Genomic DNA, 57,671 nt, shown 5'->3' on the forward strand with positions numbered 1-57,671 from the left:
TCTTCATAATTCATCAAATGTTCAGCCTGAATTCTTCCGTACAAACACAGAACCATTGTATTTTTCGAATCATAAGAAAAAGCATAATCCAAAGATTCAATAGTTTCTTCAAGCGAGTACGGATAATTATCTAAAGCCTGAAAAAGGTATTTATCAATTGTTTTCATTTCGTAAATCATTTTTTAATTTCTGACGAGTTCCTTTGTAACTTTTCTCCACTTTGTTCTTTTTAAAATCACTTCCAGTAAAAACTCTCACAGGATTTCCACGCTGCACATTAAGCTGATTTTCCCATTGTTTTCCCACATGATTTTTAAGCTGAAGCAATTTCTCGTCTTCTAGTTTTTTAATTAATCTTTCTGTTGCCAGTTTTTTGTTCTGATGCTGCGAACGGCTGTCCATTGCTACAACGGCAATTCCTGTTGGAATATGAGTCGCTCGAATCGCAGAACTCACTTTGTTAACGTGCTGTCCACCTGCTCCAGAACTTCGCATAGCTTGATACTGAATATCATTTTCCGAAAACAAACTGTTCTTTTGCTGTTCGATTTCAAATATGCCGATAAACCAATTTTTGCGTTTGTGCATTTTTCTAAACTGGCTTTGACCAATCCATTGAACGGTTCCTATCCAAGAATTCACAAACTGATCTGCATTTTTTCCTTTTACTGCAATCGAAGCTGTTTCCACCGTTCCATTTTCAGTTCCTGCTTCTCTTTGTAGTAAAACTGTTTCCAGTTGATGCTCCTGCGCTTCTTCGAGTACTTTTTTAAGCACTTGGGCAACCACCCAAGTGCATTCTGCAGGTCCGCGACCCGCTGTTATTTGAATTATTCTTTCCATTTCTTTAAAATTTTGAGCAGCTTTTCTCTGTTTTTTGCTGCTTTTACAAATTGCGGCAATCTTGCCACTAAACTTGATGTATAATTCACTTTTGAATTTCGTTCTCTTAAACCTGCATTAATATATCTTTCCAAATAATAAATATGATCCAGATTGTAAGCCCAAAAAATCTCGTTATCAAACTCTTTCTGAAACCAAAGTGGTAAGTTGTACCATCTTTCTCTCATCAATCCTTTCTCAAATTTTGATTCTTCTATAATTTCTTTTATTTTAGTTTTTCCTTCTTCCTGAAAATTACAATGTGGGCATCTTGTTTTATAAATCAAAGATTTCTTTTTGAAAGCTTGTGACTCAAACTCATATGATTTTCTGCAATTAATACAATATCTTTTTCCGTAAGCAACATATTTTATAATTGGCTGCCTAGGTTTGGTAAAACAATGTTTACATTCAAAAGACATTACTTTACATTTACCACATTTACAATCTTCTGCAGGCTTTTTTAAAATAGATGCCTTAGATTCACAATTTGGACATTTAACGAAAATCTCATCATTAAAACTTCCTAAGAACTTATTTTCATCCTGAAATCTTTCCATAATCTTTTCCATTTTTATCGATCCATTCTAACAATTCTAGGTGTAAAAGTTCCCAAAACTTCAACTAATTCCGTTTGGTTTGCCATTACTTTTGTGATGTCTTTGTAAGCCATTGGAGCTTCATCAATATTACCGCCGATTAAAGTCACGTCATGTTTTTTCAATTCTTTGTTAATCTGACTTTGTGTAAAACTGCTTTTACATTTTGCTCTCGAAAACAAACGTCCAGCACCATGCGAAGCCGAATTCAAACTTTCTGCATTTCCTTTTCCTTTCACAATAAATCCTGGCGCTGTCATCGAACCCGGAATAATCCCAAGCTGACCTTCGCCTGCAGGTGTTGCTCCTTTTCTGTGTACAATACATTCTTGACCGTTTACCATTTCTTTCCATGCAAAATTGTGATGGTTTTCAATCGTAACCACTACTCTTTTTCCAATCGCTTTAGCAATTCGTCTGTGAATATCATCATGACAGGCTTTTGCATATTCTCCTGCTAAATTCATTGCCAGCCAATATTCCTGACCATCGTGTGTATTCAAATCTAGCCAAGCTAAATGCTGCACATTTTTGGGTAACGGACATTGTTTAGCTGCCAGATACGTGTAATGTTTGGCTATGTTAGCACCCAATCCACGAGAACCGCTGTGTGATAAAACGGCAAAATATTCTCCTTTTTCCAGTTTCCATTCGTTCTCTGGATTGTCAATTTTAGCGATTCCGAACTCTACGAAATGATTTCCTCCACCAGAACTTCCCAATTGCTTATATGCTTTTGGTAAAAGATTCTTTAACAACGGAATGTCTTGAAATTCGCTTTTATGAAAAACCTCATGATCGACTCTAGACGATTGCACTTCGTTCATTCCGAACTTTGTATTGTCTCTTAAAATGGCTTCTAGTTGATGTTCTCTTCCTTTAAAATGAGAAGCTGGTAAATCAAAAATTGAAAGGCTCATTCGGCATCCAATATCAACACCAACTCCATATGGAATAACCGCATTATCAGTAGCTAACACACCACCAATTGGCAGACCGTAACCCGAATGCGCATCTGGCATTAAAGCACCAGCAACCGAAATTGGCAGTTTCAAAGAATCATATAATTGAAATTTTGCCTGCTGGTCGATTTCATTTTCACCGAAAATGGTAAAAGGCGATCTCGTTGTTTTAAGCTGATGCATTCTTACTTGGACAGGTTTGATTAAGCCTTCGGCAACTTTTCCCCACGTTCCGTTTCCTTCATATTTTTCAGGATTTAACAGCACGTCTTTTGCTTCTGTTAGAATAGATTCTTTTTTTTCTCTTTTTCTATATCTGTTTATCTGCCCTAAGGCGATATTTATTGAATTGTTCTTTGGAAAACCTAATTTAATCAGGTCTTTTCCAGTTAGTTTATTTCCCATGATTTTCTATCATTTCATCTGCATATTGCTGATACAAAGCATGCAGACTTTTATTTTTAATTGGATTTTTCTCTTTTGGGTTTTCTTTTCTATAAAATTTCCAAGTATTAGAATATCCATTAACTAATCTGTTTATTTTTTCTCTTAAATGATGATTCACAATATAATTTTCAATAAGTTGAATTTGACTTTCTAAATCCGAATCGACCATTTTGGTGTGTGTTATCATATATGGACTAACACGAAGTACATATCGCCAAGGCTCATTAAATACATAATGAATTCTATATTGTTTCCAGTTACTACACCAGCGCTCTCTTCTATAAAAATGCGCTTTTTCTTTTTCGGTCAATTCTAACTTTGAACTTTTCCATTCCCATTCTGAAAATTCTTTTACAGTTTGGAATTTTTCAACATAAACATATTTTCTTTTTCTCTTTTTCTTTCTTTTAAAAGCTTTTTCAGATGAAAACTGCCATGTATTTATTTTTTCCAATAATTCTATGTAAAATGGAGCTTCGCTTGATTTGGCAACATCATCTCTTAATTTAAAATTTCGCTGCCAACCTTTTTGATAGGGTACTTCGAGAGGAACTAACGGCAAATCACGTCGTTTGTTCCAAAGTTCTTTTTCAAGTTTTCTTAACTGAATTAATTGTTTATCAAAATCTTCCTTTACTAATCTTTTCTTTTTTCTTTTACTTTTAAAACGAGTGCATAAAGCATACTCATCTACCGTATAATTTTCCATAAAAAATTATCGTGCATTAAATTAATAGCCAAAAAGGCATACCATTTTATCCTGACGGATAAATACTAAAAATCGATGTTCGGGAAAATTTTGAAGAGTCTAGAATAAAAAAAAAGCCCGAAACGTATTGTCTTCGGGCTTTTTTATATATCTAAAAGTATATTTCTAAGATTGAAATAAGCCACGAAGAATTGCTTCACCAAATCCATTTGGTGTAAAGCTCTGAGATGTCAATGTAAGTACAAACACTATTTCTTCGTTTTAAAGGGTTACTAATTTTTTCGTGTGCAAATATTCAAAATACTTTTTCGATTTTCCAAATTATTTTTAAGAAAATTCATCAAAATAAAAATCCAGTATAGCTAAACCGTTTTCATAATTAACAGTAAGATTTTAAAAATCAATACATTAAAATCAAAAAAAGTTCAAAAAATATTTTCAGTTAATGGCATAAAAAAAGCCCTGATTTCTCAGGACTTATATATTTTTCGGTGAATTAATTATTCAGAAACTTTGCTTTTTACCACTAATCTGAAACCTTCTCCGTGAATGTTTAAGATTTCAACATCTTCATCAGATTTAAGGTATTTTCTTAATTTAGCGATGTACACATCCATACTTCTTGAAGTAAAGTAGTTGTCATCTCTCCAGATTTTTGTTAGAGCTAATTCTCTCGGCATTAAGTCATTTTCATGAAGAATAAGCATTTTAAGCAATTCATTTTCTTTTGGAGATAATTTAATTGGCTCTTCATCTTGGAAAGTCAAGAATCTTAGTTTTGAATTTAAGTGGAATTTACCAATATTAAATTCAAATTGTACTTGTTCAGCTTTTGTATCAGCAGATTTTCTTTGAATGATTGCTTTAATTTTCATTAAAAGAACTTCTGAATCAAAAGGTTTATTTAAATAATCGTCTGCACCAGCTTTGTATCCTTTTAGCACATCTTCTTTCATAGATTTAGCTGTTAAAAAGATAATTGGCACTTCACTGTTCTTCTCTCTAATTTCTTTGGCCAAAGTGTAACCATCTTTATAAGGCATCATTACGTCAAGAATACATAAATCATATACGTCTTTCTTGAATTTTTCGAAACCTTCCATACCGTTTTTAGCTAAAGTAACTTCAAAGTCATTTAACATTAGATAATCTTTAAGAACTGCCCCGAAATTTAGGTCATCTTCTACTAAAAGTATTCTTTTGTTAGTATTTTCCATATTTTAATTTATTAATGGTATTTTTATTATAAAGGTGCTACCTTTTCCTTTTTCGCTTTCTACATATACTTGACCGTTGTGGTCCTCCACGATTCTTTTTACATAAGCTAATCCTAAACCATGTCCTTTTACATTATGAAGGTCACCGGTATGTTCTCTGTAAAATTTCTCAAACACTCGTTTTTGAGCTATCTTACTCATTCCCAAACCATGATCTTTTACTTTTATCAGAATCATGTCTTTTACATTTTCTGTAAAAATTTCAATTTCCGGGGTATCAGGAGAATATTTTATAGCATTTTCTAAAATATTAACCAATACGTTTGTGAAATGAACTTCATTAATCAAACAGGTTGTTCTTGCTGCGTTATAATGTTTTACAACTGTACCTTGTCGGTCTTCCAGAATTAAATTTACGTGCTCGATAGCGTCGTCAATTATATCTGTAATTACTGTAGGTTCTTTAGTTATATCAAGTTCTCTTTTTTCAAGTTTTGAAATACGCAGTACATTCTCAACTTGTGCATGCATTCTTTTGTTTTCGTCTCTTATCATTTGAAGGTAACGATATACCTTTTCCTTATCTTCAATTACTTTTGGGCTTCTAATTGCATCTAACGCTAAGTTGATAGTAGCAATTGGCGTTTTAAACTCATGCGTCATATTATTAATAAAATCGGTTTTGATTTCAGAAATATGTTTCTGACGTAATAACTGATTTAATGCACTTGTGTAAGCCACAATTATAATCAAAGTAAAAACTATTGATAAAATAGTGATACTCAACAATTCAGACAATAAGAACTTCTTTTTGTTTGGAAAAGTAATATACAATTCATATTTACTGTTTCCTTCATTATCCGTGAATACGGGCACTTGATAACTTGCATCTTTATCGTAATGGAAATTATCTGATTTAATTTTCGTTGGCAAACCATTATTTAGTACACCAAACTCAAATTTGGTTTTTACACCATATTCAGCTAATTCTTTTTTTAATAAACTTTGCAATTTGTCTCTAGAAACTCTTTCTTCAATTGGAAGTACATCAGTAAAATCTTTTACTGCAATTTCTCTCTGAACTTTACTTAACATTTCTAAGCTTCCTGATTTTTCGATTTTTAAATCTGGAATAACACTTTGACTTAAAGAGTTCTGATCGATTAAATTGTTGTTACTGTAAACTTCTGTTACTCTTTTTGAATTGAAGCTTTTAAACCTGTCACTTGAAAATTTTTTGTTAAATAATGAATTATTTATACCGTAATCTTCAGATGATAAGGTGTTTGAGTATACTATCGTTTTATTTGTTTTTGTATTTCTCTGAACATAATAAACTTCAAGCAGGTCTTCTTTTTTGGGGTCTTTGCCTGTACTTTTTTTTAGATTATTATAATCAACATAGTAGTTATACAATTCTTGTTTTTCCAATTTATCGGCAACATTACCAATAACCTGTGTAACGTGGTATTTAAACTGTTCGTCGTTATTTTTGAACGAAGAATTGAACCAATATACCTGCACTAGAATTATTCCTATCAAGGATAAACTCATCAGTAAAACAAGTACTCTAAAAAATAATTTATTCATCGAAACAAAATTAATATTTTAACAATATACTAAATAATACATTAACCAAATATTAACATTTAAGACTGATTTTGTTTTATTTTCAAAATTTTAAGAATTTCAACAACTTCTTCTCTAGCAATTTTAAGATTACTGTTATTAATAACAAAATTGCTTAAAGAAATTCGTTTTTCGTCATTCCACTGCATTTTCATTCTATTTATGACGTTTTCTCTTGTGGTATTGTCTCGTTTTAAAACTCTTTCTATCCTTATTTCTTCCGGTGCTGTAACCGTTATTATATAATCGCATTCTTTATATCTTCCGCTTTCAAAAAGTATTGCGGCTTCATAGATCACATATTCATAGCTTTGATGTTCTAAAAGCCATGATTCAAAATCTTTTTTAACAGCCGGATGTACTATCGAATTTAATCTAGCGAGCTTATCGGCATCTTTAAATACTATTTCAGCCAGTTTTGATCTGTTTAAAACATTATTATCAAAGAGCGACTCTCCAAAAGTTGTTTTAACGGCTTCAATAATCTCTGCAGACTGCATTACCCTTTTTGCTCCATCATCAGCAATATAAACGGGAATTCCCATTTCGTTAAAAAAACCTGCAATAGTCGTTTTACCACTTCCTATTCCGCCGGTTAAGCCAATAACTTTTGTCATACTATATTTTAAAAAACATACGCGGAAATGCTTCTTGTGGTTTCTTCTTTAGTAAAATAATTTTTACATAAGATTCCAGAAAACCAGTTCCGTAACCATAAAATTGTTTCCAGACAGCAATGACAGACAAATAACCGATTTTGATGCTTTTATTTTGAATACTTGCTGTAAGAAAAATTATAACGAAATATACAAAATATAATTGTAATAAAATATCAATATTAAAAATTAATAGTAAAAAAGCTAATAATAACCCCAATATAAATGCAGTTGGAAAGAAAAAAGTAAGCTTATTATGTTCTGGATACCAGCTGTTTAAAATAGGCCTTGCGATGCCAAATTTCTTAACTTGGATAGAGAATTTTTCCCAGTCAATTCTACGTTTGTGATACACATAAGCCTCAGAAAAAAGACGTGTTTCAAATCCCAGATTCCATAAACGAATAGATAAGTCAGGATCTTCACCTGGATGTATGTTTCCAAAACCTTTAGAAACTTCAAAAGCTTTTTTTGAAATCCCCATATTAAAGCTTCTTGGCTGGAATTTATTGATTTTTTCAGATCCTCCACGGATTCCTCCTGTTGTTAAAAACGAGGTCATCGCGAAATTAATCGCTTTTTGAATGCTTGAAAAACTTTTAAGCGCTCTGTCTGGACCTCCGAAACAGTCAACGTATTTTTCATTTAACGCTTTTCGCACTTCACTTAAATAGTTTGGCGGAATAATACAGTCTGAATCAAAAATGATATAATAATCACCTCTTGCTTTCTGCATTCCGAAATTTCTTGAATCTCCCGGTCCTGAATTTGGTTTTACATAATAGGAGATATTCAATTTTCCCTGATAATTCATTACAACATCTTTACAAGGAATTGTCGAACCGTCTTCTACAAGAACAATTTCAAAAGGTTCATCATAATCTGATTTTGTAAGGCTCTCTAAAAGTTCATCAACTTCATCCGGACGATTATACACGGGAATAATTAAAGAAAAAATCATAACGGGAATACTGTATTTAATGGTATATTTTTAATGTGAAAAAATTTTAACAAAGATATAGTATATTCCACAAAAAAACCATCAACTTTTGGGTTGATGGTTCTTTGTCTGTAAAATTTATTTTTTATTTGATACTTTCGATATTTACTACTTCGTTTGTATCGGCTTGATAATCTACTCCAGCAAATTCAAATCCGAATAAATTAAGGAAGTCGCTTCTGTACCCTGCTAAATCTCCAATAGCTGGCAATGTTTCTGTTGTAGCTTCTAACCATAGTTTAGCCACTTTTTCCTGAACATCTTCACGCATTTCCCAATCATCAATTCTGATTCTTCCTTTTTCATCAACTGGAACTTCAGAACCATTGTATAATCTGTCTTGGAATAAACGCTGTATCTGTTCGATACAACCTTCGTGAATTCCTTCTTCTTTCATGATTTTATATAAAAGAGAAATATATAACGGAATTACAGGAATCGCAGAACTTGCTTGAGTTACTAACGCTTTGTTTACCGAAACATAAGCATTTCCACCAATAGATTTTAGAGAATCAGCAATTGTAAATGCAGTCGCTTCTAAATGATCTTTTGCGCGACCAATAGTTCCTTTACGGTAAACTGCTTCAGTTAATGCAGGTCCAATATAAGAATAAGCAACTGTAATAGCACCATCAGCCAATAAGTTTTCATTTTTTAAAGCTTCAATCCACATTGCCCAGTCTTCGCCTCCCATTACTGCAACTGTATTTTCGATATCTTCTTCGTTAGCGGGAGCGATAGAAACTTCAGAAACTTTTCCTGTGTGAAAATCAACTGTTTTATTACTAAAAGTTTGTCCAATTGGTTTTAAAACTGAACGGTGCGTTACTCCAGTATTTGGATTGGTACGTACTGGTGAAGCTAAACTATAAATTACAAGGTCAACTTGCCCTAAATCAGCTTTTATTAAATCAAGAGTTTCTCTTTTAATTTCATTAGAAAAAGCATCTCCGTTGATACTTTTTGCATATAAACCAGCTTTATGAGCTTCTTTTTCGAATGCAGCAGAATTGTACCATCCTGGAGAAGCCGTTTTTCCTTCTACAGGTGGTTTTTCAAAAAATACACCAATTGTAGCAGCATCAGATCCAAAAGCGCTTGTAATTCTTGAAGCTAATCCGAAACCTGTTGAAGCACCAATAACTAATACTTTTTTTGCTCCGGCAATTGCACCTTTTGATTTTACATATTCAATTTGATTCTTAACATTTTGTTCAGCTCCCTCAGGGTGGGCAGTCAAACAAATGAATCCTCTCATTCTAGGTTCTATAATCATCTTGTAATTTTTTGTATTATTTGAATTTTAGTTTTAATTTTTCAAAAATAGACATTTTATGATAAACTCTTTTCATGTTGGCAGCCATATTATCAATAAAATTTGGGTTTAAAGCATTTTTTTGAGCGGCTTTATACAATCTGTATGACAGGATATAATCCCCTTCATATTCCGCAATTCGGGCTAACTCACTGTTATACGAACAGTAATCAGCATTTTCCAGCGTTACAAATGTATGAGCAATATGTTCTTTGGCTTCTGAATATCTTCCAATATCAACCAGCAAATATGTGTAATTTAAATATGAGGCAGGATATTTAGGATCAAATTTCATTGCTAATTTATAATGATAAATTGCTTTGTCATAATTACTGAGTTTATTATAATGAATCCATCCTAAATGGTTGTGTGCTTTTCCAAAATCAGGATACTGCGCCAAAATTTCTTCTAAAACTTCTTTCGCTCCTGCGGTATCGCCTTCAGAAATTAATCCATCGGCTTTTATAAACTGATTTTCATAGAAACTTAAACTTTCCATAATTATTTTTAGTTTAACAACTCTTTCGCATGATTTAATGCCGAATCAGAAATATTTGCCCCCGATAACATTTGTGCAATTTCAATAATTCGGTCGTCTTGCGATAAAAGTTTTAATTCTGATTGGGTATCGTTATCAATTGTTGATTTAGATACTTTAAAATGTGAATCTCCTTTAGCAGCAATCTGCGGAAGGTGTGTAATGGCAAAAATCTGCATTGTTTTACTCATTTCTTTCATGATTTCGCCCATTCTAATTGCAATTTCACCCGAAACTCCTGTATCAATTTCATCAAAAATTAATGTTGGAAGTTTTGAATATTGAGCCAGTATTGCTTTTACTGCCAGCATAATACGAGACATCTCTCCTCCTGAAGCTACTTTTTTCAACAATCCAAAATCACTTCCTTTGTTGGCCGAGAATAGAAATTGTAATTCGTCTTTACCGTTTTGGAAATACGTATCAACAGTAGTAAGTTCAATTTTAAAACGAGCATTTGGCATTCCTAAAGTTTCTAATATCGCTATTAATTTATCTGATAAAACCGGAATTGCTTGTATTCTGCTTTCATGAATGACACCTGCCAATTCATTTAATTCATTTTCTTTTTGTTCAATTGATTTAGATAATGTTTCGATTTCTTCTTCAATATTATCCAATTCTAAAAGTGTATTTCCTAAATCGGCTTGAATTTGAAGTAATTCATCAACTGAATCTACATGATGTTTTTTCTGCAAATTAAAAATCAACTGCAGTTTCTGACTTACCAATTCAAGTTGTTCTGGATCGTTTAATAATTTTTCTGAAGAGTTTTGAAGTTCTTTAGAAATATCATCAAATTCAATAGAGAGACTTGTTATTCTTTCAAACAAACTTTGGTATTCTGTTGAAAAAGGAGCAATTTTCTGCAGTGCGGTTTTGATTTCATTTAAGTTATGAAATACACCAAACTGTTCTTCATTTGCAATCGCAAGAGATTTATCAATTGATTCTTTAATGATTTCGACATTGTTCAGCTTTTCATAATCAGCTTCAAGTTCTGCTTGCTCGCCTGATTTTAGTTTTGCCGAAACTAATTCATTCAGTAAAAAAGTGTTGTACTCTTGTTCTTTTCCAGAATCACTTTGTTTTTTAAGAAGTGCATTTAATTTCGACTTCTCTGATTTGTAAATTTTTAATGATTTCTGATAATCCGAAATGGTTTCGGCATTATTAGAAATTGCATCGATTATTTTAAACTGAACACTTTCATCTGAAAGTTCTTGTGTTTGCTGCTGTGAGTGGATATCAATTAAAAAGAAGCTTAAATCCTGTAATTCCTGAAGATTTACCGGACTATCATTTATAAAAGCACGCGATTTTCCAGAAGGAAGAATTTCGCGTCTAATAATAGTTTCATCTTCATAATCAAGATCATTGGCTTGAAAAAACTCTTTTAAATTGTATTTAGAAATATCAAATTGAGCTTCTATAACGCATTTCTCTTCTTTATTCTTTAAAGAAGTTAAATCGGCTCTTTTTCCTAAAACAAGTCCGATTGCTCCTAAAATAATAGATTTACCTGCACCCGTTTCACCTGTAATTATCGAAAAACCTTTTGAAAAATCTATAGAAAGTTTTTCAATAAGTGCATAATTTTTAATTGACAGTGAAGTGATCATAAAGGATAAATAAGATAAAAGGGTTATAAAGAAAATTAAAAATCAAGTATTTAGAACTTAATTTGTGACCATTTAGCTGAATTTAAAGGCGAAACTTTATTTAAAACATCTGTAAGGTCAGTAACAGGAATACTTGGTCCTCCTGAAAATATAGAAACGATTTCATCTGATTTTGCATCAAAGAAAACGCGGGTCAAAAATGCATTTGGTCTTACTGAATTTACTTTTGCAACTAGTATTATTGCATTTTTTACTTTTTCTTTTGATGATTTTAAGTCAGCAGTCATTCCATCTAAAGCGGTATGATAAGCAAACATAGTCTGACGAATATCACTATACATCGGGGAAAGCATATCGTTTATTAAATAATAACGGTTTTGAAGTCCATCTGTTTGTGTCCATCCTTTAAAACCGCCTTGCTGGGCTACGTTTGCAATATTCTGAGCTGTTTGAAAATATTGGTCTCCTCCTCCCATTTGAAACGTATCCGCATCCATCCCTAAAATTATATAGCTGTAAAATGATACAACTGATATTAAATTGGATTCAAAAACAGTTGGGTTGAATAATAAAGGTTCATATTCTGTATAACGGAAGTTAAAATCTTTATCATTAAAATTTAAAACCGGTGACGAATAGGTCGAATTAAAAATCAATCTTGAAGACTGCACTTGAATAGTTCCTGTAAACTGGTCTGAACTATAAGAAGACAATGTGATATACATTGAACAATTGATTCGCTCATTTTGTTTTAAGGAAGAACCTGTCCAATCTGTTTTATTAACAAATTCTGACAGCGAAGTCTGAAGTGTTTTAAAAATCTGCTGATTGGCATTTGGCAATCTTTCAGTATTAATAGTTACTGTACAATTTAACTGTTGCCCCTGGGTAAAGCCAAAAATAAAGAATACTAAAAATGTAACTATCTTATTCATATCAACTATGTTTTATGAGTGAAGCTTAATTCTACTAAGAATTTATAAATACTGCTATTTCGAAAAATGCAAAATCAGTCTGCTTAAAATATCGACTGCAACTAATTCTTTTGTTTTTAATTCCATTGGTTCGATTTTAAAATCTTTATCAATAAAGGTCACTTTATTGGTTTCTTTTTTAAATCCGGCACCTTTATCTTGTAAGGAATTTAAAACAATCAAATCTAAGTTTTTTTTCTGAATTTTCAACTTAGCATTTTCAATTTCATTTTCAGTTTCCAAAGCAAATCCTATTAAAAACTGCTTTTCTTTGATGCTTCCTAATGAAGATAAAATATCTTTTGTCTTCTCTAATTCAATTGAAAATTCACTTGAATTTTTCTTAATCTTCTGTAAAGCAACTTCTTTAGGTTTGTAGTCTGCTACTGCGGCTGCCGCAATTGCTGCATCAGCATTGTCAAAATGCAAATGACAGGCATCATACATTTCTTGCGCTGAAACTACATTTATAACTTCGATAGAAGGATTTTTAACTTTTAAATGAGTGGGTCCCGAAACTAAAATTACATCAGCTCCTAGATTTGCCGCTTCATTAGCAATATCAAATCCCATTTTTCCTGAAGAATGATTTCCTATAAAACGTACTGGATCTATAGCTTCGTATGTTGGACCAGCTGTAATTAGTATTTTTTTTCCCTTAAGTGGAAGTTTACTTTCTAAATCTGCTTCAAGAAAAGCGACAATATTCTCAGGTTCAGCCATTCGGCCTTCGCCAGATAAACCGCTTGCTAATTCTCCTTTTTCAGCTGGAATCATACTATTTCCAAATTGTTTTAAAGCTGTAAAACTAGAAATAGTAGAAGGATGCTTATACATATCCAAGTCCATTGCAGGAGCAAAATAAACTGGACATTTAGCCGATAAATAGGTTGCAATTAAAAGATTATCACAGTTGCCGGTTGCCATTTTAGATAAGGTATTGGCAGTTGCAGGAGCAATCAGCATTAAATCTGCCCAAAGAGCGAGTTCAACGTGGTTGTTCCATACGGCATCTTCATCATCCTGATTAAAGAAACTGGAATGTACGGGATTTTTTGATAAGGTAGATAACGTAAGCGGGGTTACAAAATCCTTAGAAGCAGGTGTCATTATCACTTGGACATGTGCACCTGCTTTGATAAAAAGTCGTACTAATGAGGCTGTTTTATACGCTGCAATTCCACCGGAAACCCCCAGTAAAATCTTTTTCCCGTTTAAAACTGACATTATACTATACTATTATTTGTTTGAATTTCTGTGGTAAGTTTTACCGTCTAACCATTCTTGAACTGCTAAAGCATGTGGTTTTGGTAATTTTTCGTAAAATTTAGAAACTTCAATTTGTTCTTTATTTTCAAAAACTTCTTCAAGACTGTCATTGTAAGTCGCAAACTCTTCTAATTTCTCAGTTAATTCTTTTTTAATTTCAGAATTAATCTGGTTTGCTCTTTTAGCCATAATGGTAATTGCTTCATACACATTTCCTGTTGGCTCTTCAATAACTGTTTTATTGTAAGTTATTGTATTAACAGGAGCATTCGTCTTTTTTAAATCCATGACTTTATTTTATTTAGTAAATTTTTGTAAATCTGTTTCAACTCTGGCATTCATTTCGTCTGCCTCTTTTTTATATTTTGTATCGCTTTTAAATTTCAACAGATTAGCGTAAGCTGTTTGTGCCACATGTAAACGCTCTTCCATTTTTGATGGCACACTGTTTATTGCTAACTTGTATGCTGAATCGTATTTATAAAACAATGCATCTTCTTTATAAGGTGTTCCTGGAAAATCAGCAATAAAATTATCAAAAGCTACTAAAGCAGATTTATAATCTGAGATAGTATTATATCCTTTCGCATTTTCGTATGCTTTCTTTTCTAGTTTTCCATTTAGCACCTGAACTGTTTCATTTGCTTTAGCCAGATATTCTGAATTTGGATAGTTATCTATAAAAGCCTGTAATTTCTCTAGCGCTTTTACTGTATCTGCCTGATCTAAACTGTAAACAGGAGACAATTTTGAATAGCTGTAAGCTCCCAAGAAAGCTGCTTCTTGTACTTTTTCGCTTCGTGGATATCCCGAAACAAAGCTTTCAAATTGATAACCGGCTAAATAATACTGTTCTGTCTTATAATAAGACTGTGAAAACATGTAAAAAAGTTTTTCCGCCTGAGGCTTACCTCTATAAGAAGGTGCTAATTGTTCAAAAAGACGTATTGCTTTATTGTACTTTCCAGCCTCATACATCTTTGTCGCCACTTCAAACTTTGCTGCTACGTCTTCATTTTTTAATGCCTTTTGGTAATCACTGCAAGAGCAAAAAAGGACAACAACAATTAATAGAGATACTACTTTTTTCATTTTCTTACTTTTATTATGACTTCTAAGACTTTACACCAAAGAAAATCACACCGAAGTTTCGGTGGCAAATTTAGTTATTAATTTAGCGACTGCAAAATATTTTTTTCGTGTACAAAAATACAGAGTCTTTTACTTATTTTATGCTGTTTTTGACGAACTCATTTAATCGTTCTGCCAAAGATTCGTCTACAGGAACCAAAGGCAGACGTACTGTATTATCAGCTATTCCCAGAGCTTGGAAAACTTGTTTTATTCCGGCTGGATTTCCTTGTTCAAAAATCATATCGATACAATCTGATAAAAAGTATTGTGTTTTAAACGCATCAGCGGCTTTTTTATTGAGTCCCAAACGAATCATTTCTGAAAATTCTTTTGGAAAACCTTGACCAATAACCGAGATTACTCCTGCTCCACCCGCTAAAACAATAGGAAGTGCAATCATATCATCTCCTGAAATAACTAGAAAATCTTTTGGTGCGTCTTTAATAATTTTAAATGCTTGTACAACATCACCTGCAGCTTCTTTAATCGCTACTACATTTTTAAAATCATTTGCCAGACGAATTACTGTTGAAGGAAGCATATTACTTGAAGTTCTTCCTGGAACGTTGTATAAAATTACTGGTACAGGAGAAGCTTCTGCAATTGCTTTAAAATGCTGATAAATTCCTTCTTGTGTTGGTTTATTATAATAAGGGGAAACAGAAAGTATGGCTTCAAAAGGAGAAAAGTCTCTGGTTTTTAATTCGTCAACCACCTGCATGGTATTATTGCCGCCTACTCCAAGAACTAATGGTAATCTTCCCTTATTTACTTCTATAACGGTATTTATAACTAATTCTTTTTCGTCTTGCGTCAGGGTTGCATTTTCTGCTGTTGTTCCCAAAACCACAAGATATTCAACTCCTCCGTCTATCGAAAAATTAACGATTCGCTGCAACGCTTCGATATCTACTGAAAAGTCTTTTTTAAATGGAGTTACAAGCGCAACACCTGTTCCTATTAATGATTGCATATCTTTCTTTATAATTTACTTTATACTTTTTAAATACTTGAACAATTCAGAAACAAATAGTTTGTATTCTTCCATTGCCGTGTTAAACATCCATCGGTTTAATCTAGTGTTCACAGATGAAAAACCAACTTTAAATCTGGCTTTTGATTTGCTTGTTACCATCATTAAAGCAATGTTTTCTACATCATAATAACTTATCAAAAGGTCAAATTCGGTTTCGATAAATTCTTTTAAAAAAGGTTCTGTCAGTTCTCCTTTCCAATTGATATTTTTTTTACCAAATGTAGGTTTTGAATAGGTTTTCTTTTTTTTGAATTTACGTCTGTACGCAATAATTTTTATCTTTTCGGGTGCAATTCCGTATGATACCAGTTCTTTTATTAACGCTTTTGAATCTCGAAATTTACTTTCATCGACCACTAAACCAATCGTTTGTATATTACTTGTAAAAACTTCATTCTTGACATTATTCAGATTATTTTTTAATGATTTTTTTACAAAAAATTCCTTTATATAATCTAAAAACATAGTACTTTTACGAATTACAAAATTAATTATTTAAGCCGCATTTAAAATGGTAAAACTAAAAAAGTATAACCGATTTTTAAAACTTTTTGTTATATTCTTAACAGTATTTTCAATATTTTCCTGCAGTCATAAGACTTACAATGTAACTAAGGTAGAAGGAAAACAACTTCCGGTAACACAAAACAGTGCCGAAACTCCTGAAATTGAAAAGTTTATTAAACCATATCGCGATCATATCAATAAAGATTTAGACAGTGTTCTTGCTTATTGTCCTGAAACGCTAGATAAAAGTACAGGAAAATGGCAGACTACGATTGGAAATCTAATGGCCGACGTTACTTTAAAACAAGGTAATAAGGTTTTTAAAATCAGAGAAAAAAAGGAGATTGATTTATGCTTTTTAAATCATGGCGGAATTAGAGCGATTTTACCAAAAGGAAATGTAACAACAAGATCTGCATTTGAAATTATGCCTTTTGAAAACAACATGGTTGTGCTGGCTTTAAAAGGAGAACAAATTCTAGAAATGACTGCTTATATTATTAAGGAGAAAAAACCTCATCCTTTATCTGGCATGACTTTTACAATTGCAAAAGATAATACTGCCAAAAACATTTTAATACAAGGAAAACCTTTTGATGTTAACAAGACATATTATGTTGCTACAAATGATTATTTAGCTAATGGCGGTGACAGTATGTATTTTTTCGCAAAAAACATACAGAAGTATGATATGAATTATAAACTGCGAAATGTATTAATTGATTACTTTAAAGAAGTTGATACTATTCCAGTGCCGAGAGACATCAGAATTACTGAAGAATAATTTACACTTAAAAATACAAGCGTTTTACGCCAAAAACATACCAAATGAAAAGAAGAGAATTTATCGAAAAAACTGCTGCAAGTACCGCTTTATTAAGCTTAGGTTTATCATTGAGCAGTTTTGAAAGTAACGATAACGAAATTAAACATTTAACGATTCTTCACACAAACGATGTTCACAGTCATATCGATCCGTTTCCTGCTGATGATCCTCGTAACCCAAATATGGGAGGTGTTTCTCGAAGAGCAGCTCTTATTGAAACTATCCGTCAGGAAAATCCAAACGTACTTTTATTAGATGCCGGAGATATTTTTCAAGGTACTCCTTATTTTAATTATTACGGAGGTGAACTTGAATTTAAATTGATGAGCATGATGAAATATGATGCTTCAACTATAGGAAATCATGATTTTGACAACGGACTTGACGGTTTATATGCTCAAATGCCGCATGCGACTTTTGAATTCATTTGTTCTAATTATGATTTCAAAAACACGGTTATGAATGGTCTTGTAAAACCTTATAAAATTTTCAATAAAAACGGTATTAAGGTTGGAGTTTTTGGTGTAGGAATCGAACTTCAGGGATTGGTAGACAAACAATTATACAAAGAAACGGTTTATAATAATCCTGTCGAAATCGCACAAGACATGACTCGTTTATTAAAGAAAGAGGAAAAATGTGATTTGGTAATTTGTCTTTCTCATTTAGGTTATAAATACAAAGACGATGCTTCTAAAATTTCTGATTTAAAGTTTGCCGAACTGACCCAAGATATTGATTTGATTATTGGCGGGCATACGCATACCTTTCTGGACAAACCTACAATTGTAAAAAACAAAGCCGGAGAAAATGTACTGGTAAACCAAGTTGGCTGTTATGGAATAAATTTAGGACGAATTGATTTTTATTTTGACAGCAATAAAGCTCACACTAATCAGGCTAGATCTATTATTGTATAACTATTCTTTTCTTTTTTCTCTTTGCTTTTTCAAGGAAATATTCTACCATGAAATAATAAGCTAAGATTTGTGTAATGTCTTGTATTAATACTAATACAACGGAATAGGAAAAGTATTGGTTGAAGATATAGAATATATCAGACAAGATGTAACTCATCATCATAAGAGACATTAAAAGCGTAATAAACGTTCCTTTCGTTATGTAACTTACAAACGAAAAGTAGCTTATTACGCTTAAAACTATTCCGTAAATGACATATATAAAATTATAGTTATCTAGATTGTCAAGTTTCATTGCCAAAACTGAAATCAACAGATATACAATAAATATTATGACAATTGATACGGGAAGAATATCTTTCTTTTTGAGTTTTATTTTTTGATGTTCTGTAATAAAAAGTCTGAATAATAACAAATACACGATCAGAAAACAGATGACTCCGCCAATTTCTGAAATTTCGACATCCATTAAATCAAAAACATTCCCTATAAAACAAAATAAAAAAATTAGACCTTCAATTTTTCTTATTTTAAATTGCCTGCTGATTAAAAAATAAATAAATATCGATGGCAGGACAATTGCTTTAGAATAGGTAGCAAGAAAATCTTGTTCTGTCCAATCAAAAATAATTGTCAACACCAGCGCTAAAAAAAATAAAATCAACGACGGTTTATTCGCTTTCATTTAGTTTAGTTATAAATTCTTCTTCAGACAGAATAGGAATATTTAGTTTAGTTGCTTTTTCAAGTTTTGCAGGTCCCATATTATCTCCAGCCACGACAAAATCAGTTTTGGCAGAAATTGAACTTCCTACTTTACCTCCGTTGTCTTCAATAGCTTTTTTGAGTTCGTCTCTCGAAAATTGTGCAAAAACACCAGAAACCACAAAGGTTTTACCCACAAATTTTTCGGTTGCATTTGGATTTACTTTTTCTACGATTTCAAATTGAACTCCATAGTTTTTAAGCCTTTCGATGATGATTTTATTTTCTTCATTTTCAAAAAACTCGATAACGCTTCTCGCGATTCTTTCTCCAATTTCATCAACAAGAATTAAATCCATTAAAGAGGCCTGGCTTAAGGCGTCGATATTTTTATAATGTTTAGCTAATTTTTTGGCAACAGTTTCTCCCACATAACGGATTCCTAAAGCAAATAATACGCTTTCAAACGGAATTTCTTTAGATTTCTCAACACCGTTTACCAGATTTTCAGCTGATTTTTGTGCCATTCTTTCCAAATGTAGAATATCTGAAACTTTCAATTCGTATAAATCAGCATAATTGTGGACTAAATTGTTTTTAAAAAGAAGCGCTACGGTTTCGCCTCCAAGTCCTTCAATATCCATTGCTTTTCTAGAAATATAATGCTGGATTCTTCCAATAATCTGCGGAGGACAACCGTAAAAGTTAGGACAATAGTGATTGGCTTCTCCAGCGTTTCGAACTAATTCAGTCTGACATTCTGGACAATGAGTGATGTATTGCGTTACTTCGGAATTTTCAGGACGTTTTTCTAAATCTACAGCAATGATTTTCGGAATGATTTCTCCTCCTTTCTCAACAAAAACGGTATCGTTTAATCGGATGTCTAATTTTTGAATTTGGTCTGCGTTGTGAAGCGAAGCTCTTTTTACAATAGTTCCCGCAAGCTGAACAGGTTCTAAATTAGCAACAGGTGTGATTGCTCCTGTACGTCCAACTTGATATGAAATTGATTTTAAAACAGTTGAAACTTGTTCTGATTTGAATTTATAAGCAATTGCCCATCGAGGTGATTTTGCAGTATATCCTAATTCTTGCTGTGAATGAATGTTGTTAACTTTTATCACAACACCATCGGTTTCATAAGGTAATTTATGACGATGAACATCCCAGTAATCAATAAAATCGAAAACTTCCTGCATATTATTAGCCAGTTTTGCTTCTGCAGGTACTTTAAACCCCCATCTGCGCGCTGCTTCTAAACCTTCAAATTGTGTGGCAAATGATAGATTGTTTCCTGCTACGGTGTACAATAAACATTCTAACGGACGTTTGGCAACTTCAGCACTGTCTTGTAATTTAAGACTTCCAGATGCTGTATTCCTTGGATTTGAATAGGGTGTTTCGCCAATTTCTATCAATTCCTGATTCATTTTTTCGAATCCGGCATAAGGCAGAATAATTTCTCCGCGAATATCGAATTTTTCAGGATAATCTCCTTTTAATCGCAACGGAACTGATTTAATGGTTTTGATATTATTGGTTACCTCATCTCCTTGAAATCCGTCACCACGCGTTACTGCCTGAACCAGTTTTCCATTTTCATATGAAATACTGATTGAAGCACCGTCGTATTTTAATTCGCAGGTATATTGTAGATTAACATTTCCTAAAACACGCTGAATTCTGTTTTCCCATTCGAGTAAATCTTCTTTTGAATAGGAATTATCAAGAGAGTACATTCTGTACTGATGTGCAATAGTTTTAAAATTCTTGGTAACAGCTCCGCCTACACGTTGCGTTGGTGAATCTTCATCAAAAAACTCAGGATGTTTGTTTTCTAAATCCTGAAGTTCTTTCAGTTTAATATCAAAATCGTAATCAGAAATGGTGGCATTGTCTAAAACATAGTAGTTGTAATTATGCTGGTTAAGTTCGTCTCGTAATGCCTGAATGGTTTCTTGAATATTCATAAAATATTAAAATAATAGATATTGCTGTTAAAATAATGAATCTCAAAATTAGGGTATTTTTATTGAAAAAATATTAATAACCCAAAGTTTTGTAAAAATCAAAAATCAGACAGCAAATGCATGCTGCCTGATTTTCTCCTTGTCCATTATTCTTAAAAAAGAATTTAAAAAAACCAACTTCCAAATGGTTTCTACGTTCTATATTTTCATGTTGATAATCAAATTATTAGCATGCAAATATAGTACTATTTTTGAATAATGATAAAGTCAGAGCGTCTGTTTAATAAATGTTCTTCTTCGGTACATTTCACTCCATTTTTGCATTTGTTGATCAGGCGGGTTTCGCCATAACCAATTGCACTTTCGATTCTTGAAGCATCAATACCTTGAGAAAGAATATAATCTCTGGTTGATTTAGCTCTGTTATCTGAAAGTTTTAAATTGTAAGCATCTTTTCCACGAGAATCGGTGTGCGATTCTATCTTAATTCTGATGTTTGGAAATTTCTGCATAATGAAGACCACTTTGGTCAATTCTTCTACAGCTTTTGGTGTAATATCATATTTGTCATAATCAAAATAAATAGGCTGAACATCTACCATTTCTACACCTCTTTTTTTGACTACTAAGTCATCATAGTTGCTGAGTTCGAAATTAATGTTTGGAATTTCACCTTCATTTTCTTTTGTCGTTTGCACTGATTTTTCGTCGCTGCTGTAATTGGGTTTGGCAGCGATCATGTTTACCATTTTATTACACGGAACTGTAATGGCATATTTTCCTTCATAATTGGTTTTGGTTTCGCCCAATACTTCTTTAAAAGAATTGTACGCCATAACGGTTACATCAGCCAACGGAAGTTTTGTTTTTCTGTCAACAGCTATACCAGATATATTTTGGTTACAAACGGGTTTCCCTTTTACAAAGGAATAAATATCATCGTCGCCCTTTCCTCCTGCTCTGTTAGATGAAACATAACCATAACTATCTGATTTATCTACTATGTATGCGAAATCATCTTTGTTACTATTTATTGGCGCACCTAAATTACGAGGTGTAGAAAAAGTTCCGTCAGGCAGAAATTTACTTTCATACACATCTAAATCTCCAAGTCCGTAATGTCCATCTGAAGAGAAATAGAGCATTCCGTTTTTAAAAAATGGAAAAAGATCATTCCCAATTGTATTAATAGTAGCTCCCAGATTTAAAGGCGAACTCATTGTACCATCATCAGCAATTTTAACAACATACAAGTCGGTTTCCCCATAACCGCCCGGCATATCTGATGCGAAGAAAAGCCATTGTCCATCATCGCTCAAACATGGATGTCCTACTGAATAGTCTTCACTATTAAAGAAAACACCTTGTGGATTTTCAAGTTTGTTATCAACGATTGATCCTTTTATAATCTGGAAGTTATTTATTTTGTTTCCATCTACAACCAATTTGTTTTTCTTTACAATATTAGTGGTGTAGTACATGGTTTTTCCGCTAGGGTCAAAAGTAGCCGTTGCTTCATGATATTTGCTCATTACATTTGGCAGAAACAAACTTTCATTAAATAAACTACCATCAGCCGGATTTCTTTCAGACAAATATAAATTCAAGAAAGGCTGATTGTTCCAAGTGTACAATTTCTCACTGAATTTCGTCGTATCTCTTGCAGAAGTAAATACAATCTGTTCTTTATAAAAAGTGGTTCCAAAATCAGATTTGCTGGTGTTTATGTCCAGATTTTTAATCTGATACAAAGGTCTGGCTTTCGCAAGGCTATCCAATTGTTTTTTCTGAGCTACATAACGGTTGATCTCTTTTTGATCTCCTTTTTTATTGAGATATTCCTTGGTCACTCTATCAGCTTCATCATAATCCATTACTGCTTTCATGGTTTGAATGTAACGCAGATAGTAAATGTCTGTCAAGTTATTTCCTTGTACTTCGTATAATTTTCTATACCATTTAAGTGCATTTCGTGCATCGGAAATAAAATAATACGAGTCTGCCGCATTTTTTAATGTTTGAGCCGATGGGTTTTTGATATGCTGTAAACATTCCTCGTAGGCTTTTGAAGCATCAGTGTAGGAATAGTTTCTAAACAACGCATCGGCTTGCTTTAAATTAGTCTTTTGAGCAAAACTAAACGTAATGCTCAAGACTAAACTCAGGATATATATTTTTTTCATACTTACAATTTTTAGAAGAATCGAGGAGATTTGATTTTGTTAGCGCCTTTGTTTAACGAATAACGTAAAATGAATTCGTGAGTACCATCATTGTACTTGTTTAACTGGCTAACTGTATAATCGAAAGCATAACCTAGATAAAAACTTTGCGATATTTGAAAACCTGCTAAGATACTTATCGAATCATCTGTTCTGTATGATCCTCCAATAACAAATTTTTCAGCAATCATAAAATTCGCCGATACATCAGCAGTGAGCGGCGCACCACTTACTGCTTTTACTAAAAATGCTGGTTTGAACTTCAAATTTGGGTTCAAATCAAAAACATAACCTCCCATTAAATAATAATGCAGACGATCAAAGTCTATTGATTCCTGAACATCATCATAATAATCATTTCGGATAAAACTTGGAATTGAGAAGCCTAAATACCATTTTTCGGTATAGTAATAAACACCCGCTCCAATTGCCATTTTCATCTGATTGTCGATATTCTGATTCAGTAAAACATCATTACTGTTGTAATATCTCCCTTTAGACCAGTCTATGTTTAACATACGCATTCCGGCTTTCAAACCAAATGCTAATCGTTTTTCATATCCCAGTGGTAGTGAGTACGAGAAATTTCCATCAAGATACAGTTCGTTTGACGGACCTATTTTATCATTTACAACACTTAGTCCTAAACCAATTTTTTCATTGGTAAGAGGTCCGTGAATTGAGAACGACTGTGTTTCAGGCGCTCCTGAGATTCCTACCCATTGTGAACGATGTAAAAGAGTCGCTTCCAATGTACCGGTAGACCCGGCATAAGCCGGATTTACCGCCATTGTGTTATACATATACTGTGTATATTGAGGGTCTTGTTGTGCACTGACACAAATTGTGATAAAAGAACATATTAGAATGAAATACGTTTCTAATGGTTTTATATATAGTTTCATAACGATACTTATTTAATTTAATTAATTAGATGATTAACAGAATGTTTATCTCATGATAGATAACCATCCTTTTTTAACCGTTCCATCTCCAATGGTAATCACATAAAAATAAGTACCTGTTGGCAGCATGTCTCCTCTATTAACTACTCCGGATACATTTGCAGTTCCGTCCCAATCGTTTTCATAATGTACTTTGCTGTACACCAGTGCACCATATCTATTAAAAACTTTCAATTCATTATTAGGATATGATTCGATACAATCTATTCTGAATAAATCGTTGGCGCCATCATTATTTGGCGTAAACTCATTGTAAACTGTCAAACAAATTGGTTCTACAGAAGCCATAGCAGAGTTATTTGTTGTATCTAGATCTAAAGGTGTTGAGATTTCGATAGTAGCAACATTTTGATAATTTCCGCTTGGCAGTACTTCTGCAACTATTGTAAGTGTTACACTTTGTCCTGCATTTAATGTTGGGATTGTCCAAAGCTGAGTTGATTGATCGTAAGTTCCTATTGATGTACTTGCACTTATTAGGTTATAACCGCTTGGCAGTAAATCACTCACAATTGTGTTTATGAAACCTCCTTCTCCAACATTGTTTACTGTAACCGTAAAGGTAACACGGTCGCCAAAGTTTGGAGTTGGATTATCAACTACATTTGTGATAGTCAAATCAGAACAAGTAGCCACTGTAACATTCAGGAATTTAGTGGTAGTCTCATCACAATTATTTGTGTAAGTTACCTCAACTCTACCCGGACCAACATCTGACCATGAAATTGTTGCAGATCCGTCGTTGCTTCCGCCTCCTGAAGTAATGGTTCCGTTTGTAACAGACCAAACATAATTTGATTTACCATTAGCTATAGAATAAGTTACCCCTTGGAATACACATGGTGTATCGTCTGTTGTGGTAAGCTGTACTAAAGCATCGTTTTCGAATGTAATGGTAATGGCAAGTCTTGCTGCACTTTCGCAACCATTTGTAGTATTACTAAGCGCTGCCGCATAGTAAGTAGTTGCTGTAAGTGGTGTATTGGCTGCAAGTGGAGTTCCACCGGTCGCAGCTGCATACCATACTACATTTGGTTCATTTACAAGAATATTAGCAAGAGTTGGCAATGCTGATAAACAGAATGTCTGATTTGCATTTGGTGTTGTAATTACTCCCGGAGTGTTTACACTTACTGCAACTGCTAATCGTACTGGATTCTCACAATTTGTATTGCTTGCCACAGCACCATAATAGGTTCCTGTTGTTAATGCTGTTGAAGCCGGAATTGCTGTTCCTCCTGTTGGAGTGCTGTACCAGATTACATTAGCTTCATTTACCTGAATATTTGCAATTGTTGGATTAGCTGTAGAACAAAAATCCTGAGTGGTATCTGTTGTTGTTGGTGTCGCACTTGGATCTGTTACTGTAACAACAACTTGTAAACGAGTTGTGCTTTCGCAGCCTGAAACAGGATCTATAATGCTTCCATAATAAGTTCCACTAGTTAAGGCCGTTGTTGGCGCAATTGCTGTTCCTCCTGTTGGAGTGCTAAACCAGCTTACGTTACTTTCATTTACTTGAATACTTGCTATTGTTGGATTTGTTGTTGAACAGAAAGTTTGAGATGCATTGTTAGTTGTTGGATTAATTGTATTTCCAACGGTAACTGCTATAAGTAATCTTACATTACTTTCACATCCTGTTACAGGATCTTTTATAGCTCCGTAATAATTTCCAGTTGCTAATACTGTTGTAGATGCCAATGCTGTTCCACCAGTTGGAGCAGTGTACCACACTACATTTGCTTCATTCACTTGGATGCTGGCAACTGTAGGCGCTGTTCCTGAACAAAACGTTTGTGCTGCAGCATTTGTTGTTGGCGTTACAGGATTACTAACATTCACTGTTACTGATAATCTTACAGCACTTTCACATCCTGTTGCCGGATCGCTGATCGCTGCAAAGTATGTTCCGCTTGTCAAAGCTGCTGTCGGAGCAATTGCGGTTCCGCCTGTTAAGGCTGTGTACCACACAATATTTGTTTCATTAAACTGGACACTGGCAAAAGTCGGTGCATTCACTAAACAGAAATTCTGTGTGCCTGCGGTTACTAATGTCGGTGTGCCAGGATCGCTTACGTTAATCGTTACCGATAATCTTACAGCACTTTCACATCCTGTTGCCGGATCGCTGATCGCTGCAAAGTATGTTCCGCTTGTCAAAGCTGTAGATGAAGCGATTGCTGTTCCGCCTGTTAAGGCTGTGTACCAGACAATATTTGTTTCATTAAACTGGACACTCGCAAAAGTCGGTGTATTCGCTAAACAGAAGTTTTGTGTGCCTGCGGTTACTAATGTCGGTGTGCCCGGATCGCTTACGCTGATCGTTACTGATAATCTCACGGCGCTTTCACATCCTGTTGCCGGATCGCTGATCGCTGCAAAGTATGTTCCGCTTGTCAAAGCTGTTGCTGGAGCGATTGCGGTTCCGCCTGTTAAAGCTGTGTACCAGACAATATTTGTTTCATTAAACTGGACACTCGCAAAAGTCGGCGCATTCGCTAAACAGAAGTTTTGTGTGCCTGCGGTTACTAATGTCGGTGTGCCCGGATCACTTACGTTAATCGTTACCGATAATCTCACGGCACTTTCACATCCTGTTGCCGGATCGCTGATCGCCGCAAAGTATGTTCCGCTTGTTAAAGCTGTTGCTGGAGCAATTGCGGTTCCTCCTGTTAAGGCTGTGTACCAGACAATATTTGATTCATTAAACTGCACGCTCGCAAAAGTCGGCGCATTCGCTAAACAGAAGTTTTGTGTGCCTGCGGTTACTAATGTCGGTGTGCCCGGATCGCTTACGCTGATCGTTACTGATAATCTCACGGCACTTTCGCATCCAGTTGCCGGATCGCTGATCGCTGCAAAGTATGTTCCGCTTGTAAGCGCAGTAGTTGAAGCGATTGCGGTTCCTCCTGTTAAAGCGGTATACCAGACAATATTTGTTTCGTTAAACTGGACACTGGCAAAAGTCGGTGCATTCGCTAAACAGAAATTCTGTGTGCCTGCGGTTACTAATGTCGGTGTGCCCGGATCGCTTACGTTAATCGTTACTGACAATCTCACGGCGCTTTCGCATCCTGTTGCCGGATCGCTGATCGCTGCAAAGTATGTTCCGCTTGTCAAAGCTGTTGCTGGAGCAATTGCGGTTCCTCCTGTTAAAGCGGTATACCAGACAATATTTGTTTCATTAAACTGGACGCTCGCAAAAGTCGGCGCATTTACTAAACAGAAATTCTGTGTGCCTGCGGTTACTAATGTCGGTGTTCCCGGATCGCTTACGTTAATCGTTACTGATAATCTCACGGCACTTTCGCATCCTGTTACAGGATCACTGATTGCTGCAAAGTATGTTCCGCTTGTTAAAGCTGTTGCTGGAGCAATTGCAGTTCCGCCTGTTAGGGCTGTGTACCAGACAATATTTGATTCGTTAAACTGGACACTCGCAAAAGTCGGTGCATTCGCTAAACAGAAATTCTGCGTACCTGCGGTTACTAATGTTGGTGTGCCCGGATCATTTACTGTTACGGCAACCAGTAATCTTACTGAACTTTCACAGTTTGTTGCTGGATCTAAAATAGAAGCATAGTAGTTTCCTGTTGCTAATGCAGTAGTGGAAGCTAATGCTGTTCCTCCTGCTGCTGCGCTATACCAAACAATTGAACCTGTTGCTGGTGCATTAACTTGAATACTCGCAACTGTTGGAGCATCTTCTAAACAGAATTCCTGTGAAGCATCTGCTGTTGTTGGTGTGCCTGGATCATTTACTGTTACGGCAACCAGTAATCTTACTGCACTCTCGCAGTTTGTTGCTGGATCTAAAATAGAAGCGTAATAATTTCCTGTTGCTAATGGTGTGGTTGAAGCGATCGGAGTTCCTCCTGTTGCTGCGCTATACCAAACAATTGAACCTGAAGCAGGAGTGTTTACCTGAATACTCGCAATTGTTGGAGCATCTTCTAAACAGAATTCCTGTGTTGTATCTGTAGTGGTTGGTGTGCCCGGATCGCTTACGCTGATTGTTACTGATAATCTCACGGCGCTTTCACATCCTGTTGCCGGATCGCTGATCGCTGCAAAGTATGTTCCGCTTGTAAGCGCAGTAGTTGAAGCGATTGCAGTTCCGCCTGTCAAGGCTGTGTACCAGACAATATTTGATTCGTTAAACTGGACACTGGCAAAAGTCGGCGCATTCACTAAACAGAAATTCTGTGTGCCTGCAGTTACTAATGTCGGTGTGCCCGGATCGCTTACGCTGATCGTTACTGATAATCTTACAGCACTTTCGCATCCAGTTGCAGGATCACTGATCGCTGCAAAGTATGTTCCGCTTGTAAGCGCAGTAGTTGAAGCGATTGCGGTTCCTCCTGTTAGGGCTGTGTACCAGACAATATTTGTTTCGTTAAACTGGACGCTTGCAAAAGTCGGTGCATTCGCTAAACAGAAATTCTGTGTGCCTGCGGTTACTAATGTCGGTGTGCCCGGATCGCTTACGTTAATCGTTACTGATAATCTCACGGCGCTTTCGCATCCTGTTGCCAGATCGCTGATCGCTGCGAAATACGTTCCGCTTGTAAGAGCTGTTGCTGGAGCAATTGCGGTTCCTCCTGTTAGGGCTGTGTACCAGACAATATTTGATTCGTTAAACTGGACGCTTGCAAAAGTTGGTGCATTCACTAAACAGAAGTTCTGTGTGCCTGCGGTTACTAATGTCGGTGTGCCCGGATCGCTTACGTTAATCGTTACCGATAATCTCACAGCGCTTTCACATCCTGTTGCCGGATCGCTGATCGCTGCAAAGTATGTTCCGCTTGTTAAAGCTGTTGCTGGAGCAATTGCAGTTCCACCTGTTAAGGCTGTGTACCAGACAATATTTGATTCGTTAAACTGGACACTCGCAAAAGTCGGTGCATTCGCTAAACAGAAGTTTTGTGTGCCTGCAGTTACTAATGTCGGTGTGCCTGGATCATTTACTGTTACGGCAACCAGTAATCTCACGGCGCTTTCGCAGTTTGTAGATGGATCTAAAATAGAAGCATAATAATTTCCTGTAGCTAATACAGTAGTGGAAGCTAATGCTGTTCCTCCTGTAGCTGCGCTATACCAAACAATTGAACCTGTTGCTGGTGCATTAACTTGAATACTCGCAACTGTTGGAGCATCTTCTAAACAGAATTCCTGTGAAGCATCTGCTGTTGTTGGTGTGCCTGGATCATTTACTGTTACGGCAACCTGTAATCTTACTGCACTCTCGCAGTTTGTTGCTGGATCTAAAATAGAAGCGTAGTAATTTCCTGTTGCTAATGCTGTGGTTGAAGCGATCGGAGTTCCTCCTGTTGCTGCGCTATACCAAACAATTGAACCTGTTGCTGGTGCATTAACCTGAATACTCGCAACTGTTGGCGCATCTTCTAAACAGAATTCCTGTGTTGTATCTGTAGTGGTTGGTGTGCCTGGATCATTTACTGTTACGGCAACCAGCAATCTTACTGCACTCTCGCAGTTTGTAGATGGATCTAAAATAGAAGCGTAGTAATTTCCTGTTGCTAATGCAGTAGTCGAAGCTAATGCTGTTCCTCCAGTAGCTGCACTATACCAAACAATTGAACCTGTAGCAGGAGTATTTACTTGGATATTAGCCACAGTTGGCGCATTTACCAAACAGAAATCTTGTGTTGTATCGGTAGTGGTTGGTGTCCCTGGATCACTCACAGTAACTGTAACTGCTAAACGAACACTGCTTTCACAACCAGTAACGCCATCTACAGCTGCTGCATAATAGGTACCACTTGTTAAAACATCTGTCGATGCATAAGCAGTTCCTGCTGTTGGTGCATTATACCAAACTATATTTGATTCATTTACTTGAATACTCGCCACTGTTGGAGCATTGATTAAACAAAAATCCTGTGTGGCATCTGTAGTCGTTGGTGTATTTGGATCGCTTATTATAATTACGGCATCTTGCAAAGTTCCTGCAAGATTTTCGCAGGTATTTAAACTAGAAACAGCTACATAATAGGTTATTGGACTTACTGCTTTTGTTAATCCCACTGCAGTTAAAACTCCAGCTGCATCTATTGTATAAGTTACACCACTTATTACTGAACCGTTTGTTATTGGTTGTGTTCTATTAGCATCTAAATACCATGTAAAAACAGGATTCGTCAATGTTGGCGCTGTTGGTGTTAGCGAAGCTGGAACACTGTGACAAACTGTTAAATCATCAACTAAAATATCATTTACGGTTGAAGGTGGCAAGATGGTAAATGTAATTTGTTTTCGATCTGCTTCTGCAGTGGTACAAAATTCATCTGAGGTTACTCCCACATAATAAGTATAAGTTCCCGGAAGTAATCCGTTTACGACTAATTGAGATGTTGTTTCTCCTGGAATTAATTGGCTTGTTGTTCCGTTAAAGCTATACCATTGGTAAACTGGATTGGTCAAAACTGGAGTTCCGCTTAAACCTGTAGCTAATGTTACAGTTCCAGAAGGCGAACAAATTGATGTATTTGTTCCTCCGTTTAAAGTAATATTATTTAAGGCATTTTGAGGAGCTGAAGCTTTTACTTCTATTGTTACTTCTCCTCTTGCATAAGTTTCACAACCGTAACGTACCGGCTGAATATAATATTTATAGACTCCGGTTGTTAAAGTTTCTGGAACTGTATATGTAATTCCCGTAGCAACAACATTACCGCCAGTTGGCGCATCGTACCAGAGATAGGTTGAACAAGCTTCTTCTGGTATCTGCAAGGTGACATCTGTTCCTGGACAAACCGTAATTTTATTGTTAGGATCACCGCCTATAATGGCTGTATTAGCAACTCTTTCTACAGTATGAACTCTTAAATATTCTAATACGCCTGCTACTCCTCCAAAACGAATTCTTACTCTGTCGTATGATTCTGAAGGAGAAGAAACAAGAACCATTGCCATTGTATTACCCGGCAATAATCTTAAACTTAATAAGGTACTGGTATTTTGAATAGGCGCCCCAACAGCTACATTACCTAAATAACGTTGAATGCTGAATCCTGTTAGTAAATTTACATCTAAAAGTGTTGCTGGTTTAGAAATTACAATTCTTAAAGTATCTGTTACTACAGATGGCGTTTTAAATTGAACTGTTAAATCAGAAGCTGCTAAAACTCCAGCGCCACTATACATTGTGGCAAATGTAGTAATATCATTATCTGCGATATTCCAAGCATCGCTAACTCCTACTGCAGCAGTAACTGCTCCAACAGGAAGTCCTAAATCTGTAGCTCCATAAAAAATATCCTGAATATCACCCGGAGTACAAGTTACAGTTGGAACTGATCTGTTATAATGAGCATCAAATACTTTTGTGTTTTGAGCAACACTTGCAATTGAAGCAGATTGAATTCGGATTCCATCATAATCTTGCGGTCCTGAGGCATTAGAAGGAACAAAAGTAAATTCATACGTATTGTCTCCTGAAACTAAATTCAATAATGAACCTGAAACCGACTGTAAGGTTCCAATATCAACTCCGCCTATTGTTCCAATTACTGATAAATTTTGCCCAACAGCTAATAAACTGTATTCTGAACCTAATTTAATGGTTACAGGAGTTCCTTTTGCAATAGTTGATGGCCAAGTTAAATTCTGCCAAGTAGTACCAACTCCTAAAAGTCCAACACCAGTTGTAATAGTGGAATACGTTTGTGGATCACCATCAACTGCATTTGCACCATCTGTAACAGTTCCAGTAACAATCGAACCAGATGTTTGTGCGTTTGCATATACTCTTTCTGTTAAAGATTGACAGCTGTTAGGATCAATTACATTGATTACTTTAGTGGTCGTAGTAGAACAGATTCCGTCATTTGCTACCACAGTATACGTATAAACTCCAGGTGTATTTAAAACCCCTGTTGTAAATGGAGGTCCAGCAATAGGATTACCCTGCGGATCGAACCATGAAATCGCTGCTGTTGAAACTGCAGATAAAGTAACATTAGAACCTACACTTACAGATTCTGTAGGATTCGTTACCACTAAATTTGGCAGTGCATTAATCGTAACTGTAACCGACTGCTGAACAGAAGGACAAGTTGCAGTATTGCTTTGTGCCTGAATCGAATAAACTCCACTAGTTGTGATATTAGCAGCAGCATCAGCGGTTATTACATTGTTTGAAGCATCAAAAAATGTATAAGTTGTATTGGCGTCATAATTAGTGATTGCATTTACTAGATTAGCACTTCCACAACCTGCTAAAGTTGAATTTACGGTTAAAACAGTTGTAGATGGAAAATTAACTGTTACTTGTTTTAAAGTACCGTTTACATTTTCGCAAGTTCCACCATTTAAAGCCGAAATATAATAATTATAAGGTGTGCCAGTAGAACTTAAACCATTTATAGTTAGCGCTCCAGTTGTAACATCTTTGTTAAATGTTACTCCCGGCTGACCTGCAACTACTGTTCCAGTAATAATTTCCTGTGTTTTAGCCTGATCTGTATAATATTTAAATGTAACTCCTGCAATGCTAGATGATGGTGCTAATACTGCTTGACCAGCACAAGTAGCTTCGACTGGAGTTGAAATTAAAATATCAGAGTCTGTTGGAATTGGCAATACAGTAACCGTAACCGCTTGACGTAAACTATTCTCACATCCGGCACGGGTTCCTTGTAAATAATAAGTTGTTGAAGCAGTTAATGGTGCTGTTGGATTTACAGCTACAATACTTCCTCCTACTGGTTCATCATACCAAGTAAACGTTTCTGTTCCTGAAGCAGCTGCTGTTAACGAAGCTGTTTGTCCTGCACAAATTGGTGCTGCAGCTCCTGTTATTACAGCATTTGGGAATCTATAGGCTGCCTGATAAATATATAAATTACTTAATAGAGTAGCGACACCTCCCAATCTTACTTCTACACGGTCAAATGGTGCTGTAGCAGTAAAACTGGCTTTAAATTTATTTCCTGATAATAATTGAATATTCAATAAATTATTATTTATTGCTGTTCTGTCATTATTATAAGTTACTCCGTTGTAAGTCGCAAGCGAAATATTAGATAAAGCACTAATATCAAGAAGTCCACCTGGAACCTCCAATTCAACATCAATAATATCTCCTGTCTGACCTGGGTTGGTAAAAATTAATTGCTGCTGAATATATCCTCCTACACCAATTGGCACAGTAAGTTGTGCATATGTATTGATATCACCATCAACAGAATTATTTGGATCAGTATCTGTACAAAGAGCACATAATAATCCATCTGTTGATGTTATTTGTGAACTAGCTTGTAAACAAGTGCTTGCACTCGCGATTACTGTTACCGTTACAGCTCCTCTTGTTAAATTTGTACAACCAGTCGCAGTAGTCACTGCTTCTACATAATACGTTTGATTATTGGTTAATATTGGTGTAGTGTATGTTGTTGTATTTGATGCTAAAAGTGTACCACCAGTAGCTGCACTATACCAATTGTATGTAACTCCTGCAACTGGATTTGAAACTGCCAATGTAGCACTTTGGCCAGACTGAATAATTACATTTGAAGATGCAAAAGTTGGTACCGCTGGTAATGGATTAACCGTTAAACTAACTGTAGTACGAGTTGGTGCGGCACAAGTTCCTATGACAGCTTCAACGTAATAATTTGTATTGGCAATTAAAGCTGGAGTAGTAAATGAAGTTCCCGTAAATAACAAAGTTCCCCCTGTTGCAGCATCATACCAATTATAAGTAGTTCCTGCAATCGGGGCCTGAACGGTTAAAGTTGCCGTCTGGCCGCTGCAAATTGTTGTTGGCGATGTAGTAACCGTTGGCGCTATAGGATTATCTATCAAGATTTGCACTGGATTTCTTTCACTATTAACACAGCCATTTCTTGTAACTTCAACGTAATACGTTGTCGGAACTGTTAATGCTGGCGTAGTAAATGAAGCAGTAGAAGCTAATGAACTTCCTCCCGTAGCTGCACTATACCAATTAACGGTTTCTCCAACTGCAAGAGCTGCGGTTAAAGTAGTAGATTGTCCACTGCAAATAGTAGTATCACCTGTAATTGCTGGTGCTTTAAATCTATAAGTGGCTTGATAAATGTCTACAGTTGTTAATACGGTCGCTAATCCTCCCAATCGTATTTCCACACGATCAAAATTTGCTCCTGCCACAACACTTGCTTTAAAACGGTTTCCCGACAATAACTGCAATGTTACTAACGGATTATTAATAGAAACACGATCATTGTTGTAAGTTGCTCCATTGTAAGTTGCTAAACTTACAGCTCCTAACAAAGATAAATCCGCTAATCCGCCTGGTAATTCAAGATCAACATCAACAATGTCTCCGGCTTTTCCCGGATTGATAAATTGTAATGTCTGTTGAATCCATCCGTTGATTAATCCAACTGGAACTGTTAATCTCGCTGCTGTAGCTGCATTAGCATCTACTGAATTATTAGGATTAGTAGAACTACACAATACACACAATCCGTTTTGAGCAGTCTGCTGACTGCTTGCTTCTAAACAACTTCCAGCAAATGCAGGCTGAACAGTTACCGTTACTGGAACTCTCGCTGCACTAACACAATTTCCATTAGAACTCTGCGCTTCAACATAATAGGTTTTTGAAGCCGTTAATATAGGTGTTGTATAGGTTGTCGTATTGACAGCCAATGCTGTACCTCCTGTAGCTACATCATACCAATTAAGCTGCACTCCTGCTTCAGAAGTTGCAGCACTTAAGGTTGCATTCTGACCAGATTGAATAGTAACACTTTGTGTTAAAACAGTTGGTGCAGCTGGTACAGCCGTAGAAACCACATTCACCTGTGTACGTGTAGGACTGATACAGCTTCCTATTGAAGCTTCAACATAAAAACTAGTAGTTCCTAAAGAAACCGTTGGTGAATATGTATTTCCTGAAGCCAAAGCTGTTCCTCCTGTTGGTACAGCATACCATGAATAAGTAGTTCCTGGAACAGGATTTAAAACAGACAACGTAGTCGATTGTGTCGCACCTGTAGAACATATATTGGTTCCTGTAGTATTAATGGCCGGTGCAATAGGATTTGAAACATTTAAAACAACAGGTACTCTGACATTTCCTTCACAACCTGCTTGTCTGGTAATTCCAATATAATAAGTAGTAGAAGCAGTTAACGCTGGAGTTGTAAAATTATTTCCAGTTGCTAACGCTGTAGTAGACGTTGCTGAACTATACCATGCAAGAGTAGTTCCTGCAGCTGGTGTTGCAGTCAGACTTATTGTATTTCCTGAACAGACCGTTTGAGTTAAACCATTTGTTACTGTTGGCTGTGCAAACTCTAAACGAACATCGTAAACTCTCAAGCTTACTAAAAGACTTACAAGTCCTCCTACTTGAATCTGAATTTGATTCGTGTCGCCTGTTACAGGAAATTTTGCCACCGCAATTGTATTTCCATTTAATAGGTTAAGATTCAGCAGCGGACTATTTAAAGGCACACTTGAACCTACATTTGTACCCGAAAATTTGCCCTGTAATGATACATTGGACAATAATCCAAGATCAAGCAAACCGTTTCCGGTACCAAAATAAATGGCAATTTGATCTCCTGCCCTTGCTGTTTGATTTAAGGTCATTGTTTCTTCTACGAAACAACCTACTCCAACAGCGTTTGTTAGAGTTGCAAAGGTCGTCAAGCCAGCACTATCATAAGCGTTGGCTGGACTATCAACATTTAATCCCACACACAATAATCCACCTTCACTATTAGTCTGCGACACTGGTCGGCAGAGTGTTTGTGAAAATGCATTGTTGCATAGCAGAAATAAAAATAATAGTCCTAATAATCTCTTCTGAAAGCTGAGACTACAAAAAGTAAAATTTTTTTTCATAATTTGGAAGATTAGAAAATGGACAATAAAATACCTCTTGCAATAAGCATATATGCTTACACAATTAAAAAAACATTAAAAAACAATTTAGTTACACTTTAAAAACAACTATATAAAGTTGTCCAATATGCCGCGCATATTGACGAACTGCTTTCATCCTGATTAAATGAAAAACAATTCAGTTTTAGGAATACTGATCTACATCAATTTTCCAAGAGGAATGATTTGGGTTAATTTTCATAAAAGAAAATTTAAAGTTTGGAGGGTTTATATGTCGAAAATAATATTTAAGGCCTACCCATTTTAAAAGTTGATTACTCTTCTAAAATTTCATCTGTTATAAAAACATCATGAATTAAATATTACTTGAATTTTTGTCAGGCAGAATGTAAACCTGATCATTCAGCAACATCAACAGTATCGTATATAATACTTTTGAGGCTGAAATTTAAAAATGGATAACTTTTCAAAAAAGCTAATCATTATTGAAGGAAAATCAAAAGGAAGAAGAAATCTCGCTTTCTTCAAAATAATAAAAAATAAAGCTAGAATAATATGAAGAACTATTGCAAACTTGATAAAAAAAGTAACTTTCAGTTCCATAAGCAGGCGTTTTTAAGTTATTATTTAAAATCCGATTTAATTATAATGAATGCGTATATTTTATTTTTAGTAATAGTTAAAAACAAATCTGTTTATTGGGCGGAAAACTTTGTTTAACTTTTCTATTCTAAAATTAAAAAAAACAAAAAAATAAAACAAGTGTAATTTTCCTATATTTTTTTCATTTATAAAATCTCAAACAATCCAGAACCCCAGTAAATATAAGAAAAAACAGTAATTTTAAGCAGGAAAATAAAACGTAAAAAAATTACTAAAATTTTAGTTTTTTTATGTTAAAATTAATTTTTGAAAGTAAAATACTACAATAAAAAGAACTATAACGATTGATTTTTAACAGTTTTGTAAGAATAAAATGAAAATAGAATTCATTTTAAACCAAAATCTTAAAATTTTGAATAAAAATAAAAAAACGAGTAGAAATACGGGCTTTAAAAAAGAAATAACTATAAACAAAAGTTAAAAACACAAAAAAAGATAAACAACTTAACACCAGTCGTTTATCTTTTTACTGTATTACTTAAGCTACAATTTTATAATTAAGATTCTAAAATTGTATTTATTTGAGTGAATAATTGTCCGTCACTTAAAAAAGCGCCTTGCTTAATAAGTTCAAAAATAGAAACATTTCTTTCTTCAGTAAATACCTTTTTACCCACTTTCATTTCGATATTTTCTGTAAACATATTATCGCTCAGCCACTGCAAACCTTCTTTCGTTAAAAAGTCGGTTTCAGGAACTAATGACTTTAGCACTATAGATTGGACATAAGTATCAAAACATTGAAATAAAAAAATATGATTTTTTGAAAAATGCTCCAAAAACTCAGCTCTTCCTAAAACGCCTTCCCATATTAAATCAGAAAAAATATCTAATTCCTGCTCTGCAACTTCAGGTTTATTTACTTTTAGTAAATCCCATTCTGCTTTATCAATTGCCTGTGTTGCTAAAAAACTGGCAAATTCATTATGCAGTTCATCAAACTGTTCTTTTGTTAATCTTGCGTACTTCATATCATTGTGAGGACCGAATTTATCTCGTTCCTATTTATTAAAATTTAAAAGACTAGATTGCTTTGTGCAATGACATCAAAAAAAAATCCCGATTTGCATCGGGATTTTAATATAGATTTTAAAACTATTACTTTTCAGCAACAATTTCGTATGGTAATTCAACGATTACATCTCTGTGTAAACGAACTGTAGCATTGTATTTTCCAATACGTTTTACAACACCGCTAGTGATGAATTTTCTATCGATAGCATTTCCAGATTTCTCTAAAGCTTCAGCGATATCGATGTTAGTGATAGAACCAAAAAGTTTCTCTCCACCAGCTTTTGCAGTAAGTTTAATTTCAAGAGCTTTTAAAGTTTCAGCTAATGCTTTAGCATCAGCAACAATTTTCGCTTCTTTGTGTGCTCTTTGTTTTAGGTTTTCAGCTAAAACTTTTTTAGCAGAAGGAGTTGCTAAAGTAGCGAATCCTTGAGGAATTAAAAAGTTACGTCCGTAACCTGGTTTTACAGATACTACATCATCTTTAAATCCTAAGTTTTGTACGTCTTGTTTTAAAATAAGTTCCATGTTGTTGTCCTTAAATTTTAGAAGTTAGGTTCTGCATAACAGAAACCAGCGACTAGAGTTTTTAATTATTTTAATAAATCGGCCACGTATGGCATTAAAGCTAAGTGACGAGCTCTTTTTACAGCTACAGAAACTTTTCTTTGGTATTTTAATGAAGTTCCAGTTAAACGACGAGGAAGAATTTTTCCTTGCTCATTAACGAATTTCAATAAGAAATCAGCATCTTTATAATCGATGTATTTGATTCCTGATTTTTTGAAACGGCAATACTTTTTAGTTTTGTTAGTTTCAATGTTTAAAGGCGTTAAATATCTGATATCTCCGTCTTTTTTTCCTTTTGCAGATTGTTCGATTGTAGACATAATAATTACGCTTTAGTAGATTTTAATTTTGCTCTTCTTCTCTCAGCCCATGAAATAGCATGTTTATCTAAACTTACAGTTAAGAAACGCATAACTCTTTCATCACGTCTGAATTCAGTTTCAAAAGCTACAAGAACTTCTCCAGCTACTTTGAATTCGAATAAATGGTAAAAACCACTTTTTTTGTTTTGGATTTCGTAAGCCATTTTTTTAAGACCCCAATCCTCTTTCGATACCATTTCAGCTCCTCTACTAGTAAGAAATTCTTCAAATTTCGTTACTGTTTCCTTCACCTGAACCTCAGATAAAACGGGATTTAAAATGAAAACAGTTTCATAATGATTCATAAATAAAAAATTTATTTGTTAAAATTGGGTGCAAAAGTAATCATTTAATTTATATATCCAACACATTTCTCCTTTTATTCGTTTAAAAACAAAAAATCGCCGTCGATTTTAGTTTTTTCTATAAAAAAACAATACATTTACTACTGCTATCCTGAATTTATATAATTTTAAATGTTATGAAACTAAACTGTGTTGTTGTAGATGATAGTTCTATACAGAGGACAATTATTGCAAAATTAGTTAATAATCACCCAGGTTTGCACTTAATCGGGGACTTTTCTAATGCAATAGAAGCAAAAAGTTGTATCTCATTAAATAATATCGATTTAATATTTCTTGATATAGAAATGCCTGTTATTAACGGTTTTGACTTCCTTGATGGTTTAAAATCAAAACCGCAGATTATATTCATTACTTCTAAAGCCGAATATGCTTTAAAAGCTTTCGACTATGATGCCACTGATTACCTGCAAAAACCAATTGCGGTCGATCGTTTTAATGCTTCTGTAAAAAGAGCTATTGATATGCACCTTCTTAAAAAAGAAGTAAAAGAAGAAGAAGGCGAACATATTTTCATTAAAAGTAACCTTAAAAAACTAAAAATCTTTACAGCAAAAATCAAATGGATCGAAGCTTTTGGGGATTACGTAAGAGTGGTTACCGAAGATGATAGTAATTTGGTGCTTTCGACCATGAAATCATTTGAAAATGATTTATCGAAAGACAAATTCATTCGTGTTCACAAATCCTATATTATTAATATCGATAAAGTAGAACGCTTTAACAGCAAATTTGCCGAAATCGGAATTACCAAAATTCCGCTTAGCCGAAACAAAAAAGAAGATTTAGTAAAAGCATTGTCAACGTCGTCTTAATTAATAAAAATCGACGTTTACAACCACTTTTACAGCTCTGTATTGAGCCACAGCCTCAAAACTATTCAGCATTTTCTGAATAGTTTTTTTAGTATTACCTAAATGCAGGTTCTGAGGAATCTTAATTAAAATAGTCCTTATATATTCGTTTCGTATTCTGCTTATTGCAGGTTCTTCAGGTCCTAAAACCGGCATTCCTAAGTTCTGGCTTAAAACCTGATACAGCCACATCGATCCTTCTTTTAATTTCTCATAATCACGATGTTTTAAGGTCAGTTTTATAATCCTAAAATAAGGTGGATATCTATAAATCTGTCTATCATACAACTGTTCCTTGTACATACCTATATAATTATGGTTTGTAACCTGCTGGATTGTGTTGTGGTTTGGATTGTAGGTTTGAATAACTACTTTCCCTTGTTTTTCTGATCTTCCAGCTCTTCCCGCCACTTGTGTCATCATCTGAAAACTGCGCTCAAAAGCTCTAAAATCAGGGTGATGCAGCATATTATCTGCATTCATAATTCCGACCAGACTTACATTATCAAAATCAAGACCTTTTGCCAGCATTTGTGTGCCGACCAAAATATCAATTTCTCTGTTTTTAAAAGTATCGATAATCTTTTCAAAACCAAATTTGCCTCGCGTTGTATCTTGATCCATACGAGCAGTTTTCGCCTTAGGAAAAAGCACAGCAAGCTCCTGCTCTATCTGCTCTGTACCAAAACCTTTTGTCGTTAAATCGATACTGGAACAACTATGACAATTAGTTGGTTTTGCAATAGAATATCCACAATAATGACAACGAAGCTGGTTTTTAAATTTATGATATGTCAAACTCACATCACATTGCTGGCAATGAGGGACGTGCCCGCAAGTAAGGCATTCTATAATAGGAGAATATCCTCTCCTATTTTGAAACAGTATCACCTGCTCACCTAATGACAATGCTTCGGCAATTTCTTCTATTAAAAGATCACTAAAATGCCCTGTCATTCTTTTTCTGAAGTGCTTATCTTTTAAATCAACCAAAACAATTTCAGGCATACGAACGTTTTTATAACGTTCTGAAAGTGTTACCAAACCGTATTTATCAGTCTGGGTATTAAAATAAGTTTCTATACTTGGTGTTGCAGAACCTAATAAAACTTTGGCATCATGGTAATTTGCCAAAACTATCGCTGCATCTCTTGCATGGTATCTTGGCGCTGGATCGGTTTGTTTAAAAGTCTGCTCATGTTCTTCATCTACAATTAACAATCCCAGATCTTTAAACGGCAGAAATAAAGCCGACCTCGCTCCTATTACAATTTGAGCTTTTTCAGAATTTTCGAGTGTCTGTTTCCAAACCTCAACTCTTTCATTATTACTGTATTTCGAATGAAAAACGGCTACTTTATCACCAAAATGAAGACGCAGACGCGAAACCAATTGTGTAGTAAGTGCAATTTCAGGAAGCAGATACAAAACCTGTCTTCCTGTCTGCAGATATTCTTCAATTAATTTTATATAGATTTCGGTTTTTCCACTCGAAGTTACACCATGAAGCAGGCAAACTTCTTTTTCAGCAAAACTGTTTTTTATTGCTTTAAACGCATTTTCCTGAGCATCGCTTAATTGGAGTTCTTTTTCTGATTTTTCTCCATTAAAACTAACCCTGTCGTGCTGTAAAAAATACTCTTCGAAAATTTCTTTTTCAATTAAAGCTTTTATAGTGGCCGGAGTCGCATTTGAAGCTTCAGTTAGATTCTTTACAGTAATTGGTTTCTTTTCAGAAGCGCTAAGCTGAAAATACGTTAGAACAATTTCCTTTTGCTTATTAGCACTTTTTAAAACCTCAAGCAGTTCCTGTAAACCAGTATCAGATTCATACTTAGTATGCAATTTCACGTAACGCACTAATTTAGGCTTGTATGTCTCTTTTATTTCTTCTTCCAAAACAATAATATCTTTAGATATCATTTTTTGAAGAATTGGAAAGATATTCTTTTTATTCAGAATCGAAACAATATCCTGAACTCTCAAAGAACTCTGATGCTGCAGGGCTTCATAAATTAAAAATTCATCATCGGCAAGTTCAGAATCATTTACAAGAGTATCGGGTTTTGTTGTGACAATAGTTTCACTTTCTAGCAATAAACCTGTTGGAAAAGCACCACGATAGACATCACCAATACTGCACATATAATAATTAGCGATCCAAAGCCAATGTTTAATTTGCTCTGCAGTTGCTATTGGTTTTTCATCAATAATCTGATGAATTTCTTTAGCATCATATAATGTAGGTGCATTTTGATGAATATCTAATACCAATGCTGTGTACATTTTACTTTTACCAAAAGGCACTACAACGCGCATTCCTTTCTTTATGAAATGAAATTCAGCTTCAGAAACACGGTATGTAAATGTTTTAGCTAACGAAAGCGGTAAAATGACTTCAATAAAATGCATCAAATGGTGGTATATGAACAGGCAAAAATATTACTTTCCAGTTTTTGGGGAACCCTTTTTTGAAAGATTATAATCCTGAACCAATTTTAAGGTATGATTTATAGACTTACTGGTTGTTCCGCCTTCATGTCCCGGAATAACATATTTCGGATTCTTGAATTTATACCGAACTTTTTTAATTGATTTTTCCCATTCTTTCACATCAGAATCACCCAAATACCCCAAATCTTCGGCTTCGGCACTTTTTATAAAACAAGCTCCGTACAATATTTTCTCTTTATTAAACCAAACCACAATATTATCTGGCGCATGTCCTTTTCCTGGATAATACACTTCAAATTTATGATTTCCAACTGTAAATGTGGTATCGTTTGGAAGTACAAATTCAGCTCTTGGTTCTTTTTTTTCTTTAAGGATTTTGTCAGTTAAATTTCCTGAATAAGTTTTGATTCCTTTTTTTCTATAAAAATCCAATCCGCCAGCACGATCGTCATGCGAATGCGTCGCAAAAACCATAACAATATCTTTATTGTGTTTTGTTTTTATACTGTCGATTAAAGGTTCAAACTGTGTTTTATCCCATGGAGCATCAAAAAGCACAACCCCTTTATCTGTAACCAGATACAGAGCATTGGCAGAAATTTTCACTCCATTATAATCATTATAGGTTTTATAAACATAAAAGTCACCCGTAAGATGACTTATTTGTAATGGCGAATTCTTAGACTGTGCAAAGCTATTTGAAGCAATGACCAGAAATAAAATTATCGATACTAATTTTCGCATTAGTTGTTATAAATTTAATTTTTTACTCTTGTCCAGTATTGGGTTCTTCCCATTAAAGAAATTCCGATATATCCACGAAGTTTTAGTTTATCAGCAGACTCTAATGAAATATAGCATTTGTATTTTTTGCCATTTGTAGGATCCAAAATAGTTCCTCCATTGTATTCTGATCCGTCTTTTTTAAGACCGTTAATGATAACCATTCCTAAAATTGGCTTATTTTTTTCTGCTCCTTCGCATTTTACACAAACGTCTTTTTTATGGCTTTCACGTGTAATTTCTACCACTTTACCATAAATTTTTCCTGACTTTTCATAGATCTCTACTACAGACTTTGCTTCTCCTGTTTCATCATCGATTGTTTTCCATTTTCCAATTACACTTTGGCTTTGCATGGTCAAGGCAAAGAAGAACACTCCGATAGTTAGCATCAAATTTTTCATATTATTTTTCTTTTTTTTGTTTTAATTTTCTGATAGAAGCGTTCAATTCGAACCCTAAAAGCAGAATCATACAGTTTATCCAAATATAAAACATTAGAATTAATAATGTCCCAATAGAACCATAAAGTTCATTATATTTTGAAAATTTTATAACCCAAATCCCAAAAAAGAACGAAGATATAACAAATAAGACTGTGGTAAAAACAGATCCAATGCTTATAAAAGGCACTTTATTATATTGTTTTGTACCATAACGCAATAATATTGAAGATGTTATCAAAATCATTAAAACCACAAACAAATATCGTCCCAAAATAATCAGCGGAATGCGATCACTTAGAACATCCTGAATGATTGTTTTTTGAATAAATACCTCAAAAACGACAATTATTGCTACTGTCACAAACAATATAAAAGTCATTATTAAGGAAATTGCGAGCGCAACCAGATATTGCCTGAAGAAACCACGTTTATCAAAAACGTGTTTAGAAGATTCGAAACCGCTCAGGATTCCGTTAATTCCGTTCGCCATTAAAAAAATCGAAAGCAAAAATCCCGATGATAATAAGCCCGAATGACTATTATTTAAAATATCACTGATGATTTTACTAATGGCATCAAAAGTATTTGGCGGTACATTCTGCTGCACAAATTGCAGGAAGTCATCTTGAAAATTTTCTATCGGAATGTACGGAATCAAGTTTAAAATAAAGAGTGCAAAAGGAAATAAAGCCATGAAAAAGCTAAAAGAAACTGCGCTGGCATGATATGAAAATGCACCTTCAAGAATTCCTAAAGTATACATTTCGAGTAAATCATACAGCGAAAAGCCTTCCAGCCAAGGTAGTTTTATTCTTTTAAAAAGTCGGGCTATAGAACGAACCACAGGTATTTTCTCAATCCGATCTTCTATCTCTTTCGACATATTTTTTGATTTTAGATTGTTGAGTTTGGATTATATAAATCAACTCATAAATGTATAACTCAAAATTTATAGCTCCATTAAAAAGCCTTTAAACTCAAATCCATGTTGTAAACAGAATGCGTTAAAGCTCCTGATGAAATATAATTTACTCCGCATAAAGCATATTCGCGGATGGTTTTTTCGTTGATATTTCCTGAAGATTCCGTCTGGCATTTATTGCCAATCAATTCTACAGCAGTTTTAGTATCTTCATAATTAAAATTATCAATCAGGATTCTGTGGACGCCTTCGCTTTGCAAAATCTCTCTGATTTCGTCTAAATTTCGAGCTTCAACAATAATTTTTAAATCCAGATTGTTTTCTTTTAAATATTCTTTTGTTTTAGCAATGGCACGTGTAATTCCACCTGCAAAGTCAATATGATTGTCTTTTAACATTACCATATCGTAAAGCGCAAAACGATGGTTCTCTCCTCCACCAATTTTTACAGCCCATTTTTCTGCAGCTCTGAAATTTGGAGTGGTTTTACGAGTATCCAATATTTTGGCTCCAGTTCCTTCCAAAAGCTGTACGTATTGATTGGTTTTAGTAGCAATTGCAGACATTCTCTGCATCGTATTCAAAACTACTCTTTCGGCTTTTAAAATAGATTGTGAACTTCCAGAAACTTCAAAAACAACTTCGCCATATTCTACATTCGTTCCATCTTCAATAAAAGTTTTTACTTTCAATTTTGGATCTACATATTCAAATATCATTTTGGCAAGTTCAACACCAGCAATTATTCCTTGGTCTTTTACCAATAATTTTGCCTGACCGTGAGCGGTATCAGGAATACAGGCCAGCGAACTATAATCGCCTGTACCAACATCTTCTCTTATGGCATTGCTTATCAAAAGTTGTAATTCTGCTTGAAATTGAGCTTCGCTTATCATTTTTCTATTTTTAATAATATGCTAAATTAGGACATATTTTATGGATTTAAAAGTTTCCTTTCTGCGAAAAGTATTTTAAAACATTAAAATTTTCTTTTTTAACCATTAAGACATTAAGAAAATTAAGTTCAAACTTCTTAATGCTAGTTTAATTAAACGATCAGCTTTAAAAATTTCTTTTAAGCAATCTATTGATTAAGAAAAATTAAGCTCAAAACCTTAATAAACTTAATGCCTTAATGGTGAAAAAATAGAAAAACATTAAATATCTTTGATACTCAATCATGCAAAATTTATGGGATTAATTAAAGATATTTATTCAGTTTCTTTTTACGAAAAATTTGGTCAGGCTGTTGCCGAAGTGCATCCTTCATTCAATAAACAGAAATTTATTGAAGCCATTTACGAAGGTGATTTTGTGCAGAAAGAATGGAAAGAACGAATGAAACATACAACTGTTGTGCTTCATCAATTCATGCCTCAAAATTTTGCAGAAGCCGCTTCTTTACTTGATAAAATTATCGAAAACTTAAAGAGAAATAGCTTTACTGATGGAAATCTTGCTTTCATCTTCTTTGCCGATTATATCGAAATGTACGGTATAGATGATTTTGAAACTTCGGTAAAAGCATTTGTTTCTATAACACAATTTATAAGCTGTGAGTTTGCTGTTCGTCCATTTATTTTGAAATATAAAGAAAGAATGATCAACGAAATGATCAAATGGTCATTACACGAAAATCATCACGTTCGTAGATTAGCAAGCGAAGGTTCGAGACCGAGATTACCTTGGGCAATGGCGATTCCGTTTCTTAAAAAAGATCCTGCATCTATACTTCCTATTCTAGAAAATCTAAAAAATGATCCATCAGAATATGTTCGCAGAAGCGTTGCCAATAATTTAAATGATATTGCCAAAGATAATCCACAAATCGTACTTGAAATCGCTTCACGATGGAAAGGTCATAGCAAAGAAACCGATGGAATTATCAAGCACGGCTGCCGCACTTTATTAAAACAAGGACATCCTGAAATTTTAGGTCATTATGGTTTAGAAAGCACGAATATTGAACTTTCGTCTTTTGAAATCAAAACACCAAAAGTAAAAATTGGAGATTATCTGCAGTTTCATTTTCACTTAAATAATAAAAACAAAGACCCCAAAACAGTTCGCTTGGAATATGCCGTTCATTATAAAAAAGCAAAAGGACATTTGGCAAAGAAAGTCTTCAAAATCAGTGAAAAAATCTATCATCCCAATCAGTTAACAAAGATTGAAAGAAATCAATCTTTTAAATTAATTACAACACGTGTTTTTCATACCGGAATCCATCAATTATCAATTATTATTAACGGGACTGAAAGTGACGTTTTGGAGTTTGAATTGACGGATTAAAATTTAAATTCTAAAAAAGACATCTAATCAGTGTTGTCAGACTGAGCGAAGTCGAAGTCACATTTGCTGAATCACTTTGCGGGACTTCGACTTCGCTCAGCCTGACAAAAGAACACAAATATTTCAAAATCAACAATTTGAACAAATTAGACATTTTCCTTACTTTTATAATACCAAAACAACTTTTCTTAATCTAAATTAAGTTACAAACAAGTATTGCTATTGTAATTTTGTTTTCAAATCAAAATAATATCACATGTCAAACATCAGTTTAATTATCGAAGAACGTGCTGCCAATATTGGCAATTTTATGGTTGGTAGATTATTGCCTTTCCGTGAAAAAAGAGCCGTTGGACCATTTGTATTTATCGATCATATGGGACCTGCTCATTTAAGTGACCATGAAAATATGGATGTTCCTCCGCATCCGCATATTGGACTTTCAACACTTACTTTTTTATTTGAAGGAAGTATAATGCACCGCGATAGTTTGGGAACAGAATTAGAAATAAAACCAGGCGCAGTTAACTGGATGACGGCTGGAAAAGGAATCGTTCACTCTGAAAGAACTCCTGAATATTTAAGACATTCAGATAAAATGCTTCACGGATTGCAGATTTGGGTGGCACTTCCAAAAGAATTGGAACAAATGGATCCGAATTTCACGCATGTTGAAGCACAAGATATTCCAGCTTGGGAAGAAAACGGAGTTTCTTTCAAATTGATTGCTGGTGAAGCTTTTGGGAAAAAATCACCAGTTCCAGTTTATAGTCCGTTGTATTTTATTGAAATTAAAAGCAAAGAAGCGCAAAAAATTAATATTGGAAAAGATTTATTTGGCGAAAGCGGATTGTATATTTTAGAAGGAAGCATCAAAAGCGGCGAACATGTTTACGATCCAAAACAGATATTAATTACAACCGACAGCACACTTTGTGAATTTGAAATTTCCGAAAATTCTACAGTTTATATTTTTGGAGGACAGCCGTTTCCTGAAGAACATTTTATCTTTTGGAACTTTGTTTCTTCGGATAAAAACCTCATCGAAAAAGCAAAACAAGATTGGACAGCTCAGACTTTCCCAATAGTTCCAGGCGAAACTGAATTTGTACCATTACCAGAACCAAGAATCAAATAATTATGGATACTGTTTCGGCAAAAATAGATACACGTTTGTATCGCACAGAAATCACTTCTGCAAGTGGAAATGTTTTAATTTCAGATGAACCTCAGCAATTAGGCGGAAAAAATTTAGGTTTAAATCCAACTGAACTTTTGGCTTCTTCATTGGCGTCTTGCACATTAATTACTTTACGAATGTATATTAATCGCAAACAATGGAACGTCGAAGAAATCAATGTCAAGATTGATTTTGAAAGAGATTCAGAACGAAATTGCACCTCATTTACCCGAAGAATTGAAGTAATAGGCGAAGTTGACGACGAGCAAAGACGTAGATTAGAGACGATTGCAAACAGTTGTCCAATTCACAAAACATTGACAAATACAATCGAAATCAAAACCACATTAATATAATTATCATGGAAATTCAACAAACAAACGATACAAGAAGAGGCTCTTTTGACGCTATTGAAGACGGAAAAGAAGCTGGAAAAATGACATACACTTGGGCAGGAGATTCAAAATTCATCATTGACCATACAGAAGTGAGTCCGGAATTTAATGGAAAAGGTGTGGGTAAAAAACTGGTTTTAGCAGCAGTAGATTATGCTAGAGCCAATAATGTGAAAATTATTCCGCTTTGTCCTTTCGCGAAAAGCGTTTTCGATAAGGTCGAAGAAATTCGTGATGTACTTTTCTCTTAAGGGACAAAGTCACAAAGGTTCAAAGCGACAAAGGTTTATTGTAGAGACGCACTGCAGTGTGTCTTTCTTTTTTAACCGCAAAGAGCGCAAAAGGATTACGCAAAGTTCGCAAAGTTTTTTATACAAAGCTCTGCGAACTTTGCGTTTATACCAAGTCTACCTTGTAACAAAACCTTGCGAACTTTGCGTTAAAAAATCACCGCCGCAATGCGTTTACATAACGAATGTTCCAATACGTTAGACGCACTGCAGTGCGCCTTTTTTATTTAATTTGCTATTACTCATTTATTCTAAACTTTGCCCCTTTGTTACTTTGCAACTTTGAACCTCAAATAAAAATCGTATATTTGCGCGTAATTTAATCTTAGAGTATGACAAGAATAATTACACTTTTCTGCATTTTTATAGCACAAATTGGCTTTTCTCAATCAGCTGAGAGTTATTTAGAAAAAATCAGAAATAATGAAGCTCTCTTAACCGCTTTCTTTCAACAAATGCCTAAAGGAGGCGATTTACACCATCACTTTTCAGGATCTGTTTATGCAGAACCGCTTTTAGAAAGAGCAATTGCAGAAGACTTTTATCTGAATCTTGAAACTATGGCGGTTTCTAAAACCAAACCCGAAAAAGGAAACTGGGAAAACTTTTCATCTCTTGCAGCCAAAGGAAAATTAGATTATTACGAGCAGCAAGTCATACAAACTTGGTCGGCTAAAGATTATAACGGCGTTTCTGTACCTTCTGATGATTTGTTTTTTGATTCTTTTCAAAAATTCGAACCTACCATCAGCGGTCATTTTGCAGAAGGAATGCTGGAATTAAAAAAACGTGCTATCGCTGAAAATGTTCTTTATATAGAAACGCAGTTAAGTACAATTCCGTGCGATATGAACGTTTCTGATTTAACAGATTTCAACTCGAAATTACGTCAAGCAGCAGATCAAAAAGACGAAAAAGCGGTTCTTAAGCTTTTAGATGAATTATACAAATCGCTTCAGAAAAAAGATGCTAAAAAATATGCTGATAATTTCAATACCAATTTCTTAGCAAAACTGCATAAAGATTTAAAAATCGATGATGAAAAATTCACCATGCGTTATCAAAATTTTGTGCTTCGTTTTATGGAACCAGTAGATTTATTCAAAAATCTGGTCATTGCTTTTATTTCGTCAAGCGAAAGCAAACTAACGGCTGGTGTAAATATTGTTTCTCCAGAACATGGAAAAACTTCTATGAAGGATTACTGGCTTCACATGGTAATGTTTAAATATTGCCACTCAAAATTTCCAGATGTAAAATATACGCTTCATGCGGGCGAATTGACCTTAGGATTGGTTGAACCAGAAGAATTAACCTGGCATATTAATGATGCGATTTATATTGCTGGTGCAAACCGAATTGGTCACGGAGTTGATATTGCTTACGAAGCCAATTCATATGATTTGCTGAAATATATGTCTGAAAAGAATATTCCGATTGAAATTAATTTGGTGAGCAATGAATTCATTTTGAAAGTAAAAGAAAACAGACATCCGTTTACACTTTACAAAGAATTTAATGTGCCAATTGTAATCAGCACTGACGACGCGGGTATTTTAAGAAGCAATATGACTGAACAATATGTTTTACTCGCAAAAAGATACCCTGATGTGAATTACGAAACGATAAAAAAATACGTTTATAACAGCATCAATTACAGTTTTATTCAAGATGCTTCGGTTAAAAAACAATTACTAAAAGATTTAGATAGTCGTTTTAAATCTTTTGAAGCCAAGTTTTCTAAAAACTAACATTTGTTAATCTGTGCGAAGATTGCACGCAGATTTTACAGATTTAAGCTGATGATCGCAGATTTCTTTTATATTAAAATATCAAAAATAAAATCTGCCTAAATCTGTAAAATCTGCGTGAAAAAAAATATATAAAATATGATTTTAGAAGGAGCATTTCTTTATGTAAAACCAGAATTAGCCTCTCAATTTGAAGCTGATTTTGCGAAAGCAAGTCAATATATTTCTTCAATTGATGGATATTTAGGGCATCGTTTGGAAAAGTGTCTGGAAGTTGAAAACAAATACCTTTTATTAGTGGATTGGAACACATTAGAAGATCATACAATTGGTTTTCGAACTTCTAAAGCGTATTTGGAATGGAAAAAGATTTTGCATCATTATTACGAGCCATTTCCAATTGTAGAACACTTTGAATCTGTTTTTGAAAATAAAAAACAATAATTAAAATTAGCTTTTCATAAAAATTGAAACACATAGAAACATAGATTTTTTATTGTTTCTATTTAAGTTTACATAAAAAGCAAGCTTTAACACATAGCTATGTGCATTTAAATTAGTGAAGCGCCTTTTGCAGATAAAGTAAACTATATTTCTATGTGTTTAAATTAAATTCATGGCAAAAAACTTAAATAATGAACATCAAACTTCTCGCCATAGGCAAAACAGATAATAAATCGCTTCAAACTTTGATTGACGATTATACTAAACGTTTGTCATTTTACATCAAATTTGATTTGGAAGTTATTCCAGATATCAAAAACGTAAAAAACTTATCTGAAAGCCAGCAAAAAGAAAAAGAAGGTGAACTTATTCTTTCGAAACTTTCTGCCACAGATCAATTGATTTTATTAGATGAAAATGGAAAAACTTTTTCAAGCGTTGGATTCTCTGAAGAATTACAAAAGAAAATGAATTCTGGTGTCAAAACTTTGGTTTTTGTAATTGGCGGCCCTTATGGCTTTTCTGAAACTGTTTATAAAAAAGCGCAGGGAAAAGTTTCGCTTTCGCTAATGACGTTTTCACATCAGATGGTACGTTTATTTTTCATCGAACAATTGTACCGCGGATTTACGATTTTACGAAACGAACCTTATCATCATCAGTAATTTAAGTATTCAGTCGTAGTTTTTAGTATTCAGTATTTTAAAAAATGAATTCTACTGGAAGTTTATCCAGATTATAAGTCACATCTTTTTGAAGTAGAATTTTATATTGAATGTATTCTTCATAACTCATATTCTTATCGAATAAAAATACCAAATTTGGGACTCTGTCAAATTTTATACTGTAGAATTGTTTCAGTATTTCTGAAATTTTAATTTCTTGATTTCCCATAAAAACCTGTTGTTTCCCTTTTTTAAAGTACACAACAAAATTTCCTCTTTCAGGTCTATCCATTTTATAAAACACTTTCGTAAAAGGCAGAAATGCCAAATTCTTCCCAACAGAATCTGCATATGAATAATAGTTTTCAGATTCCTCGTTTTGATGCATTTTTTCATTTCGCTTTTTTTCCTGCATTTTAATTACCTCAGGAATTACGAGTTTCAAAGGCAAACGTTTGTCTATGTTGAAAATCCAGTTCGTTGAAATAATAGCGCTTTTCCGGTTTAAATCTGCGATTGTATCTTTTCCATCCACTTTAAAAAAGAGGTAAATTGGGGAATGATCTTGTACATATTTTACAATTGAAATGTTTGATTTTGGCAACAATACGTCTTCTTTTTTTGCACAGGAAAATAGAAGGCAAATTATAAGTAGAGAAAGGTATTTCATAAAAAAGCAATTTAATTTTAAACACATAGAATCATAGATTTTGGAAACTTACAGAAGACGTTTCACTTACATTAACAAACAAAGCTATGTGTGGAAACTTGTTTCTTTCAATCCTTTTAACACAATAAAATCTATGTTTCTATGTGTTAAAATAATAGACATTAAAAATCCGTAGTTAACTTTCCAAACAAAGTAACACATTCCACGGCTTCTTTCACATCGTGAACTCTAAGAATTTTGGCGCCTTTAGTTAAAGCAATTGTATTTAGGAAAGTGGTTCCGTTTAGAGCTTCTTGAGGCGCAATATCAAGTGTTTTATAAATCATTGATTTTCTAGAAATTCCTGCTAAAACTGGTAAATCTAAAACATTGAAAAGTTCCATTTTTTGCATTACTTCATAATTTTGATCGGTTGTTTTAGCAAAGCCGAAGCCTGGATCTAAAATCAAATCGTTGATTCCTAAACTTCTCGCTTTTTTTACTTTTTCAGAAAAATAAAAAAGCATTTCTTTACTAATATCATCATATTGTGTCAAACTCTGCATTGTCTGCGGATTTCCACGCATGTGCATCATGATATACGGAACGTTGTAATGCGCAATTACGTCAAACATTTTTTCGTCTAACTCTCCTGCCGCAATATCATTTATAATCGCCGCGCCGCTTTCTATACTCGCTTTGGCAACTTCTGCTCTAAAAGTATCAATTGACAACAAAGTTTCCGGAAAATGCTTTAAAATCAATTCGATTGCCGGAACAATTCGGTCAATTTCTTCTTGTTCCGTTACAAACTCTGCGCTGGGTTTACTCGAATATGCCCCAATATCGATGAAAGCTGCGCCTTCAGAAAGCATTTTATCAACCTGCGAAAGAATTTCGTTTTCGTTTTTATATTTTCCGCCGTCAAAGAAAGAATTTGGAGTAACATTAAGGATTCCCATAACTTTAGGAATCGACAAATCTATAAGTTCTCCTTTACAGTTAATTGTCATTGTATTGTTTGTTTTATTTGTTTCAAGTTTCAGGTTTAACGTTTATCCCGTTAACAATTTATTTAGAAAAACTTGAAACCTGAAACTTGAAACTCTTTAATTTTTCCTTATTTTTGAAGAAATTTTAGCAAATATACAGCATATAAATGAAGAATACTTCCCAAGAGTTTGATAATGTAATCGCAGTCTGCCGAACTTTGTTTATCAATAAAATGAAAGATTATGGCAGTGCATGGAGAATTTTAAGACTTCCATCATTGACAGATCAGATTTTCATAAAAGCACAAAGAATTAGAAGTTTACAGGAAAATGAAATCCGTAAAGTTGATGAAGATGAAAAAGGAGAATTTATCGGAATCATCAATTATTCTATTATGGCTTTGATTCAGTTAGAATTAGGTGTTGTTGACCAGCCTGATCTTGATGTGGAAAAAGCAACTGAATTATATGATGCTAAAGTGCAGCTTACCAAAGATTTAATGGAAGCCAAAAACCACGATTACGGTGAGGCCTGGCGTGATATGCGAGTAAGTTCTTTAACTGATTTAATTCTGCAGAAACTCCTTCGCGTTAAGCAAATCGAGGATAACAAAGGTAAAACATTAGTTTCTGAAGGAATTGATGCTAATTATCAGGATATGATTAATTATTCTGTTTTTGCTTTAATCCTTAATCCTATTACGAAATAAAATTTCAAAAAATAAAATATCAAATTCCAACTTTAAAATTGGTTTTTGGGATTTAAAAAATTTGGAATTAAAACCCTAAATATTTGTCATGAAAAACATCATTACTCAATTTTCCCGATTATTTGTCGGTGTATTATTTATTATTTCTGGATTAATAAAATTGAATGATCCTGTTGGATTTTCATATAAACTGGCCGAATATTTTAGTGAGCCGGTTTTCAATTTGCCTTTTTTAGAGCCGCTGGCTTTAGGATTAGCAATTTTTTTAGTAATTCTAGAAGTCGTTCTGGGTGTTATGTTATTAGTAGGTTATAAAGCCACACAAACTATCTGGGCATTATTACTTTTAATCATTTTCTTCACGTTCCTTACCTTCTACTCTGCTTATTTTGATGTAGTAAAAGATTGCGGTTGTTTCGGAGACGCTTTACACTTAACGCCTTGGCAGTCATTTGGTAAAGACGTTATTTTATTATTCTTTATTTTGATTTTATTTATCAATCAAAAATTAATAAAACCTTTATTTTCAAATTCAAAAACTAATCTTGTCGTTTATTTAAGCGTTGTTCTATCGGCTTTTATGGCGTATTGGGTTTTAAATCATAATCCAATTAAAGATTTTCGTCCGTATAAAGTTGGAAACAACATTCAGAAAGGAATGGAAATTCCAGAAGGCGCTCCAAAATCTGTGGTGGAAATGATTTTCATTTACAAAGTAAACGGAGTTGATAAAGAGTTTACTGAGAAAGATTTAATGAATATTCCAGAAGGCGCTACTTTCGTCGATCGTAAAGATAAAGTTATTACAGAAGGTTATGTTCCGCCAATTCATGATTTTACGATGACAAAAGATGATGCTGATCATAAAGATGAATTGCTTCAAGAACCAAAATTAGTGATTTTTGTAACCTATGATTTAAGCAAATCGAAACCAGAAGGCATGAAAAAATTAGCTAAAGTTACAGAAGATGCCAAAGCGAAAGGCTATAAAGTTATTGCCATGACCGCATCTGGAGCTGATGAAATCGCAAAAGCTAAAAAAGATTACAATTTAAATGTAGATTTTTACTTCTGCGACGCAACTACCCTAAAAACAGTTGAAAGAGCCAATCCAAGCATTGTGGTTTTACACAAAGGAACTGTAGTTCAAAAACTTCATTACAACGATATTGATGATTTAAAATTATCTGATACAGCATATAGTCTTTAATCGAATTATAATATCAATAGGCGCCGAAAACAATTTAGTTTTTCGGCGCTTTTCTTTTGTAAACTATTTTCAGCCAAAAATGCTAAATTTCATTTATAAATAATATTCCTACATTTGAATAATAGCAGAATAAATTTTATTCAGACAATAAATTTGTAATGAGTCATTGCTAAATATTCATATACACAATAGAAAACTTAGAAATTAAAATGCCGCCTATAAACTCGATTAGTCAAAATTTAAATACATATTCACAATGAAAAAACACTGCCATCTAATTATCCTATCTTTTACAATTTTATTTAGTATTATAAGTTTTGGGCATAAAAAAAATAACGACCAATCTTATATATTTTTTCTTCATAATAAATTTGTTGAAGAACATAATTTGAACGAATTTCACCCAGAATATGGAAAAGCCGAATACAATGAAATTTTAAATTCTTTTAGAAAAGATAATTTTATTGTTTTAAGTGAAATTCGAAGCAAAAATACTAACGTTCCAAACTATGCCAAAAAGATTGTAAAGCAGATTCAGGAATTATTAAAAAAAGGTGTTGCACCTAACAAAATAACGGTTATTGGAACATCTAAAGGCGGTTATATTGCACAATATGTTTCAACGTATTTAGCCAATCCAAATGTAAATTTTGTTTTTATTGGCTGCTTTAGAGATGTTGATATTGAGAAAATTCCAGATATTAATTTCTGCGGAAATATTTTGACAATTTATGAAAAATCAGATATTTATGGTGTTTCGGCAATAAGAAGAAAAGAAACTTCAAAACTGAAAATCAATCATTTTAAAGAAGTTGAACTAAACACTGGTTTAAAACATGGATTTTTGTTCAAAGCATTAGACGGCTGGATTGTGCCATGCAAAAAATGGGCATCGGGAAATTATGATTTGAATTAATCAAAATCTCAAAAAAAGTCTTCAATAATTATTTTTATTGAAGGCTTTTTTATTCCAAATCTGACGTTTTTTTCTCTTTAAAATTCTTTAAAATGCTATTTTTTTGACATCATTTTCATCTTCTACAAAAATCATTTTAAAAATAAGCCGAATTTCAGACCAACTATTACGATTTCATTCCTCTTTTTTAAACCAAAACCGATTGTTTTGTTATAAAATAAACGTCTCTTCAAATTTTGTTAATCTACATTTGGCTTTCAATTTGTTTGTTTAACTTTGTTCGCAGCCATTTTTTAATGCTCGCAAAACACAATTCAAAACGTGGAATTTCAAATTCCGCTATAAATAATTTTTGACATAACTATGAAACAAATTGCTTTAGCTGTAATAGCATTTATTACTTTTTCATGCTCTCAAGCTCAGAAAACCAGTTTTTCAAAAGAAGCTTTATCTGAAAAATTATTAGGAACTGATGATAGTCAGACTACTTTTAAAAACATTTTAAAAAAATACAAAGGAAAAACATTAGTAATCGAAGTTTGGGCTTCTTGGTGCGGCGACTGTGTAAAAGCAATGCCGAAATTAAAAGAATTACAAGCTAATAATCCTGATGTTTCTTACCTGTTTATTTCGGCTGATAAAACGGCTGATAAATGGAAAGCAGGAATTGAAAAACACGAATTAAACAAAGGCGATCATTATATGATGAACGACGGGATGAAAGGTCTTTTTGGAAAAGCAATTGACTTAGACTGGATTCCAAGATACATTGTTATCGACAAAACTGGGAAAATTGTTTTATACCGTGCTATCGAAACTGATTTCGATAAAATAAATGAAACACTTAAAAGCTTAAAATAAAATCAATTTAATGGCAGTTCTTAAAATGCCGTTATTTTGATTTACGTCATTCAAACAAAAAAATTAAAAGAATAACAAAAACTACCAAAATGAGAAAATCGATTGTTGCAGGAAACTGGAAAATGCATAAAAATGCAGCTCAAACTGAAGAATTATTAAACGAGTTAATTGCTAAAGTTCCAGCAAAAACTAATGCACAAGTAATTGTAGCGCCAACTTTTGTAAACTTACAAGCGGCAGCTGCAAAATTAAAAAACACAACTATTGGAGTTTCTGCTCAAAACGTTCACCAAGCTGAAGGTGGCGCTTTTACAGGAGAAATCTCTGCAGATATGTTAACAAGCATTGGTGTTAACACCGTAATTTTAGGTCACTCTGAGCGTAGAGCTATTTTCCACGAAACAGATGCTTTAATCGCAAGTAAAGTAGATACTGCTTTGAAACATGACATGACAGTTATTTTCTGTTTTGGAGAAGAATTAAAAGATCGTCAATCTGGAAATCACTTCAACATTGTTGAAAACCAATTACGTGATGGTGTATTCCACATTGCAAAAGAATCTTGGTCTAAAATTGTTTTAGCATACGAGCCAGTTTGGGCTATCGGAACAGGAGAAACTGCTTCGCCAGAGCAAGCTCAAGAAATGCACGAATTCATTAGAGAAACTATCCGTAAAGCTTTTGGAGGTGAAATCGCTGATGAAGTTTCTATTTTATACGGTGGTTCTGTAAAACCAGAAAACGCTAAAGAAATCTTCTCTAAACCAGACGTAGATGGTGGTTTAATTGGAGGTGCAGCTTTAAAAGCAGATGATTTCTTGGCTATTGTTACAGCTATCTAAGATTTTAGATTTTAGATTTTAGATTTTAGATTTTAGATTTTAGATTTTAGATTTTAGATTTTAGATTTTAGA

49 protein-coding genes (1 of these 49 only partly in view) are annotated in these 57,671 nt (G+C 34.1%); 15 read left to right on the forward strand and 34 right to left on the reverse strand.

The window, feature by feature from the left end:
* From J0383_RS01470 to J0383_RS01555, 18 genes are all read right to left on the reverse strand, one after another.
* On the reverse strand, positions 1-167 hold the beginning of the coding sequence (locus J0383_RS01470) for a hypothetical protein (protein WP_207296688.1). It extends 367 nt beyond the left edge of the window; only the first 167 of its 534 coding nucleotides appear in the window; the start codon lies at positions 165-167; the stop codon falls past the left edge of the window.
* The gene (gene prfH / locus J0383_RS01475; RefSeq protein WP_207296689.1) at positions 154-843 is read right to left on the reverse strand and encodes a peptide chain release factor H; all 690 of its coding nucleotides are present in this window, start codon (positions 841-843) and stop codon (positions 154-156) included. Before prfH ends, J0383_RS01470 begins: the two co-directional genes overlap by 14 nt.
* Positions 831-1,442 carry a hypothetical protein gene (locus J0383_RS01480; RefSeq protein ID WP_207296690.1) on the reverse strand — a complete coding sequence of 204 codons (612 nt, stop codon included), beginning with the start codon at positions 1,440-1,442 and terminating at the stop codon, positions 831-833. Before J0383_RS01480 ends, prfH begins: the two co-directional genes overlap by 13 nt.
* 14 nt (positions 1,443-1,456) lie before the next feature.
* On the reverse strand, positions 1,457-2,848 hold the full coding sequence (locus tag J0383_RS01485; RefSeq protein ID WP_207296691.1) for an RtcB family protein: 1,392 nt from the start codon (positions 2,846-2,848) through the stop codon (positions 1,457-1,459).
* A complete protein-coding gene (locus J0383_RS01490) occupies positions 2,838-3,599 on the reverse strand; it encodes a hypothetical protein (RefSeq protein ID WP_207296692.1) in 762 nt (253 codons plus the stop codon). The genes J0383_RS01485 and J0383_RS01490 overlap by 11 nt, the downstream gene beginning before the upstream one ends.
* 500 nt (positions 3,600-4,099) lie before the next feature.
* Positions 4,100-4,816, reverse strand: a complete 717-nt coding sequence (locus J0383_RS01495; protein WP_012025443.1) for a response regulator transcription factor — start codon at positions 4,814-4,816, stop codon at positions 4,100-4,102.
* Positions 4,817-4,819: 3 nt separating this feature from the next.
* Positions 4,820-6,406: a sensor histidine kinase gene (locus J0383_RS01500; RefSeq protein WP_207296693.1), complete on the reverse strand. Its 1,587-nt coding sequence runs from the start codon at positions 6,404-6,406 to the stop codon at positions 4,820-4,822.
* 59 nt (positions 6,407-6,465) lie between these two features.
* Positions 6,466-7,062 carry a dephospho-CoA kinase gene (coaE, locus tag J0383_RS01505; protein WP_207296694.1) on the reverse strand — a complete coding sequence of 199 codons (597 nt, stop codon included), beginning with the start codon at positions 7,060-7,062 and terminating at the stop codon, positions 6,466-6,468.
* 1 nt (position 7,063) lies between these two features.
* The gene (locus tag J0383_RS01510; protein WP_207296695.1) at positions 7,064-8,062 is read right to left on the reverse strand and encodes a glycosyltransferase; all 999 of its coding nucleotides are present in this window, start codon (positions 8,060-8,062) and stop codon (positions 7,064-7,066) included.
* Positions 8,063-8,186: 124 nt separating this feature from the next.
* Entirely contained in the window at positions 8,187-9,377 is a 1,191-nt protein-coding gene (gene fabV / locus J0383_RS01515) for an enoyl-ACP reductase FabV (RefSeq protein ID WP_207296696.1), read from the reverse strand.
* A gap of 16 nt (positions 9,378-9,393) precedes the next feature.
* Entirely contained in the window at positions 9,394-9,915 is a 522-nt protein-coding gene (locus tag J0383_RS01520; protein ID WP_207296697.1) for a tetratricopeptide repeat protein, read from the reverse strand.
* Positions 9,916-9,923: 8 nt separating this feature from the next.
* The gene (gene recN / locus J0383_RS01525) at positions 9,924-11,576 is read right to left on the reverse strand and encodes a DNA repair protein RecN (protein ID WP_207296698.1); all 1,653 of its coding nucleotides are present in this window, start codon (positions 11,574-11,576) and stop codon (positions 9,924-9,926) included.
* Positions 11,577-11,626: 50 nt separating this feature from the next.
* Positions 11,627-12,511 (reverse strand): type IX secretion system protein PorD, encoded by an 885-nt coding sequence (porD, locus tag J0383_RS01530; RefSeq protein WP_207296699.1) that lies wholly within the window; start codon positions 12,509-12,511, stop codon positions 11,627-11,629.
* A gap of 54 nt (positions 12,512-12,565) precedes the next feature.
* Positions 12,566-13,777 carry a bifunctional phosphopantothenoylcysteine decarboxylase/phosphopantothenate--cysteine ligase CoaBC gene (gene coaBC, locus J0383_RS01535; RefSeq protein ID WP_207296700.1) on the reverse strand — a complete coding sequence of 404 codons (1,212 nt, stop codon included), beginning with the start codon at positions 13,775-13,777 and terminating at the stop codon, positions 12,566-12,568.
* A gap of 12 nt (positions 13,778-13,789) precedes the next feature.
* Positions 13,790-14,107 (reverse strand): DNA-directed RNA polymerase subunit omega, encoded by a 318-nt coding sequence (locus tag J0383_RS01540; RefSeq protein ID WP_012025451.1) that lies wholly within the window; start codon positions 14,105-14,107, stop codon positions 13,790-13,792.
* Positions 14,108-14,116: 9 nt separating this feature from the next.
* Positions 14,117-14,911 (reverse strand): outer membrane protein assembly factor BamD, encoded by a 795-nt coding sequence (locus J0383_RS01545; protein ID WP_207296701.1) that lies wholly within the window; start codon positions 14,909-14,911, stop codon positions 14,117-14,119.
* A gap of 133 nt (positions 14,912-15,044) precedes the next feature.
* Positions 15,045-15,926, reverse strand: a complete 882-nt coding sequence (gene dapA / locus J0383_RS01550; protein WP_207296702.1) for a 4-hydroxy-tetrahydrodipicolinate synthase — start codon at positions 15,924-15,926, stop codon at positions 15,045-15,047.
* Positions 15,927-15,941: 15 nt separating this feature from the next.
* Positions 15,942-16,454, reverse strand: a complete 513-nt coding sequence (locus tag J0383_RS01555) for a DUF6913 domain-containing protein (RefSeq protein WP_207296703.1) — start codon at positions 16,452-16,454, stop codon at positions 15,942-15,944.
* Between the two features lie 46 nt (positions 16,455-16,500).
* Between J0383_RS01555 and J0383_RS01560 the strand changes: the two genes are divergently transcribed.
* Both J0383_RS01560 and J0383_RS01565 read left to right on the forward strand, forming a co-directional pair.
* Positions 16,501-17,280: a 5'-nucleotidase C-terminal domain-containing protein gene (locus tag J0383_RS01560; RefSeq protein WP_207296704.1), complete on the forward strand. Its 780-nt coding sequence runs from the start codon at positions 16,501-16,503 to the stop codon at positions 17,278-17,280.
* A gap of 44 nt (positions 17,281-17,324) precedes the next feature.
* A complete protein-coding gene (locus tag J0383_RS01565; RefSeq protein ID WP_207296705.1) occupies positions 17,325-18,242 on the forward strand; it encodes a bifunctional metallophosphatase/5'-nucleotidase in 918 nt (305 codons plus the stop codon).
* Here the strand turns inward: J0383_RS01565 and J0383_RS01570 are convergent.
* The 9 genes from J0383_RS01570 to rpsF all read right to left on the reverse strand — a co-directional run bounded on the left by J0383_RS01570 (position 18,232) and on the right by rpsF (position 38,883).
* Complete coding sequence (locus tag J0383_RS01570; RefSeq protein WP_207296706.1) at positions 18,232-18,927, reverse strand: lysoplasmalogenase family protein; 696 nt, start codon at positions 18,925-18,927, stop codon at positions 18,232-18,234. The genes J0383_RS01565 and J0383_RS01570 overlap by 11 nt on opposite strands.
* Complete coding sequence (gene ligA, locus J0383_RS01575; RefSeq protein WP_207296707.1) at positions 18,914-20,920, reverse strand: NAD-dependent DNA ligase LigA; 2,007 nt, start codon at positions 20,918-20,920, stop codon at positions 18,914-18,916. The genes J0383_RS01570 and ligA overlap by 14 nt, the downstream gene beginning before the upstream one ends.
* A 245-nt stretch (positions 20,921-21,165) precedes the next feature.
* Positions 21,166-23,103 carry an OmpA family protein gene (locus J0383_RS01580; protein ID WP_207296708.1) on the reverse strand — a complete coding sequence of 646 codons (1,938 nt, stop codon included), beginning with the start codon at positions 23,101-23,103 and terminating at the stop codon, positions 21,166-21,168.
* An 11-nt stretch (positions 23,104-23,114) separates the two neighbouring features.
* On the reverse strand, positions 23,115-24,047 hold the full coding sequence (locus J0383_RS01585) for a PorP/SprF family type IX secretion system membrane protein (protein ID WP_207296709.1): 933 nt from the start codon (positions 24,045-24,047) through the stop codon (positions 23,115-23,117).
* Between the two features lie 45 nt (positions 24,048-24,092).
* On the reverse strand, positions 24,093-35,972 hold the full coding sequence (locus J0383_RS01590; RefSeq protein WP_207296710.1) for an Ig-like domain-containing protein: 11,880 nt from the start codon (positions 35,970-35,972) through the stop codon (positions 24,093-24,095).
* Between the two features lie 1,160 nt (positions 35,973-37,132).
* Positions 37,133-37,606 (reverse strand): DUF6495 family protein, encoded by a 474-nt coding sequence (locus tag J0383_RS01595; protein WP_207296711.1) that lies wholly within the window; start codon positions 37,604-37,606, stop codon positions 37,133-37,135.
* Between the two features lie 127 nt (positions 37,607-37,733).
* Entirely contained in the window at positions 37,734-38,174 is a 441-nt protein-coding gene (gene rplI, locus J0383_RS01600; RefSeq protein ID WP_135220367.1) for a 50S ribosomal protein L9, read from the reverse strand.
* Between the two features lie 65 nt (positions 38,175-38,239).
* The gene (gene rpsR / locus J0383_RS01605) at positions 38,240-38,536 is read right to left on the reverse strand and encodes a 30S ribosomal protein S18 (protein ID WP_002987043.1); all 297 of its coding nucleotides are present in this window, start codon (positions 38,534-38,536) and stop codon (positions 38,240-38,242) included.
* Between the two features lie 5 nt (positions 38,537-38,541).
* Positions 38,542-38,883, reverse strand: a complete 342-nt coding sequence (rpsF, locus tag J0383_RS01610; protein ID WP_026729424.1) for a 30S ribosomal protein S6 — start codon at positions 38,881-38,883, stop codon at positions 38,542-38,544.
* Between the two features lie 176 nt (positions 38,884-39,059).
* Here rpsF and J0383_RS01615 point away from each other — a divergent pair, with 176 nt between their 5' ends.
* Positions 39,060-39,758 (forward strand): LytR/AlgR family response regulator transcription factor, encoded by a 699-nt coding sequence (locus J0383_RS01615; RefSeq protein WP_026729423.1) that lies wholly within the window; start codon positions 39,060-39,062, stop codon positions 39,756-39,758.
* On the opposite strand, the gene priA is transcribed toward J0383_RS01615, so the two are convergent.
* The 5 genes from priA to nadC form a co-directional block, all read right to left on the reverse strand.
* Positions 39,759-42,209: a replication restart helicase PriA gene (gene priA, locus J0383_RS01620; protein WP_207296712.1), complete on the reverse strand. Its 2,451-nt coding sequence runs from the start codon at positions 42,207-42,209 to the stop codon at positions 39,759-39,761.
* 30 nt (positions 42,210-42,239) lie between these two features.
* Entirely contained in the window at positions 42,240-42,995 is a 756-nt protein-coding gene (gene bla-B1-FLAV, locus J0383_RS01625; RefSeq protein WP_207296713.1) for a subclass B1 metallo-beta-lactamase, read from the reverse strand.
* Positions 42,996-43,009: 14 nt separating this feature from the next.
* A complete protein-coding gene (locus J0383_RS01630; protein WP_207296714.1) occupies positions 43,010-43,438 on the reverse strand; it encodes a DUF2147 domain-containing protein in 429 nt (142 codons plus the stop codon).
* A 1-nt stretch (position 43,439) separates the two neighbouring features.
* Positions 43,440-44,363 (reverse strand): YihY/virulence factor BrkB family protein, encoded by a 924-nt coding sequence (locus J0383_RS01635; RefSeq protein ID WP_207296715.1) that lies wholly within the window; start codon positions 44,361-44,363, stop codon positions 43,440-43,442.
* A 77-nt stretch (positions 44,364-44,440) separates the two neighbouring features.
* Positions 44,441-45,298: a carboxylating nicotinate-nucleotide diphosphorylase gene (gene nadC / locus J0383_RS01640; RefSeq protein WP_207296716.1), complete on the reverse strand. Its 858-nt coding sequence runs from the start codon at positions 45,296-45,298 to the stop codon at positions 44,441-44,443.
* Positions 45,299-45,593: 295 nt separating this feature from the next.
* On the opposite strand from nadC, the gene J0383_RS01645 reads away from it, so the two are divergent.
* The 7 genes from J0383_RS01645 (at position 45,594) to rlmH (ending at position 51,419) form a co-directional block, all read left to right on the forward strand.
* Positions 45,594-46,694 carry a DNA alkylation repair protein gene (locus tag J0383_RS01645; RefSeq protein WP_207296717.1) on the forward strand — a complete coding sequence of 367 codons (1,101 nt, stop codon included), beginning with the start codon at positions 45,594-45,596 and terminating at the stop codon, positions 46,692-46,694.
* A gap of 256 nt (positions 46,695-46,950) precedes the next feature.
* Positions 46,951-47,832 carry a pirin family protein gene (locus J0383_RS01650; RefSeq protein WP_207296718.1) on the forward strand — a complete coding sequence of 294 codons (882 nt, stop codon included), beginning with the start codon at positions 46,951-46,953 and terminating at the stop codon, positions 47,830-47,832.
* A 2-nt stretch (positions 47,833-47,834) separates the two neighbouring features.
* Positions 47,835-48,230: an OsmC family protein gene (locus J0383_RS01655; protein WP_207296719.1), complete on the forward strand. Its 396-nt coding sequence runs from the start codon at positions 47,835-47,837 to the stop codon at positions 48,228-48,230.
* Between the two features lie 5 nt (positions 48,231-48,235).
* Entirely contained in the window at positions 48,236-48,520 is a 285-nt protein-coding gene (locus J0383_RS01660) for a GNAT family N-acetyltransferase (protein WP_207296720.1), read from the forward strand.
* A 371-nt stretch (positions 48,521-48,891) separates the two neighbouring features.
* Positions 48,892-50,310, forward strand: coding sequence for an amidohydrolase family protein (locus J0383_RS01665; RefSeq protein ID WP_207296721.1), 1,419 nt, complete (start codon positions 48,892-48,894; stop codon positions 50,308-50,310).
* A gap of 138 nt (positions 50,311-50,448) precedes the next feature.
* On the forward strand, positions 50,449-50,754 hold the full coding sequence (locus J0383_RS01670; protein ID WP_207296722.1) for an antibiotic biosynthesis monooxygenase family protein: 306 nt from the start codon (positions 50,449-50,451) through the stop codon (positions 50,752-50,754).
* 191 nt (positions 50,755-50,945) lie between these two features.
* The gene (rlmH, locus tag J0383_RS01675) at positions 50,946-51,419 is read left to right on the forward strand and encodes a 23S rRNA (pseudouridine(1915)-N(3))-methyltransferase RlmH (protein WP_207296723.1); all 474 of its coding nucleotides are present in this window, start codon (positions 50,946-50,948) and stop codon (positions 51,417-51,419) included.
* Positions 51,420-51,456: 37 nt separating this feature from the next.
* On the opposite strand, the gene J0383_RS01680 is transcribed toward rlmH, so the two are convergent.
* Positions 51,457-52,089, reverse strand: coding sequence for a hypothetical protein (locus tag J0383_RS01680; protein ID WP_207296724.1), 633 nt, complete (start codon positions 52,087-52,089; stop codon positions 51,457-51,459).
* Positions 52,090-52,250: 161 nt separating this feature from the next.
* Positions 52,251-53,081, reverse strand: a complete 831-nt coding sequence (gene folP, locus J0383_RS01685; protein ID WP_207296725.1) for a dihydropteroate synthase — start codon at positions 53,079-53,081, stop codon at positions 52,251-52,253.
* Positions 53,082-53,227: 146 nt separating this feature from the next.
* On the opposite strand from folP, the gene J0383_RS01690 reads away from it, so the two are divergent.
* The 5 genes from J0383_RS01690 (at position 53,228) to tpiA (ending at position 57,599) form a co-directional block, all read left to right on the forward strand.
* Complete coding sequence (locus J0383_RS01690; RefSeq protein ID WP_207296726.1) at positions 53,228-53,770, forward strand: DUF1599 domain-containing protein; 543 nt, start codon at positions 53,228-53,230, stop codon at positions 53,768-53,770.
* An 88-nt stretch (positions 53,771-53,858) separates the two neighbouring features.
* Positions 53,859-54,980 (forward strand): BT_3928 family protein, encoded by a 1,122-nt coding sequence (locus J0383_RS01695; protein WP_207296727.1) that lies wholly within the window; start codon positions 53,859-53,861, stop codon positions 54,978-54,980.
* Between the two features lie 256 nt (positions 54,981-55,236).
* A complete protein-coding gene (locus J0383_RS01700; RefSeq protein ID WP_207296728.1) occupies positions 55,237-55,896 on the forward strand; it encodes a lipase family protein in 660 nt (219 codons plus the stop codon).
* Between the two features lie 363 nt (positions 55,897-56,259).
* The gene (locus J0383_RS01705) at positions 56,260-56,757 is read left to right on the forward strand and encodes a TlpA family protein disulfide reductase (protein WP_207296729.1); all 498 of its coding nucleotides are present in this window, start codon (positions 56,260-56,262) and stop codon (positions 56,755-56,757) included.
* A gap of 89 nt (positions 56,758-56,846) precedes the next feature.
* Positions 56,847-57,599, forward strand: a complete 753-nt coding sequence (gene tpiA / locus J0383_RS01710) for a triose-phosphate isomerase (RefSeq protein WP_207296730.1) — start codon at positions 56,847-56,849, stop codon at positions 57,597-57,599.
* Positions 57,600-57,671 lie beyond the last annotated feature (72 nt).

The organism is Flavobacterium endoglycinae, assembly GCF_017352115.1.
GTDB classification, from domain to species: Bacteria; Bacteroidota; Bacteroidia; order Flavobacteriales; family Flavobacteriaceae; genus Flavobacterium; species Flavobacterium endoglycinae.

What these genes read in the sequence shown, in the direction of transcription:
- prfH (WP_207296689.1), bottom strand. Translation starts at nt 843, where the DNA reads ATGGAAAGAATAATTCAAATAACAGCGGGTCGCGGACCTGCAGAATGC.
- J0383_RS01480 (WP_207296690.1), bottom strand. Translation starts at nt 1,442, where the DNA reads ATGGAAAGATTTCAGGATGAAAATAAGTTCTTAGGAAGTTTTAATGAT.
- J0383_RS01485 (WP_207296691.1), bottom strand. Translation starts at nt 2,848, where the DNA reads ATGGGAAATAAACTAACTGGAAAAGACCTGATTAAATTAGGTTTTCCA.
- J0383_RS01490 (WP_207296692.1), bottom strand. Translation starts at nt 3,599, where the DNA reads ATGGAAAATTATACGGTAGATGAGTATGCTTTATGCACTCGTTTTAAA.
- J0383_RS01495 (WP_012025443.1), bottom strand. Translation starts at nt 4,816, where the DNA reads ATGGAAAATACTAACAAAAGAATACTTTTAGTAGAAGATGACCTAAAT.
- J0383_RS01500 (WP_207296693.1), bottom strand. Translation starts at nt 6,406, where the DNA reads ATGAATAAATTATTTTTTAGAGTACTTGTTTTACTGATGAGTTTATCC.
- coaE (WP_207296694.1), bottom strand. Translation starts at nt 7,062, where the DNA reads ATGACAAAAGTTATTGGCTTAACCGGCGGAATAGGAAGTGGTAAAACG.
- J0383_RS01510 (WP_207296695.1), bottom strand. Translation starts at nt 8,062, where the DNA reads ATGATTTTTTCTTTAATTATTCCCGTGTATAATCGTCCGGATGAAGTT.
- fabV (WP_207296696.1), bottom strand. Translation starts at nt 9,377, where the DNA reads ATGATTATAGAACCTAGAATGAGAGGATTCATTTGTTTGACTGCCCAC.
- J0383_RS01520 (WP_207296697.1), bottom strand. Translation starts at nt 9,915, where the DNA reads ATGGAAAGTTTAAGTTTCTATGAAAATCAGTTTATAAAAGCCGATGGA.
- recN (WP_207296698.1), bottom strand. Translation starts at nt 11,576, where the DNA reads ATGATCACTTCACTGTCAATTAAAAATTATGCACTTATTGAAAAACTT.
- porD (WP_207296699.1), bottom strand. Translation starts at nt 12,511, where the DNA reads ATGAATAAGATAGTTACATTTTTAGTATTCTTTATTTTTGGCTTTACC.
- coaBC (WP_207296700.1), bottom strand. Translation starts at nt 13,777, where the DNA reads ATGTCAGTTTTAAACGGGAAAAAGATTTTACTGGGGGTTTCCGGTGGA.
- J0383_RS01540 (WP_012025451.1), bottom strand. Translation starts at nt 14,107, where the DNA reads ATGGATTTAAAAAAGACGAATGCTCCTGTTAATACAATAACTTACAAT.
- J0383_RS01545 (WP_207296701.1), bottom strand. Translation starts at nt 14,911, where the DNA reads ATGAAAAAAGTAGTATCTCTATTAATTGTTGTTGTCCTTTTTTGCTCT.
- dapA (WP_207296702.1), bottom strand. Translation starts at nt 15,926, where the DNA reads ATGCAATCATTAATAGGAACAGGTGTTGCGCTTGTAACTCCATTTAAA.
- J0383_RS01555 (WP_207296703.1), bottom strand. Translation starts at nt 16,454, where the DNA reads ATGTTTTTAGATTATATAAAGGAATTTTTTGTAAAAAAATCATTAAAA.
- J0383_RS01560 (WP_207296704.1), top strand. Translation starts at nt 16,501, where the DNA reads ATGGTAAAACTAAAAAAGTATAACCGATTTTTAAAACTTTTTGTTATA.
- J0383_RS01565 (WP_207296705.1), top strand. Translation starts at nt 17,325, where the DNA reads ATGAAAAGAAGAGAATTTATCGAAAAAACTGCTGCAAGTACCGCTTTA.
- J0383_RS01570 (WP_207296706.1), bottom strand. Translation starts at nt 18,927, where the DNA reads ATGAAAGCGAATAAACCGTCGTTGATTTTATTTTTTTTAGCGCTGGTG.
- ligA (WP_207296707.1), bottom strand. Translation starts at nt 20,920, where the DNA reads ATGAATATTCAAGAAACCATTCAGGCATTACGAGACGAACTTAACCAG.
- J0383_RS01580 (WP_207296708.1), bottom strand. Translation starts at nt 23,103, where the DNA reads ATGAAAAAAATATATATCCTGAGTTTAGTCTTGAGCATTACGTTTAGT.
- J0383_RS01585 (WP_207296709.1), bottom strand. Translation starts at nt 24,047, where the DNA reads ATGAAACTATATATAAAACCATTAGAAACGTATTTCATTCTAATATGT.
- J0383_RS01590 (WP_207296710.1), bottom strand. Translation starts at nt 35,972, where the DNA reads ATGAAAAAAAATTTTACTTTTTGTAGTCTCAGCTTTCAGAAGAGATTA.
- J0383_RS01595 (WP_207296711.1), bottom strand. Translation starts at nt 37,606, where the DNA reads ATGAAGTACGCAAGATTAACAAAAGAACAGTTTGATGAACTGCATAAT.
- rplI (WP_135220367.1), bottom strand. Translation starts at nt 38,174, where the DNA reads ATGGAACTTATTTTAAAACAAGACGTACAAAACTTAGGATTTAAAGAT.
- rpsR (WP_002987043.1), bottom strand. Translation starts at nt 38,536, where the DNA reads ATGTCTACAATCGAACAATCTGCAAAAGGAAAAAAAGACGGAGATATC.
- rpsF (WP_026729424.1), bottom strand. Translation starts at nt 38,883, where the DNA reads ATGAATCATTATGAAACTGTTTTCATTTTAAATCCCGTTTTATCTGAG.
- J0383_RS01615 (WP_026729423.1), top strand. Translation starts at nt 39,060, where the DNA reads ATGAAACTAAACTGTGTTGTTGTAGATGATAGTTCTATACAGAGGACA.
- priA (WP_207296712.1), bottom strand. Translation starts at nt 42,209, where the DNA reads ATGCATTTTATTGAAGTCATTTTACCGCTTTCGTTAGCTAAAACATTT.
- bla-B1-FLAV (WP_207296713.1), bottom strand. Translation starts at nt 42,995, where the DNA reads ATGCGAAAATTAGTATCGATAATTTTATTTCTGGTCATTGCTTCAAAT.
- J0383_RS01630 (WP_207296714.1), bottom strand. Translation starts at nt 43,438, where the DNA reads ATGAAAAATTTGATGCTAACTATCGGAGTGTTCTTCTTTGCCTTGACC.
- J0383_RS01635 (WP_207296715.1), bottom strand. Translation starts at nt 44,363, where the DNA reads ATGTCGAAAGAGATAGAAGATCGGATTGAGAAAATACCTGTGGTTCGT.
- nadC (WP_207296716.1), bottom strand. Translation starts at nt 45,298, where the DNA reads ATGATAAGCGAAGCTCAATTTCAAGCAGAATTACAACTTTTGATAAGC.
- J0383_RS01645 (WP_207296717.1), top strand. Translation starts at nt 45,594, where the DNA reads ATGGGATTAATTAAAGATATTTATTCAGTTTCTTTTTACGAAAAATTT.
- J0383_RS01650 (WP_207296718.1), top strand. Translation starts at nt 46,951, where the DNA reads ATGTCAAACATCAGTTTAATTATCGAAGAACGTGCTGCCAATATTGGC.
- J0383_RS01655 (WP_207296719.1), top strand. Translation starts at nt 47,835, where the DNA reads ATGGATACTGTTTCGGCAAAAATAGATACACGTTTGTATCGCACAGAA.
- J0383_RS01660 (WP_207296720.1), top strand. Translation starts at nt 48,236, where the DNA reads ATGGAAATTCAACAAACAAACGATACAAGAAGAGGCTCTTTTGACGCT.
- J0383_RS01665 (WP_207296721.1), top strand. Translation starts at nt 48,892, where the DNA reads ATGACAAGAATAATTACACTTTTCTGCATTTTTATAGCACAAATTGGC.
- J0383_RS01670 (WP_207296722.1), top strand. Translation starts at nt 50,449, where the DNA reads ATGATTTTAGAAGGAGCATTTCTTTATGTAAAACCAGAATTAGCCTCT.
- rlmH (WP_207296723.1), top strand. Translation starts at nt 50,946, where the DNA reads ATGAACATCAAACTTCTCGCCATAGGCAAAACAGATAATAAATCGCTT.
- J0383_RS01680 (WP_207296724.1), bottom strand. Translation starts at nt 52,089, where the DNA reads ATGAAATACCTTTCTCTACTTATAATTTGCCTTCTATTTTCCTGTGCA.
- folP (WP_207296725.1), bottom strand. Translation starts at nt 53,081, where the DNA reads ATGACAATTAACTGTAAAGGAGAACTTATAGATTTGTCGATTCCTAAA.
- J0383_RS01690 (WP_207296726.1), top strand. Translation starts at nt 53,228, where the DNA reads ATGAAGAATACTTCCCAAGAGTTTGATAATGTAATCGCAGTCTGCCGA.
- J0383_RS01695 (WP_207296727.1), top strand. Translation starts at nt 53,859, where the DNA reads ATGAAAAACATCATTACTCAATTTTCCCGATTATTTGTCGGTGTATTA.
- J0383_RS01700 (WP_207296728.1), top strand. Translation starts at nt 55,237, where the DNA reads ATGAAAAAACACTGCCATCTAATTATCCTATCTTTTACAATTTTATTT.
- J0383_RS01705 (WP_207296729.1), top strand. Translation starts at nt 56,260, where the DNA reads ATGAAACAAATTGCTTTAGCTGTAATAGCATTTATTACTTTTTCATGC.
- tpiA (WP_207296730.1), top strand. Translation starts at nt 56,847, where the DNA reads ATGAGAAAATCGATTGTTGCAGGAAACTGGAAAATGCATAAAAATGCA.